Origin of the sequence: Pseudoalteromonas sp. MT33b, assembly GCF_014117385.1 — a bacterium.
GTDB classification, from domain to species: Bacteria; Pseudomonadota; Gammaproteobacteria; order Enterobacterales; family Alteromonadaceae; genus Pseudoalteromonas; species Pseudoalteromonas lipolytica.
In genome coordinates this window covers 3,113,015-3,170,685 of sequence record NZ_CP059831.1, presented here as the reverse complement: position 1 = coordinate 3,170,685, position 57,671 = coordinate 3,113,015, and the positions used below count along the sequence as shown (strand labels likewise).

The window sequence follows — 57,671 nt, the reverse complement described above, 5'->3', positions numbered from 1 at the left end:
CCCTATTACAACAAAAAGTGATATAAAAAAAATCAAAGGGCTTCTTTTGAATTCTCTGGCGCTTATAAAGTTAAACCAGGTCAAACTGGAGGCTCCACAGGTGAGCCATTAAAATACTTAATGACTGATGATTACAGTGCTAGGGGGTTAGCCCTATTGTACCGGGGATGGTCTAGAGGAGGCTATAAGTTAGGTGATAAGGTGGCTGTGATAGCTGGCGGATCTTTGATAAAAAACAATACAACTTTTAAAGCAAAAGTTATAAATTTTATTTTGAATATGGATAAATACTCATCTTTCGGTATGACAGAAAAGGACATGTTAGATTATATTACCTATGTAACCAATTCAAAAGCAAAGTTTGTGAGAGGTTATGTAACTTCAATATATGAGATCGCTAATTTAATTTTGAAGTATAACCTAAGCATACAAGTCAAGGCTGTTTTCACTACAGCAGAAATGCTAACGAAGCATCAGCGGCAGGTTATTGAAAAGGCGTTTGATTGTTCAGTATTCAACACGTATGGATTAAATGATGGTGGTGTTAGTGCGTATGAATGCAATGAGCACAATGGTTTTCATATTGATGTAGAAAGAAGTTTTTTGGATGTTGTCGACGCCAGCGGAAAACCAATTGTTAATGAAATAGGTAAGATAATTGCTACAAGTTATACTAATTTCGGAACATGCTTTTTTAAGTACGATACTGGTGATCTAGGTGTATTATCAAGTGAACAATGTAGGTGTGGCTCCCCTTATCCATTATTAAAAAATATCCAAGGTAGAATAACCGAAAGTATTACGTACAACAGTAAAACGGTTGGAAGTCCTGTTTTGACTGTTTTAATGAGTTCATTTGATGTCAATATGTATCAATTTATTCAGGTTGATGAGAGTAAGTTAATATTAGTTATTGATAAAGGTGCTACGTTTAATATAAGTGATGAAAAAGCTATCAGAGATTCAATTAAAAGTAACCTAGGTGAGGTTGTATTAGAAATTGTCTACGATAAAGCTCGGTTTGAGAAGTTAGCTAATGGGAAACATATATTAGTTTTAAATAAGATGAAGAAAAATGAAATTTAAAATTTCTCTAGTAGAAGTGAAGAGTGCACAATTATTTTTCATTTTACTATTCCCACTTTTTTTTATATATCAAGCTATAATGTCACTTGGTTATATCCCGCCATTCTTAGGTGCGTACTTTGGGCTTGTTTCTCTCATAATATTACCATTTGTGTTAGTGAGCTATTTTTATGTTTTTTTTAAGAAACCAATTTCTTGGCTTGAAAAAGTTTTTTTAATTTATGTGGCTTATTCTGTTTTTATTACTTTATTTAACTTTTCATTTGCCGATTTAAACGAATATGACTATGACATGCTTTATTGGTCAATTTCTAGTGTGATATTTATTTTTATCTGTTTCTTTATTGGAAAAAATGTAGAAGTAACAAATGCTTTTTATGCTGTTTGTTTGTTATTGTTTTTTCTGTCTGTTTTATTGGTGTTTTTAAATGTCGGAGAGCGCGGCATTTTCTATTTAAAGTCTGATAGTGTGAATGATTCGCTAACAGTTACATACCAAGGGTTTGCACGTTCATTATTGATGATGAGTCTTTATTGCGTGGCCTTTTGTAATAATAGAATTTATAAACTAGGACTGTTCGCTTTGGCTACTATAGCTTTATTTTTCAACGGTGCTAGAACTGAATTTATAGTATTTACTGTTTCCTTTTTGTCTGTATATTTACTGTCGCAGCATAGCTTTAAACTCTTGTTTTTGATGGTTTTTAGTGCAATTTTTCTTATGTATTTCGGTGAGCAAATTTATGAAATGTTGCCAGACAATCGTATGAAATCAATTTTCAATATTTTCTCTACAACTAGTGCTAATTCACGGAGTGAATATTTTAATTCAGCACTGACTACAATTAGCAACTCTCCATTGTTTGGTGATTATGGCAGTTATCTAAATGAATATGGGCAGGGGGGGTTTTCCCATAATGTTTTCTCAGCTTGGGTTAATTTAGGACTGTTGGGCTTTATTTTATATTTATCAATTATAACCTCTATCATTTTTAAGGTTTTTAAAGATATCGGCGTACCTATTAGCAACAAGGTTTTTACATTTAAAGCAATGTTGGCAATATCAGTAATAACAATGGTTCTTTTTTCTAAGGATTATTCCTACATGCTCTTTGGTTTTATGGTTGGTGTCTTTTGTAATAATAAAATTAATAAAGAAGTTTTATAAAAATGAATGTGAATAAAAAAGTTTGCCACATTACTTCGTTGCATCAGCGCAATGATTCGAGGGTATTTCAAAAAGAGTGCCTTAGTCTATCTAAGCATTACGATGTATCTCTAGTTGTCTATGATGGGAAAGGTAACGAAAAAATTGAAGATGTAAATATTTTTGATGCTTACGATGAAAGTAAAGATGAGGCCACTAGTAGAATTAAGGGCCTTTTAGTTAGGCCATTTAAAGTTTTGAAAGTTGCTAAAAAAATCAATGCAGATATTTATCACTTTCACGACCCCGAGTTAATATTTATTTCTTTGTACTTGAGAATGCGAGGGAAAAAAGTGTTTTATGATATTCATGAAAATTTGCCCCTTCAAATAATGAATAAAGATTGGTTGCCCCCTGTTTTAAGGAAGCCAATATCTATTTTATTTACCTTTTTGGAATATGTGTGCTGTAGGTTTTTCTCTGGTACTTTTGTACCTCAACCATCGATGGTAACTAAATATCTAAAGTACAATGTCAACACCAATTTAGTTGCTAACTTTTCTAACTGGCCTGTCAATCGGAGTGGCATAGGTAAGGGTGATAATTCACGGCCAGTACTTTTTCATGGAGGTTCGCTATCTGCTGAAAGAGGGCTGTTCAATATGCTAGATCTAGCTTACTTAGGAAAAGATTCAATAGAGCTACATTTGGCTGGCGGTTTTAAATCCGAAAGTGTAAGAGAAAAAGCACTGCAACACCCAGGCTGGAAGTATACTAAGTATTTTGGAGTAATTGATAGTAATAAAGTTCGCGAGTGCTATCAAAATTCTGACTTCGGAATTATTTTATATAACAATGTAGGTCAATACTATCTTTCTTATGCCATAAAGCTATTTGAGTATATGGCTAATGGTAAGCCAACAATTATGCCAAACTTTGGTGAGTGGGTCTCATTTAATGAGCAATACCAAGCGGGAATTAATGTAAACGTTTTAGAGCCTAAAAGTATATTGAATGAGATCTTAAGCCTATTTTCAGATACGCCTAGGTATAATGTGTTAGCGATGAATGGTGCTGAGGCTATAGAAAATAAATTAACTTGGGATTCGCAAGTTAAAAATTTAATTAAAGGATATAACTTCAATGATTGAAAAATTTAAAAATGTACTGGTTTTAGCACCTCATACTGATGATGGAGAGCTCGGCGCTGGCGGGACTATTTCAAAACTAATCGAAAATGGTGCAAAAGTTACATATGTAGCTTTTTCTACAGCTGAAGAGTCAGTACCTGATGGGTTGCCTAAAGATATTTTAAAAAAAGAAGTAGTGAAAGCAACTGCTGAGTTAGGTATAAAGCCTGAAAACTTAATTATATTAAATTACCAAGTTCGCAGGTTTAATTACGATAGGCAGCAAATTCTTGAGGATTTGATAGCGCTTCGTAAAGAGTCATCTTTCGATCTTATCTTAACTCCTTCTGTACATGATATACATCAAGATCATTCAACGATATCTCAAGAAAGTATAAGAGCTTTTAAAAATACAACTATTTTAGGTTATGAGTTAATCTGGAATAATTTAACTTTTAATACGCAATGTTTTGTAAAATTAGAAGAAAAGCACATTGATGCTAAGCAAAAAGCTTTAGAAAAATATGAGTCTCAAGGGAAGCGTAATTATTTAGCCAGAGATTTCACATTTTCTTTAGCTAAAACCCGAGGTGTGCAAGTTGGCGCAGAGTATGCCGAATGCTTTGAAGTGATAAGAATATTTTTATAGGGATGAATATGCAATACAAAGTTGAAGGAAAAATTACAGCCTTAGAGTTAGCTGAAGCTTTAGGTTTGCAACTTAAAGGTAGTAAATCGCAGTTGATCTTAACTGTTGGCAGTTTATCAAATGAAAACTCATCGGTTTTAAAGTTTACAAATAAGCAACAAGAGAAGCACCTGAATGGCATAGTTATTGGTGATAAAGATAACAATGCAGAGTCATTAATTATTTCAGATAATCCTCGTTTAGATTTTTGCCGAGCATTACAATACTTAGTTGATGTTTCAATACTTGTAAATGATTCAGGTAAATCATGTATTCACCAAACAGCTATAATAGCTGAGTCTGCTGTTATAGAGCCTGGCGTTAATATAGGAAAAAACTCTGTAATTGAACATAACGTAACCATACACAAAGGTTCTGTAATTGGTGACAATACAATAATTAGGTCTAATACTGTGATTGGCGCTCAAGGCTTTGGTTTTGAAAAAAATGTGGATGGTTCGTGGGTTCGGTTTCCTCACCTTGGTAGGGTTATTATTGGTAGTAATGTTGAAATAGGTGCTTTAAATAGCCTATGCGTTGGGGCGCTTGAGAATACAGTTATTAGTGATGGAGTTAAAACAGATAACCTGGTTCACATTGCTCATAATTGTCAAATAGGGAAAAACTCAATTTTAACTGCCTGTACAGAGTTAAGTGGTGGAGTAACTATAGGAGAAGGGGTATGGATGGGTCCAAACTCCTCTACAATGCAAAAAATAACCATTGATGACTTTGCTGTTGTTGGCTTAGGTAGTGTCGTGACAAAAAATGTAGAATCGGGACATACAGTTGCTGGTGTGCCTGCTAAAGTAATAAGGAGAGGCTAATGAAAACAGTATTGATTACAGGTGGTACAGGTGGGATTGGAACTGCTTTAGTTAAAGCTTTTGTCAATAAGGGCTATCATGCTTTTGTTACTCATACCCATAAAACAGAAGATACATTAGATAGTTGGTTATCTGAAAATGAACTTAGCTTAAACGATGTCACTTTTTTACCTCTGGACCTTAACAATAGAAATGAAGTTGAGCTTCAGTTATCTGCTTTATTAGAAAAATCCAATGTTGATGTTTTGATTAATAATGCAGGGATTACGGCCGATTCAACTTTTTTAAAGATGAAGCCAGAACAGTGGGATAACGTAATAAATACTAATTTAACGTCTTTGTTTTCTGTTACTCAACCAATTGCGCGCTCAATGGTTGAGAATGGTTTTGGTCGAATCATTAATATTAGTTCTATTAATGGTTTAAAAGGGCAGTTTGGTCAGTGTAATTATTCTGCTGCTAAAGCGGGCATTATAGGTTTTTCTAAGTCTCTGGCTCAAGAGTTAGCGCTGAAGGGCGTGTCGGTAAATGTTATAGCCCCTGGCTATACAATGACACCTATGGTTGAGAGTATGAGAGAGGATATTCTTGAAAAAATCAAAGGTAATATACCGACTAAACAATTAGTTTTATTAGACGATTTAGCCAAAGCAGCTTTGATGATCGCTGAAAGTGGTATGTCATTAACAGGAGAAACAATTTCTGTTAATGGCGGACAGCACATGTATTAGTTATGAATATTTGGTATATACACCCATATGCGGGCAGTCCTAAATATGGGATGTCTTTTAGGCCTTATTATCTCGCAAAACACTTTAACAAGTTAGGTCATAACACAACAGTTATTTCATCATTAAAGCATCACCTTTGCTCATTACCTTTTAAAAACCCAGGTCTAGTTGATGTAGAAGGAGTGCAGTATTTTCTTCAAAACTCTATCGACTATCAGGGCAATGGAATTAAGCGCTTACTTAATATGCTAATGTTTGGCTTGGGTTTATTTGGGAAGCATTTTAGAACTTTTAGCAAAATAAATCCCCCTGATGTTATTATTGCTTCAACAGCACATCCTTTTCATCTGTTGGCAGCAAAGTATTACAGTAAAAAATACAATGCGAAATTAATTCTTGAAGTAAGAGATATTTGGCCTTTAAGCCTCCAAGAGCTAGTTGGAATATCTAAATATCATCCTCTTAGTATTTTAATTAATGCGTTTCAGAAGTTTGGCTATAAAAAATGTGACCACTGTGTATCGTTATTAGAAAACTCTGAATTGTTCTTCTTAAATGAAGGTCTTAAAAAAGGAAAGTTTAGCTGTATTCCAAATGGTATTGAGTTATCAAGCAAGCATGAAAAAGAATCTGAAAATTCATCATTGAAGTCACAGCTTAGTATCGCAATTTCAAATTTTGATACTGTTATAGGTTATACTGGTGCGTTAGGTATACCGAATAATTTAATGCCTTTAATAAATGCAGCTGAAAAATTTAAGAAATATAATATTGGTGTTTTGTTAGTCGGTGATGGAATTCAGAAAAAAGCGCTAGAAGAAAGGGTGGCTGAGTTGCAGTTAGATAATGTGGTTTTTTTTGGTAAGGTTCCTAAACATTTTGTGCCATATGTAATAGATTCATGTGATGCAATGTTTATTAACGCTATGCCAAAAGAGCTTTATAAATTTGGTATTTCACCAAATAAGATATTTGATTATATGATGCACGATAAATTAGTGTTTAATGGAATAGACTCTCCAAATAACCCTTTAGAAAAAGCCGGGTGTGAGATCAACTTTCCAGCTAATGATTATTTGTCGTTAGCCAATAAAGTTATTGACTTCCATAAAAACAAAGAAAACTTCTCTATTAATTCATCTGAATTTGTTCGGAGACAGCACTCTTATGCTCAACTTGCTAAAAATTATGAATCACTGATGGAAAGTTTAGTAGGATGAATAAAGTAATTCTGACTGGAGGCAGTGGTTTTATAGGGCAGCACTTACACGAAAGTTTACTAAAAAATTCATGCAAAGTTTATTCTTTATGCAGAGAAGAGCTATCAGGTAAGAATAAATCAATATCAGAATCAGATTTTTTTGATACTAATACGCATGTAAATGCTGATACTGTTATTCACCTTGTCGGAGCCGCACATAACCATTTCTCTGACAATGAAGCTAATTATATAAATTTTGAGTTAACTAAAAAGGTCATTGAGCGTGCAGTTTCACTTAATATAACAAGGTTTATTTTTTTAAGTTCTGCGAATATATATAAAGAATGTAAAGATACAATAAAAATTGATTCTCAAATTGAAGTTGATAGCTTACCTAATACTATGAAAAGCAAGCTTTTAGCTGAACAGTATATTCAACAAGTAGCTAAAAATAATGATATTGAGGTTGTTATTATTAGAAGCCCTCTTGTTTATGGTGAAAATGTCAAAGCTAATTTTGCTTCATTAATGAAATTTGTTGGTAAAGGGTTTCCGTTACCATTTAGATTAATTAATAATAAACGAAGCTTAGTATCGATTTATAATTTAGTTGATTTAATACAAGTTTGCATACGCCACCCTAGAGCTGCTAACCAAGAGTTTTTAGTAAGTGATGATCACGATTTATCAACGGCAGAAATGGTCGCGCTAATGGCAAAGGTTCAATGCAAGCCAAACTTGGCGCTTCCAGTGCCTGTTTGGTGCTTTAAATTAGCAGGTAGATTATTTGGTAAAAAAGATATTGTTGACAGGCTAACAGGTTCACTTCAGTTAGATATAACACATACAAAAAATACGCTTAACTGGTCTCCGCCTTACTCTGTTGAACATGGCTTTAAACTTGCTGCTAAACGCTCTTAACAAGAAACTAATGGATTTATAAAATGATACGTTTACTCGACTTTTTCTTTGCTTTATTTGGTTTGCTTATAGCTTTACCATTTTTAGTTATTTTATACGTTATAGGCTTGTTTGATACAGGTTCGCCTATTTTTACACAAGAGCGTGTAGGGCGACATAAAAAACCGTTTACTCTTGTTAAATTTAGAACAATGAAGGTTGATACAGCTTCTGTTGCCAGTCATTTAGCAAGTACAGCCTCAATTACACCTTTTGGTGGTTTTTTGCGTAAAACAAAGTTAGATGAGTTACCACAGCTTTGGAATGTACTAAAAGGTGAAATGAGTTTGGTTGGCCCGCGCCCTGGTTTATTTAACCAAGAAGAGTTAACAGAGGCTCGTGATGCTAAAAATGTTTATTCTGTCCGCCCAGGTATTACCGGCCTTGCTCAAGTAAACGAAATTGATATGTCTACCCCAGAACTCCTCGCACAAACGGATCGTGAAATGATCGATACCCTTACTCTATCGAGTTATTTTAAATATATTTTAATGACAGTTACGGGGAGTGGGAGCGGTGATCGTGTTAAATAGTGACCAAAGTTTAGGTGGTCACTGAGGCTCAATAGAGCTTTCGTCCTAGGTTTAATTCAAATTTTCATAAAAATCAAACACTAATGATATTGTATTGGTTTGGTAGCTAGATTCATTTAGTTCAGCTATAATTCATGAAAATTTAACAACTGTTAAGCAGCCAGTCAGCTTAAGTTGGTATTTTAATCGGCAAAAACAAGACAGGGAACTTGTTGTGGATAATATTATTCGCTCTATTTTAAACTCTTCGCGTGCAACTAAGCGCATTATTACTCTTTTTATCGATTCGCTATTTATAATATCAGCGTTTTGGCTTGCGTTAATAGTTAGGCTCGATAGCATTGCACCGCTTAGTAAAACAGACAACTGGATGTTGCTTTTATTACTTGTGCCCACAGCGTTGTTTACTTTTATTAATTTAGGTTTGTATCGTGCAGTGCTGCGTTATATGAACTCGCAAGCTTTGTGGGCCATTGTGCTTGGTACCCTTATTAGTACGGTTGCTTTGGTACTTTTTGCTTTTTTTATTGGTGTAGAAATCCCCCGTACCATGCCGTTTATTTTTGCTTGGCTATGCTTACTTACAGTGGGTGGGGCACGTATTGTTGTGCGTGCGATGATTGGTAAATTAACAACAGCAAATAAAGAGTCGGTTATTATTTACGGTGCGGGTTCGTCGGGTCGCCAATTAGCCACAGCGCTAGGCGCAGGGCCAGAGTACTTTGTACGCGCTTTTATAGACGACGACGAAACAAAGCAGGGCTCTATTATTCAAGGTATTCCTGTTATTGCCTTTAAAGATATTTACGACCTAATAAACAGAGGTAAAGTAAGTAAGGTTTTACTGGCAATGCCAAGTGAGAGCCGAGCCCGTCGTAAACAAATTTTAGCGCAACTTGAGCCGCTTTCTATTAAGGTGCTTTCTATTCCTGGTATGGCCGATGTAATAGAGGGTAAAGCTAAGCTTTCTGAGTTTAGAGATGTTGAAATAGAAGACCTATTAGGTCGCGATTGTGTGGCACCAAAGGCGCATTTATTGGCCGCTAATATTAAAAATAAAGTGGTTATGGTAACCGGTGCTGGTGGCTCAATAGGGTCTGAGTTATGCCGCCAAATAGTAAAGCAAAAACCAACCAAGCTTGTGTTGTTCGAGCTAAGTGAGTTTGGTTTATATTCAATAGAAAAAGAATTAGCAGAGTATATAGCTAATAACCAACTTAATGTTGAGCTAATCCCAATTATGGGCTCTGTACAGCGCATTAACCGAATTGAAACAGTAATGATAGCGTTTGGTGTACAAACCGTTTATCACGCTGCAGCCTACAAGCATGTACCTTTAGTTGAACACAATGTTGTTGAAGGTGTACGCAATAATGTTTTTGGTACTTATTACACGGCTAAAGCTGCTGTAAATGCCAAAGTTGAAACCTTTGTACTTATATCGACCGACAAAGCAGTGCGCCCTACTAATGTTATGGGGGCTACAAAGCGTATGGCAGAGCTGTGTTTGCAAGGCTTAGCCCAAAATAAAGGTAAAAACCATAACACGCGGTTTTGTATGGTAAGGTTTGGTAATGTTTTAGGCTCTAGTGGCTCGGTAGTGCCATTATTCCGTAGGCAAATACGTGAAGGCGGCCCAATAACGTTAACCCATAAAGATATTACCCGCTTTTTTATGACCATCCCTGAGGCCGCACAATTAGTAATTCAGGCTGGTGCTATGGGCAAAGGGGGCGATGTATTTGTACTTGATATGGGTGAGTCGGTAAAAATTATCGATTTAGCCACAAAAATGATTCGTTTATCTGGCTTTGAAGTAAAAGATAAAAACAACCCGCATGGTGATATAGAAATAGTGTGTACAGGCCTTCGCCCGGGTGAAAAACTGTTCGAAGAGCTATTAATTGGTGACAATGTAGGCGAAACATCGCATGAGCGCATTATGACCGCGAATGAAGTTATGCTGCCTCTAGCAGAGCTTAATGTATTTTTAGAGGCGCTTGATATCGCTTGTCATAACTTTGACCACGAAACCATAAGACAATTACTACTAGACGCACCAACCGGCTTTAACCCGACCGATGGTATTTGTGACTTGGTTTGGAATGCGAAACAAACAACAAGTCATAATATCAATGACTTTGCAGAGCAAGGCAAGGTAGTTAATTTAAAAAATTAACAAAGTATATTTGATCATTTTTTTAAATTAAAGGTTGCTTCGCAAACGCGCCATGCAAGCATAACGCCTACGGTTTAATATAGGCGTGAAATTTATCTCGCGCGAAAGGGTTGTAAGCAACGAGTTACGAGAAGCGAGATTCGAGCTTGTGTAGAGAAGGTTGTTAATGCCGATGAAAAGGTTTACTTTTTCGGCGTTAAAACGCCTCCTACAATGTGTGATATGTATCACTTGTAGGCAACGATTTACGAGAGGCGAGCTTGTACAGCTAAATCGAGATGGTTGTTAATACCGCTTAAAAGGTTTGCTTTTTCGACATTAAAACGCCTCCCTCGTGTGTGATGTGTGTCACTTGTAGGAGGGGCTTTAGCCGTGAATTTTAAAAAATAACTTCCGATGAAACGCGCCATGTAAGCATAACGCCTACGGTTTTGTCGCTTTTTATTTGAATTTTAATATTACAGAATAATATTGCTCGCATCTCGCATCTCGCATCTCGCATCTCGCATCTCGCATCTCGCATCTCGCATCTCGCATCTCGCATCTCGCATCTCGCATCTCGCATCTCGCATCTCGCATCTCGCATCTCGCATCTCGCATCTCGCATCTCGCATCCAAACAACCATTCACTTTCTATCAAGCTTTGAGTTGTTAACGTTGACTTAAACGAACGACAAATAAAGGATTTGATATGAAGGCTGTTATTCCTGTTGCAGGGCTGGGCACTCGCATGCTGCCAATGACTAAGGCTATTCCAAAGGAAATGCTGCCATTAGTAGATAAACCACTTATTCAATATATAGTAAGTGAGTGCGTCGCTGCAGGCATTAAAGATATTGTACTCGTAACACATAGTTCTAAAAACGCCATTGAAAACCACTTTGACACGAGCTTTGAGCTAGAAGCAACACTCGAAAAACGTGTAAAACGTACCCTACTTGAAGAAGTGCGCTCTATTTGCCCTGAAGATGTAACCATTATGCATGTTCGCCAAGGCGAAGCTAAAGGGTTGGGCCATGCAGTAATGTGTGCTAAACCGATTGTTGGCGATGACGACTTTGTGGTTGTATTGCCCGATGTAATTTTAGATGCGTATACGGCAGATCAAAAAACTGAGAATATTGCAGCTATGATCACGCGCTTTAAAGCGGTTAAAGCAAGCCAAATTATGCTTGAACCTGTTGCCTTTGATGATGTGAGCAAATACGGTATTGCCGACATAAACGGTGTAAAAATTAAAGCGGGCGAAAGCGCCCCTATTAAAACCATGGTTGAAAAGCCTAAAGCTGAAGATGCGCCTTCTAACTTAGCGGTTGTTGGTCGTTATGTATTGTCGAAAGCTATTTGGCCACTACTGGCTAAAACCCCCGCTGGTGCGGGCGGCGAAGTTCAGCTAACTGATGCGATCGACGAGCTAATGAAACACGAAATTGTTGAGGCTTTTCACATGAGCGGCCGTGCACACGACTGTGGTGATAAATTGGGCTATTTAAAAGCGATTGTTGAATACAGCATGCGCGATGAAAAGCTAGGAGCTGAATTCACTGATTTTGTAACGAAAATGGTTAACCCTACAGAAAGACACCTTAAAGCGGTTTAACAAAAAGATTTCAAATATAAGAAGTTAGATATTAGATTTCATAAGTCAGATTACACACACATTTAGTGGTTAGAAGTTAGTTAATAGTTTTTAACCACTTGCTTTATCCTCCCCCCAACAAAATCTTGTTCAACGCAACTCGCCACTATTTAATTCGTACTATCTTCTTGTTTTTTGATTCTAATGTTATATTTACTTTAATTAAGGATTTTATAATTTTAACTCGGACTCACCTATGCCTAAATTTAATACCTTGTTTTTAAGTTGTGCTGCTGCATTAAGCTTGCCGGCTGTTGCAGACGACATTAAAGCGTATCAATCATTCTCTGGTTACACAGGTTTAATAAATACCCCTAATGCCGAAGTACAATTAAAAGGTACTGCAGATATTGGTTTTAACAATCAACTAGATCTAAGAGGTGTTAAGTATTTAGACGGCCATAACTTTATATTTTCTGCTGGGCTATTTGATGGCCTAGAAGTCAGTGGCCAGATTGCCGCAGAAACAATGCACGACAATATTTTTTTAAGCGAAGGTCGTGGACAGTTACGTGATTTATCATTTAATGCTAAGTATCAATTACCTTATATTCCAAAAAACTGGTTTAGTGTGGCTGTAGGTGCTAAAGATATTGGTGGTGCAGCCAATAACTACGAAACGTATTATGTAGTGGCATCAAAAGAGTTATGGGATTTTAGATTCAGTGCCGGTATTGGTACTAACGAAAAGCGTACAGGTATGATGGACGGCGCCTTTGCGGGAGTTGAGTGGCAACCACTCGAGTGGTTTAGTGTATTAACCGAGTACGATGCCGAAGCAGTAAATGCAGCTGCACGTATTACAGTACCTAAAAAGTGGCTTTACGATATTGGTGAGCTTACTTTTACCAGCCGCTTTTACAGCAGTACCGATTTTTCTGAAGAAAAAGACACCTATTGGGGTGTTAACTTTAGCCTACCATTGTCTGATGAAGCTAAAAGTAATTATAAACCTGTTGAACCAGCGCCATATGTTGCACCGGTTAGCACTAAGCCAATGGCTAAAGTGAATGACCATGGTGTAGGGTTTATTCATACTGCCATGGCTCCAGAACTTGCAGAGCAACCTAAGGCATTAACGCTTGCTAAAATTAATAAAGCACCTAAAGAGCTGTCTAATGCAAATTTAGGTGACCAAGTTCAGCAATTAAAAGATGCTTTATTAAATGACGGCTTTGAAAATGTGGTAGTTGGTTTTAACACCAGTACAATTTTTATTAATTTTGAGAACTCGGTATTTAACCGTAACAATGTAGACGCGATAGGTGTTGTACTTGGTCGCATTACAGAAAATGTTAGCATTGCAAACAAGCACTTTAGTGTTCAATTATCTAAGTCGGATTTACCACTAATCGCCATTCAGGGAAATATTGATAACTACCGTGCCTTTATAGAGCGTGGTATAAGCCCTGACTTAAATATTCAACATGGTCGAGCGAGTATCCCCGAGGGTGTTGTGTGGGCAGGTAAAGCACAAGCAAGCCCATACTTTAAACCTCGTTTAACAGTAAGCCCAGTGCTTTCATCAACATACGCTACTGAGTTTGGTGTTTTTGATTACTCGGTAGGTGCACGTGCAACACTTGATATACCGCTTTGGAAAGGAGCGGGTATTAATGTGGCTGCGCAAACTATCATTGAAGAAAGTGACGACTTTGAAGATCGTAAAGTATTTGATAATTACAGCCTTGACGAAGGCATTGTAAATGCAAGTTTGTATCAAACCTTTGCGTTACCGTTTGGTTTTTATAACCAAACGCAAATAGGTTTTTATAAAGATTTTTTTGATTACAAAGCGATTATTAACGAAACAGCATGGCTCAGCCCTGAAGGTCGCCATAAAGTAAGTGCAAAATTAGGCTATTTTGATTTTGCTGATTACAGAGCGACTCGCGAGTATCAAACGCTTTCTTATCAATACAACTGGGTAGAACACGATATTACTTTACACGCCAGCGGCGGTAATTATTTTTACGAAGACAGTGGCTATAAGCTAGAAAGCCGTTTTTGGTTTGGTGACAGCTACGTAGGTGTATATTATCAAGATACTGAATCGCAAAAAGTAGGTGTTGCAATTAGCATTCCGCTTACTCCACGTAAAGACATGAATGTTACGCGTTATGGTCAGTTAAAAGGCCAAGCTGCATGGCGTACTTCTGTTGGCACACGTATCGGTAATGATGTAAATACCCTAGTATTTAATGAAGCTTATGCGCCTACATCATCAATCACACTCGATAACACGGTGTTTAATAAAGGCCGCTTAAATGCAAGCTACATTTACAACAACCTAGCGCGCATGAAAGAAGCGTATGAGAGTTATAAATAACGCAGAGTAACGAGGAACGAGTTACGAAAAGCGAGCTAAATAAAAAAGCCAAGGAGTGGCTATGTATTATGAAAACCTTGATGTTTGGAAAAGATCTTTTAAATTAAGTCTTCTAGTTTACAAAAGCTTGTATGCATTAAAAGATTTTGGTTTGAAGGATCAGATGTGTCGTTGCTCGGTTTCTATACCGAGCAACATTGCCGAAGGTTATGAGCGTTTTTCTCAAAAAGAAAGGGCTCACTTTCTTTCAATAGCAAAAGGCTCAGTTGGTGAATTGAAAACACAAATCATGCTAGCTTCTGAGCTAGGCTACCTCCAAGAAGATAGCTATTTGTTTATTTTAAATGAATGTGAAGAAATAGGTAAAATGTTGGGTAAGCTAATTTACATAATTAAGAATAATTAACGTATTCTTGTAAACTCGCTACTCGCTACTCGCTACTCGCTACTCGCTACTCGCTACTATTTCTTTATCAAAGCGTTGCTTTAGGCCCGTTAGCATTGCCCCTAACTCTTTTGTTTCTTTGATCCAAAGTTGTGCTTTATCTCGGTTTATATAGCCTATTTCTATACCAATATAAATTTGTGTTCTTGCTTCAGCAAGAGAAGCTCTCGCAATATCGATAAATCGACTTTTTTCTTTAAAACTTTCGCGACTAACCCCCTCTGCAATGTTGCTAGGTACAGATAAACCTGAACGCGTTAACTGGTCTCGAAAGCCAAAATCTTTAATCTTAGTTGTTGATTTATAAATATCTGCACTTAACCGTGCCGAACGTTTCCATACATCTAAGTTTTCAAAATTCATAACAAATTCCTTGTGCTATTTTAATCTAGTTTCTAACCTCTAACCTCTAACCTCTAACCTCTAACCTCTAACTTCTAACCTCTAACCTCTAACTTCTAACTTCTAACTTCTAACTTCTAACCTCTAACTTCTAACCTCTAACTTCTAACTTCTAACTTCTAACTTCTAACTTCTAACTTCTAACTTCTAATTTCTAACCACTATTTCTATTCCTATTCCTTTTCCTAAAACCTGTTCGAGTTTTTTTGCTAATGTCTGTTTTGCTTGTTCATCGCCATGAACGATTTTAATTAAACGGGGTTTTTTAAGCATACCGGTTACAAACTTAATTAATCCGGTTTGATCTGCGTGGGCGCTGTAGCCGCTAATTGTGTGTATTTGTGCGTTTATGGTTACTTTTTCGTTATTTATAAATACATAACCATTGCGTGGGCCATAGGTTTGAATATCGCGCCCAAGTGTTCCTTCTCCTTGATAGCCTACAAAAATGACGTCGGTTGTTTTGTCTGGTAAAAAGCGAGCTAGATAATTCACAATTCTGCCACCGCTGCACATGCCACTTGCTGCAATAATAATGGCAGGCTGTTGTTTAGAATCTAAAAAGTTAATAAGTGCTTGATGCTCTTGGTGAGTGTCGATGGTATGTAACTGGCTAAAATCGAGCGGATGGCGGCCTTGGTTTATTCTTTTTTTAGCTTCGTCGTCCCACAGTTCTTTGAAGTGCAGGTACTCAGTCGTGAAATTTGCCGCCATGGGTGAGTCTACAATAATTTGTAGTGTATGCCACATGGAGCGTTTACTCGCGGCATGAATAATCTGTTCAAGCTCGTATAGCAGCTCTTGCGTTCGGCCAATACTAAAGGCAGGTATAAGCACCACTCCGTTGTCGCTTACAGCTCGCTCAATAACCTTTTTAAGCATTGTTACTCGCTCTTTTCTGCCCTGATGGTTTTTATCGCCGTAGGTTGATTCAATAACGAGAGTATCAGCTTTATAAGGTGGCTTAGGAGTAGGTAACAGTGGTGTATAGGGGGCGCCTAAATCACCAGAAAAAACGACGCGATGTGTATTTGGTTTACTGCCAAGTTCAATTTCAATATAAGCTGAGCCTAAAATATGCCCAGCACGCTGCAAACGAAACTTTGTTTTTAGTTGTAAGTCATCGAGAACATGCCACTGATTAAAATCAATCGCAATAATTTGTCGTTTAAGTAATTTAAGGCAAGTGCGGATCATGCTTTCATCGCGGGTGACGCCTACTTTTAAAGCATCTTCAATCACCATAGGCAGGAGTTTAGCACTTGCCAAAGAGGTATAAATAGGCCCTCTGAAACCTGCTGCGAGTAGGTATGGAATACGACCAACATGATCAATGTGGCAATGGGTAACAAGAAGCGCTTTTAATGTTGAAATATCAAATTCGATATTAAGATCGTGTTTGCTTTCTTCTCCCTGAAACAAACCACAATCAACAAGTAAAGAAGCCGAGTCGTTTATGAATAGCTGGTGGCATGAGCCAGTTACGCCGTTCACCGCTCCATGGTGTTTTATATGCATAATATACCTTCGGTATTAATGGGGTAGTTTTCAGCATAGAGGTTATTGGTTGTTAGAGCAACGGATGATAAGGCATAGGTAACGGTAACGAGTAGCGAAGTACGAGATGCGAGATAAATAAACCACGAGCAGCGAACTGTGAGATAAATAAGTAACGAGTTACGAAAAGCGAGATGCGAGCTAAACCGTGAAGGATGTTTAATACCACTGAACAGGTTTGCTTTTTCGGCGTTAAAACGCCTCCTACGTGTGTAGTGTGCATCACTTGTAGGAGGGGCTTTAGCCGTGAAAGGGTTATAGTAACGAGTTACGAGTTACGAAGTACGAGATGCGAGCTAGTACAGCTAAATCGAGAAGGTTGTTTGATATTGCTGAATGGGTTTGCTTTTTCGGCGTTAAAACACCTCCCCCGTGTGTGATGTGTGTCACTTGTAGGAGGGGCTTTAGCCGTGAAAGGGGTGTAAGCAACGAGTTACGAGAAGCGAGATGCGAGCTAAACCGTGAAGGATGTTTAATACCGCTGAAAAGGTTTGCTTTTTCGGCGTTAAAACGCCTCCTACGTGAGAGATGTGTATCTTTTGTAGGCGTGAAATTTATTTCGCGTGAAAGGGTTATAAGCAGCGAGTTACGAAAAGCGAGATGCGAGCTAAACCGTGAAGGATGTTCAATACCGCTGAAAAGGTTTGCTTTTTCGGCGTTAAAACGCCTCCTACGTGAGAGATGTGTATCTTTTGTAGGCGTGAAATTTATTTCGCGTGAAAGGGTTATAAGCAGCGAGTTACGAAAAGCGAGATGCGAGCTAATGTAGGCGTGAAATTTATTTCGCGCGAAGATGGCTAACCTCTAACCTCTAACCTCTAACCTCTAACCTCTAACCTCTAACCTCTAACCTCTAACCTCTAACCTCTAACCTCTAACCTCTAACCTCTACTTCAGTTCATCCCTTATTTATCTCTAAAATCGCTTTAAGGGTATGCTCTTTGGCGAGAATATCGCGGTATAGGGCAAACTGGTTGCGGGCACGTTCTAGGTTATGGTGTGCGTGCTTGGTGGCAAAGTAGTTATCACCATCGATAAAGTCGGTTAAAAAGCGCAGACCAATCATAAAGGTCATGACTTTTGTACCAAGCCAAAAGCTTTCTTTTTCGGCGTCGGTAATAACCTCTTTTAACGGTTCTACATAACCTTTTACGATAGCGGCGAAGATCTCTTCGCGAACGCGCACGTTGTTTAAATTCGTAGAGTCTTCTTGCTCTGGTGAGCAGAATGTACGCACCATGTCACCAAAATCAAACAACCAGTAGCCTGGCATGCAGGTATCTAGGTCGATAACGGCTTTGGCATTATCTGACTGCTTACAAAAAAGCATGTTGTTTATTTTCGTGTCGTTATGGCAAGGTCTAAGTGGAATTTTACCTTCAAGCTCTTTTAGTTCATCGACTAGCGTATATTGGTTTAAGCAAAAATCAATATCGCTTTGGCAAAGCGCAACTCTGCTTGCTGGGTCATGTTCGACGACCTTTTTGAAAGCGTCAAAACGCATCGCTAAATTATGAAAATTAGGAATGACATGATGCAGCTGGTCAGCTTCAAAGTCTTGCAATGCTAAAGCGAATTGTCCAAATGCATTGGCTGCAGTTTGTGCCTGCGAAATAGTTGCAACAACATCTTCGCTGTAACTGCCGCCAATAAATTCGAGTGCACGCCATACACCGTGATCGTACTCAACCAAAAAGTCATTTTTTATTGTGGGTACATGGCGAATAATGTCTAAATCATACTCACCTTTTTGGTGTTTTTCTGTTAAATGCTGTTCAATCAAACGTGCATTTTCGACCAGTTGCTCTGGGTGTGGAAACACATCGGTATTGAGCTTTTGCACAACTAGCGCATGTTCATCCGTTTTTAAAAGCATTGTGGTGTTGATGTGGCCGTTGCCAATTGGTTTTAGACTTACATCCACTTTGTTTAGGCCAAAACATTCAGATAAATGCGCTGCAACTGGGTTAGACTTCATAGGAAATTCACTTTTAATTTGCATTTGAACAGGTGTGCTTGTTGTTAGTTCGTCCGTGATGTAATTCATAAAGCTTTTTTGAAACCTTTTCTAGCTCTGATCTGTAAGTAACACCATACCAAGCAGATTGAGCCTGGTAGACAGCCACTGATTGAAATGTGTTTTTGATTGCTTTTTGGATTTGGTCAGGCAAATAATACTCTTTTGTGACACCGTTGTCATTATCTTCTAGAAACTCAGAAAAACCACTCTCTAAATACTCAAAAATACGCGGTGTAATTCCCCAAAAGCTCATTGAGCCTAGTGCATCATTTGCTATTTCGCATTGTTCACCGTGAGGGTTATTGCCATAAAGCGTGTTGTTCTCACGTTTTATATCTAAATACTCAACCACATCGATAAGATAACCTTGCTGATCTACCTTACATACCCCTCGGTTAACGCCACCTTGCATTGAAAGCGTGTCTTTAATTGGGTACCCAACCATTGCCCACTGCGAGTTGTGTTTAAAATGTTCTGCGATAATCTCGAATGATGAAGCACCGTAATAATCATCGGCGGTGACCACAATGGCAGGGTTATGAACAAACGGTTTTGCACATAAAAGTGCGTGGCCTGTACCCCAAGGTTTAGTGCGCGTTGTGGCTAAAGAGCTAAATTTAGCGGGTATCGCTGTGATTTCTTGTTCTACGAGCACAATATCGAGTGATTTAGGTAAGCGAGGTAAAATGGTGGCCTCGAACTCTACGCGTATTTTTTTATTAATCACGATGACAACTTGGCTTACCCCCGCGTTTACTGCATCGGTAATGCTGAGTTCCATAATGGTACAACCAAGGCCAGGGATCTCAGCAATTTGCTTATTTCCACCAAAACGGCTACCAAGTCCGCCCGCCAATACGATTAAAGTTAGAGAGTGTTGTGTCATTGCGCATACAGAGTGAAAAAACAAAGGAAAAGTTTACCAGAAATATTTACGGCGTAGGAGGGGCTTGAACCGTGAAATTATAAGCAACGAGTTACGAGAAGCGAGATGCGAGCTAGTACAGCTAAATCGAGAAGGTTATTTAATACCACTGAACAGGTTTGCTTTTTCGGCGTTAAAACGCCTCCCACGTGTGAGATGAGTGTCACTTGTAGGAAGGGCTTTAGCCGTGAAAGGGTTATAGTAACGAAGTACGAGATGCGAGATGCGAGCTAGTACAGCTAAATCGAGAAGGTTGTTTGATATTGCTGAATGGGTTTGCTTTTTCGGCGTTAAAACGCCTCCCACATGTGTGATGTGTAGCACTTGTAGGAAGGGCTTTAGCCGTGAAAGGATTGTAAGCAACGAGTTACGAAGTACGAGATGCGAGCTAGTACAGCTAAACCGAGAAGGATGTTTGATATTGCTGAATGGGTTTGCTTTTTCGGCATTAAAACACCTCCCACGTGTGAAGTGTGTATCACTTGTAGGAAGGGCTTTAGCCGTGAAAGGGGTTGTAAGCAACGAAGTACGAAAAGCGAGATGCGAGCTATATCGTGAAGGTTGTTTAATGTCGCTGAACAGGTTTGCTTTTTCGGCGTTAAAACGCCTCCCACGTGTGAGATGAGTATCACTTGTAGGAAGGGCTTTAGCCGTGAATCTTATAAAAGATGTTGCTACGCAAACGCGCCATGCAAGCATAACGCCTACGGTTTAATGTAGGCGTGAAATTTATTTCGCGCGAAGGTGCTTTACAGCTCGCAGCTCGTATCTCGGTTCTCGCATCTTGTTATTCTCGCTTTACCTTGGCGGTCGGTGGTATATTCTCTTTGGTAGGTAATAAAACCGTTTAGGTAGATAATTATGGCAAAAGATAGATACGCGCCAAAAGCGCTTGGCGATATTATGGCTGGCTTGAGTGGCCGTCTTGCGTCGTATGCTGGAAAAACGCAAGGTCTTTCGAGCCAACAAGCTATTCTTGATGAGTTTTTAGGGGAAATACTGTCTAAAAAATGCCGCGTAAGTAACTATCGTGATGGTACGTTAATGATCGAAGCTGTTTCTGCGCCTATTGCGCTGCGTTTAAATTATTTAAAAATGGATATGCTTTCGCACTTTCGTGCTGCGGGTATGGCAGAGCTCGGGCAAATTAAAATAACAGCGAATCCGCAAGCAACCCAACGTTTATCAGCCTCACCAAAACACGACAATAAACCCGTTTCTAAGCGCAAAATGAGCGAGCAAACAGCTGATTACTTAACGGCTATCGCCGCTGATGCACCGCCATCGCTGAAAGAAAAACTTGAGCGCTTGGCATTGCACGGGCGAAAGAAGTAACTTGTAGGCGTGAAATTTATTTCGCGCGAAGGTTTATAATAGAAATTAGAAGTTAGATATTAGAAGTTAGAAATTAGAAATTAGAAGTTAGATATTAGATATTAGATATTAGAAGTTAGATATTAGAAGTTAGATATTAGAAGTTAGATCACGCAGCTTGCTTGAGATTAAAGTGGATTTATTTTGTTCTAACCACTAACCACTAACCACTAACCACTAACCACTAACCACTAACCACTAACCACTAACCACTAACCACTAACCACTAACCAAATCGCCTTTTTTCACCCCACATCTTGATTTTATTTCGAATGTCGCCATATCTATCGGGTGGTTTAATTTTCGTGTTTTTTTGCGGGGTTAAACTAAAGTTTACGGCTGATTTTTAAATTTTCTTGCTGAAATTCCATATCTTCACGCTGAGATGGTTTGATGTTGCGCAGACTCTGGTATGATAGCGCACGAAATAAGCGGTGTTTTGAACAGCGTACAGATAAATTGTTAATTAATATGCTCTACATCATAAGCATAAGCGCATATTAATTATCAATTGTAGAAAGTGGGTTAGCTAACGAGTAGCTAACAAAGAATATATTGTAACGGTTTTATCATGATATCTAATTTATTTACCAAGATTTTTGGTAGTCGCAATGACCGCACTATTAAAAACCTAAGAAAGACGGTCGCACTGATCAATGCGCTTGAAACGCAATTAGAAGCGCTTTCTGATGAAGATCTAAAAGCAAAAACAGCAGAATTTAGAGAGCGTTACGATAACGGACAAAGCCTAGATGATATTCTACCAGAAGCATTTGCTGTGGTACGTGAAGCATCTAAGCGTGTAAATGGCATGCGTCATTTCGACGTGCAGCTACTAGGTGGTATGGTATTACACCAAGGCCGTATCGCAGAAATGCGTACCGGTGAAGGTAAAACACTAACGGCAACATTGCCTGCATACCTGCGTGGTTTAACGGGTAAAGGTGTTCATGTTATTACCGTGAACGACTACCTTGCAAAGCGTGACGCAGAAACCAACCGTCCATTATTTGAATTCCTTGGCCTAACCGTAGGCTGTAATGTGCCAGGCATGATGCCACAGCAAAAGAAAGTGGCTTACAGCGCCGACATTACTTACGGTACAAATAACGAATTTGGCTTTGATTATCTTCGCGATAACATGGCATTTAGCATTGACGAGCGTGTTCAACGCCCACTTTACTACGCTGTAGTGGATGAGGTGGATTCAATCCTAATCGATGAAGCGCGTACGCCGCTTATTATCTCAGGCCCGGCTGAAGACAGCTCTGAGCTTTACATCGAAATCAACAAGATTGTGCCAGAACTTGAGCTGCAAGAAAAAGAAGACGAAGAAGGCGTTGAAGGTGACGGCGACTTTACTATCGATGAAAAGTCTAAGCAGGTTCATTTAACTGAGCGTGGCCAAATTAAGGTTGAAGAACTACTGATTGAGCGTGGCTTAATCGAAGAAGGTGATTCACTTTATTCAGCTTCAAGTATCACATTATTAAGCCATGTTTACGCAGCATTGCGTGCGCACAAGCTTTATCAAAAAGATGTTGATTACGTTGTTAAAGAAAACGAAGTAATTATCGTTGATGAGCACACAGGCCGTACAATGGAAGGCCGTCGTTGGTCAGAAGGCTTACACCAAGCTGTTGAAGCAAAAGAAGGTGTACGCATTCAAAACGAAAACCAAACATTGGCATCAATCACATTCCAAAACTACTTCCGTTTATACGACACGTTAGCGGGTATGACGGGTACAGCAGACACAGAAGCGTTTGAGTTCCAGTCTATTTATGGTTTAGACACGGTTGTAATGCCAACCAATAAACCGATGATCCGTGATGACCGTGCCGATCTTGTGTATTTAACACAAGAAGAAAAGTATGAAGCCATCCTTGCCGATATTAAAGACTGTCAAGAACGTGGTCAGCCAGTACTTGTGGGTACTATTTCTATCGAAAGTTCTGAGTACTTATCGCAATTTTTACGTAAAGAAAAAATTAAGCACAATGTACTTAATGCTAAATTCCACGCGCAAGAAGCCGACATTGTTGCTGACGCGGGCTTACCTGGCACAGTAACGATTGCCACTAACATGGCCGGTCGTGGTACCGATATCGTGTTAGGTGGTAACTGGCACAGCGAAATTGAAAAGCTAGAAAACCCAACTGATGAGCAAATCAAAACGATTAAAGAAGAGTGGCAAAAGCGCCATGATGCAGTAATCGAAGCAGGTGGTTTACACATCATTGGTACTGAGCGTCACGAGTCGCGCCGTATCGATAACCAGTTACGTGGTCGTTCAGGTCGTCAAGGTGACGCAGGTTCGAGCCGTTTCTACTTATCAATGGATGATGCGTTAATGCGTATCTTCGCGGGTGAGCGCATGACTAACATGATGCGTAAACTGGGCATGCAACGTGGCGAAGCAATTGAGCACCCTTGGGTTAACCGTGCAATCGAAAACGCACAACGTAAAGTTGAAGCGCGTAACTTCGACGTACGTAAACAACTTCTTGAGTACGATGATGTCGCAAACGACCAACGTCGCGTAGTTTACTCGCAGCGTAACGAACTACTTGAAGAAGGCGATATTTCAGAAACTATCACTGCAATCCGCAGCGATGTTCTTAATGGCATGATTGACCAATACATTGCACCGCAAAGCTTAGCGGAAATGTGGGATATTCCAGGCCTAGAAGAACGCTTAAAGCAAGATTTCTTAATTGAGCTACCAATTTCACAATGGCTAGCTGAGGACAGTAAACTTTACGAAGAAAAACTGCGTGAGCGTATTGAAGAAGCTGTTGAGCAAGCATACAAGCAAAAAGAAGAGATGGTAGGCGATTCAGTACTACGTCAATTCGAAAAAGCGATTATGCTACAAAGCCTAGACCAACACTGGAAAGATCACTTGGCTGCAATGGATCATCTTCGTCAAGGTATCCACTTACGTGGTTATGCACAGAAGAATCCGAAGCAAGAGTACAAGCGTGAATCATTCGAGCTATTCTCTGAAATGCTTGAAAACTTAAAAATCGACGTAGTGAGTATTTTAAGTAAGGTTCAAGTACGTGCAGAAGAAGATGTTGAAAAGGTAGAAGAGCAACATCGTCGTAGCGAAAATGCACCACGTGAATACCAACACGAAGAAGCTGAGCACATTGGCGGTGAAACGCCACAAGGTGCTGTAGTTAGCCACCGTGCAGAGCCTAAAGTAGGCCGTAATGAGCCGTGCCCATGTGGTTCAGGTCAAAAGTTTAAACAGTGTTGTGGTAAATTAAAGTAACCAAAACACTGGGATAAAAAGCGACGCTTGCGTCGCTTTTTTTATGATTGAGGAAATATAAAATGACTAAGAAAGTAGTGCATGTCGCAGTCGGTGTAATTTATAAAGACCAACAATTATTTATTTGTAAGCGCCCAGACGATAAACACCAAGGTGGCTTATGGGAGTTCCCTGGTGGCAAGGTCGAGCAGGGCGAAAGCGTGTTTGCAGCGTTACAACGTGAGCTGTTAGAAGAAGTAAACCTTACGGTTAATGGCAGTGATGAATTAATGGTTATCGAACACGATTACGGCGATAAATGTGTGCGTTTAGATGTTCATATAGTTGATAACTTTACAGGCGAAGCCCATGGCGCTGAGGGTCAGCAAGGTAAGTGGGTACCCATTAATGAGCTTGATGACTATGCGTTCCCAGCCGCCAACGTCGAAATAGTTGAAAAGATAAAGCAACGCTTTAAATAAGTAACGAGATAAATAAGCAACGAGCTGCGAATTTCGAGGTACGAGCTATACCGAGCTGGTTGTTTAATACCGCTGAACAGGTTTGCTTTTCGGCGTTAAAACGCCTCCCACGTGAGAGATGTGTATCACTTGTAGGAAGGGCTTTAGCCGTGAAAGGGTTATAAGCAACGAGCTGCGAAAAGCGAGATGCGAGCTAAGCCGTGAAGGTTGTTTGATATTGCTGAACAGGTTTGCTTTTTCGGCGTTAAAACACCTCCCACGAGTGTGATGTGTATCACTTGTAGGAAGGGCTTTAGCCGTGAATTTTATAAAAGATGTTGCTGCGCAAACGCGCCATGCAAGCATAACGCCTACGGTTTAATGTAGGCGTGAAATTTATTTCGCGCGAAGGGGTTATAAGCAACGAGCTGCGAAAAGCGAGATGCGAGCTAAACCGTGAAGGATGTTTAATACCGCTGAAAAGGTTTGCTTTTTCGGCGTTAAAACACCTCCTACGTGTGTAGTGTGCATCACTTGTAGGAAGGGCTTTAGCCGTGAAAGGGTTATAAGTTACGAGAAGCGAGATGCGAGCTTGTATAGTTAAAACGCCTCCCACGTGTGTAGTGTGTGTCACTTGTAGGAAGGGCTTTAGCCGTGAAAGGGTTATAAGCAACGAGCTGCGAGAAGCGAGATGTTGGATGTGAGCTAAACCGAGAAGGATGTTTAATACCGCTGAAAAGGTTTGCTTTCTCGGCGTTAAAACGCCTCCCACGTGTGAGATGTGTGTCACTTGTAGGAAGGGCTTTAGCCGTGAAAGGGTTATAAGCAACGAGCTGCGAAAAGCGAGATGCGAGCTAATGTAGGCGTGAAATTTATTTCGCGCGAAGGTGGCTAACCTCTAACCTCTAACCTCTAACCTCTATTTTCTATTTTCTATCTTTTAACCTCTAATTTTTTGTTTCATCGTTCAAATATGCAGCTCATCCCTTTTTGATAAAAATTGTTACATATTCGATTTTATTGTTTTGCATATGAGGTTTATTATGGGGGTAGCGAAAAACTACCTGCTATTATGGTTTTTCAATAGATACTTCAAAAACAATTAAGTACAGGACTCCCATGAAAAAAGTAACACTTACCGCTGCAAGTATTGCGCTTGCACTTGGTCTTGTTGGTTGTGGTGAAAAAGAACAAGAAATTAAAACACCTGCAACGGCAACCGTCACTGAAGCAAAAGCACCTTTAGATTCAGGTATTGAACTGGCGAACATGGACAAGTCTGTTCGTGCACAAGACGACTTTTACTATCACGTTAACGGTGAATGGCTAGAAAAAACAGAAATTCCAGGTGATAAATCAAACTACGGTTCATTCACTCAGCTTTATGATGATTCGCAAAAAGCGATGAAAGAAGTACTCGAAAAAGCCGCAGCAAATAAAAATGTTAAGCCAGGCTCTGACGAAGCTAAATTAGCTGCTTTCTATAACAGCTATATGGACGAAGCGGGCCGTGAAGCTGCGGGTATCAAACCATTAACGCCAATTCTTGAAAGTGTTGACGCAGTTAAGAATAAATCAGACCTCGTTACATTAATGGCTGAGTTACGTATTAAAGGCGGAAGCTTACCATTTGGTTGGTACGTAAATAACGACGCGAAAAACTCAAGCGAAAACGCGATGTATGTTTACCAATCAGGCCTAGGTTTACCTGACCGTGATTACTACTTAAAAGATGATGAAAAATTCACCAAGATCCGCGCAGCCTATGAAGCATACATTACTGCTATCTTAAGCAAAGCGGGTGTTGCTGATGCAGAAGCTGCTGCAAAAAATATCATCGCACTTGAAACAAGTATTGCAGATGCACAGTGGAGCCGCGTTGAAAGCCGTGATGCAACCAAATCTTATAACAAGATGAGCATTGCTGATGCGAATAAATTGACGGGTGAGTTCGATTTAGCTGCGTATTTTGATGCATCGGGCGTTAAAACCGACGACGTAATCGTTCGCCAGCCTAGCTACCTTGAAAAATTCGCAGGTATCTATAGCGATACTGATTTAGCAACATGGCAGAACTACCTTAAATTCCATTTTGTGAGCAATTACGCAGGTCTTTTAAATAAAGAGCTAGTAGACCTTAACTTTGATTTTTACAGCACAACACTTCGTGGTGTGACAGAGCAATCACCTCTGTGGAAAAAAGCAGTTGATGCGTCTAACGGTGTGTTAGGCGAAATTCTAGGTAAAGTATACGTTAAAGATAACTTCCCGCCTGAAGCAAAAGCGCGTATGGAAGAGCTGGTTGATAACGTAATTAAGGGCTACGCAGTTGCGATTGAAGGTCTTGAATGGATGAGCCCAGAAACGAAACTTGCTGCGAAAGAGAAGCTTGATAAGTTCACGCCTAAAATTGGTTATCCAGACAAGTGGAAAGACTACTCATCGCTTGAAATTAAAGGTGATGACCTCGTTGGTAACTACATTCGCTACAGCGAGTGGGAATTTGCAGACATGACTGCAAAAATAGGTAAGCCGGTAGACCGCTCTGAGTGGCACATGACACCACAAACGGTTAACGCTTACTACAATCCAGTGAATAACGAAATTGTATTCCCTGCAGCTATTTTACAACCGCCATTCTTTAACCTAGAAGCCGATGATGCAGTAAACTACGGTGCTATCGGTGCGGTAATCGGCCACGAACTAGGCCATGGTTTCGACGACCAAGGCGCAAAATATGATGGTGACGGTAACTTACGTAACTGGTGGAGCGAATCAGATCTTAAACAGTTTGAAGAGCGCACAGGTCAACTTGTTGCTCAGTACAATGAGTACAAGCCGTTTGAAGATGCAAGCGTAAATGGTGAGCTGACACTTGGTGAAAATATTGGTGACTTAGGTGGCTTAACAGTTGCTTATACAGCCTATCAATTATCACTGGGTGATGAAAAAGCGCCAGTGATTGACGGCTATACTGGCGAGCAACGTTTCTTTATGGGCTGGTCACAAATCTGGCGTCGTAAATATCGTGATGAAGAGTTACGTACCCGCCTAATGACAGACCCTCATTCACCAAGCCACTACCGTGTAATCGGTATTCTTTCAAACATGCCTGAGTTCTATGAGGCATTTGACGTGAAAGAAGGCGACAAAATGTATATCAAACCAGAAGATCGTGTGAAGATCTGGTAATAAACCACGGTTTGAAAAGAAGGCTCTGAGTGTTTGCTCAGAGCCTTTTTTGTATGTATATCATTGTAGGAGGTGTTTTAACGCCGAAGTATTTATGGTTATTGTATTTAATGTTCACGGTTAAAGCCGTTTCTATGTATATTTATCTTGATTCTGTTATATCTTTGGCTAGGTTTAATACAGTGAATGGAGGGTTATGGATGACCGCACATTATCAAAATCTAAGAAAACATAGGGTATCAATTCCCTTTCATTACTACAGTGTTACAACTTCAACTCTTGATAGAAACTGTTATTTTTCTGACTTTAATAATGCTCGAGTCTTAATTAATACCTTAAAGGCTATAGAAGATATTAAAACCAGAACAATTTGCTTCGTTGTAATGCCTGATCATCTACATTGGTTATTTCAGTTACAAGATAAAGTACCTTTAGCGACATTAATGAGAGAAGTTAAAGGGAAAAGTTCATATTTGATAAACAAGTCAGCAAGCCCAAAAAGAAAAATTTGGCAGCCAGGATATTATGATTCTTTGATCCGGAGTGAAGAGCATTTACGAGACGTATCGCGGTACATTATTGCAAACCCGTTGAGGGCTGGAATTGTTAAAAATGTGCGTGATTATCCTTATTGGGATTGTATCTATTTATAGTTAAATTTTACCATTCACGGCTAAAGCCGTTCCTACAGGAATTGTAGGAGGCGTTTTAACGCTGAAATGGTTATTGTGTTTTGTTCACGGCTAAAGCCGCTCCTACAGGTGTTGTAGGAGGCGTTTTAACACCGAAATGTTTATGGTTATTGTGTTTTGTTCACGGCTAAAGCCGTTCCTACAGGCGTTGTAGGAGACGTTTTAACGCCGAAATGGTTATTGTGTCATGTTCACGGCTAAAGCCGTTCCTACAGGCGTTGTAGGAGGCGTTTTAACGCCGAAATGTTTATGGTTATTATGTTTTGTTCACGGCTAAAGCCGTTCCTACAGGAATTGTAGGAGGCGTTTTAATGCTGAATTGTTTATGGTTGTTGTGTTTTGTTCACGGCTAAAGCCGTTCCTACAGGTGTTGTAGGAGGCGTTTTAACGCCGAATTGTTTATGGTTATTGTGTTTTGTTCACGGCTAAAGCCGTTCCTACAGAAATTGTAGGAGGCGTTTTAACGCCGAAATGGCTATAAAAAAAGCCGCATAATTTACAATAAGCGGCTTTTTATATTAAAAGAGACTTAAACCATAATCGCATCTTTTAGATACTGGAATAACTCTTTGTAACTCTTTGCCGGTTTTTCGGCTTTAACTTCTTTGGTTGCATTACGCACTAGTTGACGCATTTTTTGACGCTCAAGCGATGGATACTGCTCAATAGTCGGGTTGATTAAGTCATCACCTTGCTTGATCAAGTCATCACGAAGCTTTTCTATTTTATTCATTAATACGTCAGCTTGGTTATTCTTGTTCAGCATGATGTCAATCATGGCTTGAATTTCATCAACGTTTTCAGTGGTACGTAGTACTTTTGCAATATAGTTTAAGTTACGACGGTAAGCATCGCTTTTATCGCTAACTTTATCTGCAACGACGAGGGCCTCTTTAAGCTCGTCGTTTAATGGTAAGCGGTCGCGTTGCTTTTTAGCCATCCCTGCGATTTCAGCGCCAAGATCGTGATATTGCATTGCCTCACGCTTTAATTCGCTTTTTGATACGTAAATAATTTCTTCTTCAATTGCAGGCTTTTTCTTCTTCGCCATAAGGATGCTCATCCGGTAAACTTAACTATTCACTATTATACGCCATTTAGTTAATGATTAATATTAGCTGATGCACGTCTCGCAGTGTGTTAGCATTCGCTACACTATAAAAAATATCATAGCCTAGGACACCGAAGATGAAAGATCCTATTTATCAACATATTTCACAAGTGAAAGATGCCGTAAGCGAAGTTCTTGAGCATGCTAAAAAGCTCGGAGCAACCGCTGCAGAAGCTGCAATGTCGAGCACGTCAGGTTTGTCTGTTAGCACGCGAATGGGAGAAGTTGAAACAATAGAGTTTAACCAAGATGGTGGCTTAGGTATCAGTGTGTATGTGGGTAATAATAAAGGCTCGGCATCAACCGCCGACTTAAACCCAAAAACGTTACGTACTGTGGTCGAAAAAGCGATTGATATTGCTAAGTTCACATCTGACGATCCATTCAACGGTATTGCCGACAAAGAACTACTTGAATTTGCACCACAAGATTTAGATTTATATCACCCGTGGGATGTCAGCCCAGATCAAGGTATTGAGTTGTGTCATCAAGCAGAGCAGGCCGCATTAAATGCTGATGAGCGCATTGTAAATTCTGATGGTGCGAGCTTTTCGTCTCACCAAGGGCTTCGCGTATATGGTAACAGCCATGGCATGATTGCTGGTTACCCGCGTACTCGCCACAGTATAAGCACCATGGTGATTGGCAAAGAAGGTGAGCAAATGCAGCGTGACTCTGCATACACTGTTGCTCGCCATAAAGACGATTTAAACGATGCTGCAAAAGTGGGTCTTGAAGCGGCTACAGAAACACTCGCTAAACTCAATAGTCAAAAACTCGGTACCATGAAAGTGCCCGTTATTTTTAGAGCAGATATTGCCAACTCGTTGTTTGGCCATTTAGTGTCGGCGATTGGCGGTGGTGCACTTTATCGTAAATCGAGCTTTTTACTCGATAGTTTAGGCACCAAAGTGTTCAGCGATTGTGTGAATATTTCTGAGCGTCCGCATTTATTAAAAGGCCTTGCTTCATCACCGTTTGATGCGGAAGGCTTAAAAACAGTCGACCGTGAAATTATTCAAGGCGGTGAGCTGCAAACTTACCTATTAGCAAGCTATGCGGCTCGTAAATTATCAATGGCACCAACCGGTCATGCGGGCGGGATCCACAACTGGTTAGTTGAGCAAACGCACGCTGATTTAAAAGCGCTGTTAAACACCATGGGCACCGGCTTATTAGTCACAGAACTCATGGGACAGGGGGTCAACACGGTAACAGGTGATTACTCGCGCGGCGCAGCGGGCTATTGGGTAGAAAACGGCGAGATTCAATACCCTGTCAGCGAGATAACAATCGCAGGCAACCTTAAAGATATGTTTAAAGCGGTTGTCGGGCTGGGTGGCGATATTGAGCGTCGTGGCGGGATTCAAACGGGCTCAGTGCTAATTGAACAAATGCAGATAGCAGGAAGCTAACACGCAACGAAGCATCATAAAGCCTCACTTAATAAAGTGGGGCTTTTTTATTAAAAAATGCTTTACCTCAACTAAACTTTAGGTTTTATCGTACTGGCAGTTTCATAATTTAAAAGGAAATTCGCTATGCATTTAGAACACATAAACCTAGTCGTAAGTAATGTTGACGCCATGCTGCATTTTTATAAAGCCGCGTTCCCTCATTGGCGAGTAAGAAGCCAAGGCGACAGCACCTGGTCTGGAAAGCCGCGTAAATGGCTGCACTTTGGTGATGATTACCAGTACATTGCATTCAGCGATAATGGTGAAGATGAAAATCGCGATTTATCGGGCCATCAAGTGGGCCTTGCTCACTTTGCTTATGTGACACACGATATTAATGCCGTGATTGAACGCCTTGTAGATGCAGGCTACGAAGTGGATAAATTAGGCCCTGAAAACCCTTACCGAAAAAACGTGTATTTTATTGACCCCGCAGGCTTTGAAGTCGAGTTTGTCGAATATTTCAGTGACATCCCAAGTGAAAGAAATAATGATCTTTAGCGATGAAAAAACGAGAGCGAAGTACGAGCGAAATAAGTAACGAGTTACGAAAAGCGAGATGCGAGCTAAACCGTGAAGGGTGTTTAATGTCGCTGAAAAGGTTCGCTTTTTCGGCGTTAAAACGCCTCCCACGAGTGTAGTGTGTATCTTTTGTAGGAGGCTTTAGCCGTGAAAGGGTTATAGGTAACGAGCTGCGAAAAGCGAGATGCGAGCTAAATCGAGATGGTTGTTAATACCGCTTAAAAGGTTTGCTTTTTCGGCGTTAAAACGCCTCCCACGAGTGTGATGTGTGTCACTTGTAGGAGGGGCTTTAGCCGTGAAAGGGTGTAAGCAACGAGTGACGAATTACGAGATTCGAGCTATACGGTGAAGGGTGTTTAATGTCGTTGAAAATGTTTGCTTTTCGGCGTTAAAACGCCTCCCACGTGTGAGGTGTATATCACTTGTAGGAGGGGCTTTAGCCGTGAATTTTATAAAAGACGTTGCTGCGCAAACGCGCCATGCAAGCATAACGCCTACGGTTTAATGTAGGCGTGAAATTTATTTCGCGTGAAGAGGTTCTAAGCAACGAGCTGCGAAAAGCGAGATGCGAGCTTGTATAGTTAAAACGCCTCCCTCGTGTGTGATGTGTGTCACTTGTAGGAGGGGCTTTAGCCGTAAATTTTATAAAAGACGTTGCTGCGCAAACGCGCCATGCAAGCATAACGCCTACGGTTTAATGTAGGCGTGAAATTTATTTCGCGTGAAGAGGTTGTAAGCAACGAGCTGCGAAAAGCGAGATGCGAGCTTGTATAGTTAAAACGCCTCCCACGTGTGAGATGTGTGTCACTTGTAGGAGGGGCTTTAGCCGTGAATTTTATAAAGAGACGTTGCTGCACAAACGCGCCATGCAAGCATAACGCCTACGGTTTAATGTAGGCGTGAAATTTATTTCGCGTGAAGAGGTTGTAAGCAACGAGCTGCGAAAAGCGAGATGCGAGCTTGTATAGTTAAAACGCCTCCCACGTGTGAAATGTGTATCACTTGTAGGAGGGGCTTTAGCCGTGAATTTTATAAAGAGACGTTGCTGCGCAAACGCGCCATGCAAGCATAACGCCTACGGTTTAAGGTAGGCGTGAAATTTATTTCGCGCGAAGGGGTTATAAGTAACGAGTTACGAAGTACGAGATGCGAGCTAAACCGTGAAGGGTGTTTAATGTCGCTGAAAAGGTTCGCTTTTTCGGCGTTAAAACGCCTCCCACGTGTGAAATGTGTATCACTTGTAGGAGGGGCTTTAGCCGTGAATTTTATAAAAGACGTTGCTGTGCAAACGTGCCATGTAAACATAACGCCTACGGTTTAAGGTAGGCGTGAAATTTATTGTGCGCGAAGGGGTTTCGCAACTCGTATTTCGTCATTGCACTCTATTCATTTCTTTCCAACTGGCTTTTAGGCTGTTGGCAAAGCTGATGAACTTTTCTTTCATGGTGCGTTTGACTTTAATCTCTACTGAGCCTAGCCAAACATTACCTTCAATCGTAATTGTGGGGCCTTGCCCTTTATTGAGTGCAACCGATTTATTTTCAACGCTACCAACCACACTAAACAATTTTGACACTACATTTACATGTTCTGGCACGTAGATTTCGTCGCTGCCTAAAATACAGTTTACGTAGATGGTGACATGCTGGTGCTGAAAAACGGCTTCACTAAAGTCTAATTCAATTGAGCCTAAACAGTTCGTTAGGTGAATTTCTTTCGGGACTAGCCATTGGCCGCTGCGCTCGTTGGAACCTAAAATACTGCGTAGTTGCAGGCTTTCTGCATCGCTACCATGTGCATAGTGAGGCTTAAACTGCACGTGTTTATGTGACTTGTAGTCAATATCTGCTGTTAACTCTAAGTCAGCAACCAGCTCAATTAACACCTCATTGCTGGTGGCTTCCATTGCTTGGTCTAGTCTTCGTTCAAATGCTTCTGCTGAAATAACTGCATGACTGTAGTTATAGATAAGTTGATCGATTACTTCTTCTCTTACTTGCTCGATGGGGCGATCTTCGAGTTTGACGGCCATGATAATTCCCTGTTGAGTTTTAAAGTTATGTTAATCACAAAGCAAAGTGTAGGCCAAAAATTATTTTATTAATATTCATTGGCTTATGTTTTTTGGTGTGGGCTTTCATTCGTTAAATTAACCATAGATTAATAAGATTGACAATTAATTAGTCATTTTTATAACAGAGTGAACTTCTTACCGAATTGTCTGTAAATAATTACCGAAACGAATATAAACCATGGCTGAATATCGGTTTAACTTATTGAATAATATAAAAATAAAAAGTTGGCATCGTAGTCGCATTAGTTATCTCGTCTTTAATCAAAAGGAGAAAGATTATGAATACATTCAACAAGACTATGATTGCTGCGTTAGTAATTGGTGCAACAAGTATGAGTGCTCAGGCAAGCAACTGGGAAAATGAAAGTAAAGATGCTTGGATTGATGGTAAGGCAGAAACTGTGCTTCTTATGAACACTAACCTAAATAATTTTGATATCAACACAGACGTAAAAAACGGCAAAGTTGTATTAACCGGTAAAGTTGATAGTGAATTAGACAAAGAGTTAGCCGAAGAGCTTGTACTTAGCCTAGACGGTGTAACTGCTGTTGATAACAAATTAACGGTTGTGAAAAACATGAAGTCTAAGGCCACGAGTGCAGATAAAGGTGACTCAGTAGAAAGTGACTTAACTGATGCGAAGATCAGTACAGTGATCACCACACGTTATTTATTTAACTCTGAAGTAGGCGGCACTGATATTGATGTCGATACAGATAAAGGCGTTGTTACATTAAAAGGTACGGTTAAGTCAGATGCAGAAAAGCAATTAGCAGTGAGCATTGCTGAAAATGCTGAAGATGTGCGTAAAGTCATCGATGAACTTAAGATTGTTGCTGAATAATAGCACGCCCTATAGCCCAGCTTTGGCTGGGCTTATCTTTTTCAAGGAGTGAGTTATGGATTTAATACGCATTATTTTCTCGGTTTTAATTCCGCCTCTTGGCGTATTTTTACAGGTAGGTTTAGGGGCACAATTCTGGATTAATATTATTTTAACCTTATTAGGGTACATTCCAGGTTTGATTCATGCTGTGTATATTATCGGTAAGCGATAATAATCACGGTTCAAAGGAATGAGTGTACGGCAAGGAAATGCACACGTAATAATGGATGACAACACTGCAAGGAGATTTACAGTATGGAAAATGTAACACAGCACAAAGGACAGCAAGGAAGTAACAAGGCGTTATGGACAAGCGCACAATGGCAACGCTTTATGGATAAAGTGAAAGGATAAACACCAAGGATTTTGGTTTAGGCTAGGAGCCAAATATGGATGAAGCTAGCGTAAGGAGGTGACAAAATGGAACAAGTACAAGCGCAATTATTACACGGACTGAACAACAAGGGAGTTGCTACATGGAATGAGCAACAGTGGCAACTATTTATGGAACTTACTAAAGCGGTTACGCCACAGGTAACAAGGAAGGCTGACGATAAAAACCCGATGTCATCTTCAGGTGACATCGGGTTTTTAATTACATCTGCAATCTATCTCAATACCAATTCAAATCAGTGTGAATGATTTAGACCTGTCGTTTGCAGCGTTAAAAATTTCTTATTGACGACTGCATGGTGCCTGATTTGTTACTTATGATAAGTAGCAAGAACACACACCTAGAACAATTCAATGACTAATCACAACTTAAATTGATTAACCGTTTTATTAAGTGAAATAGCTAGCTCATTGAGATCGCGTGCTTCGTCTGCTAACTCATGTGCATGATCTGCTGTGCTATTTACTAAATGGTTAATTGCCGCGAGGCTATTATTAATGTCCTCAGCAACCACCGTTTGTTGCTCAGTTGAGGTCGCAATTTGATGACTCTGGTCTTGTACATTCGTCACTGAGCCTGCAATATCTTGCAGTGCTTGCAGTACAATTTGAGTTTGCTCTACAGAGCCTTCTGCACGCTCTTGACCCTGCTGCATCATGGTGGATGCTTTTTGAGCTATTTGCTGTAACCGCGTGATCATATTACGAATATCATCGGTCGACTCTTGTGTACGACTTGCCAGTGAGCGTACTTCATCAGCAACCACCGCAAAGCCTCGCCCTTGCTCACCTGCACGCGCCGCTTCAATGGCTGCATTGAGTGCCAGTAAATTGGTTTGTTCTGCAATTGAGTTGATTACATCGACAACAGCGCCAATATTGCCGCTTTCTTGCTCAAGCCCAGCAACAACTTTAGATGCCTCACCGATGTGGCTGGCAAGTGCGGTCATCACCGATTGCGCCTGCGTTGAACGCTTGGTGCCATCGGCTGTAATGCTTTGCACTTCTTCGGCTGCATTGTTGGTGTGTTGCGCATTTCGCGAAATTTCGAGTACCGTAGAGGCCATTTCTGTTACTGCGGCGCTAACACTGTCAACTTGTTGTTTCTCTTGCTGAATTTCGTCGTTGGTCTTTTTAGAGACGATTTTAAGCTGTGAAGCCGCTTGGCTTAACTGCTCAGCTTGGGCTGCTGTATTAAGCATCATGGCGCGTAATTTATCGATAAAGGTATTCATGTGGTGAGCGAGCTGACCAACTTCATCTTGACTCTTTATTTCGATTTTTTGGGTTAAATCACCATCACCTGAAGCAATATCACGCATGATATAAGTAAGTTTTGTCAGTGGTTTAGTGATCATTTGCGTAGCCCAGAAGATCATCGCAATAATAATCGCTAAAATGATGATCACAGAGGTCGTTGTTGTCATGACTGCATCATGTACTGGCTCTTCGATCATGCTGGTTGGTATTAAAATACCCACATACCAATCAAGGTATGGGCTTTCTAATTCAAGGCGGTTGTATACAACGTAATATTGCTCGCCTTTTAGGGTGACAAAACCACTGCCGTCTTTGTTGCTTTTCATGGTGCGGTTTAATTCGCTGAAGCCTGATGTGTCACTAAATTGTTTTTCGAGGGCATCAAGACCTTCTTTGCCGTTTGGACCTTCGTCTGTCACAGACAGTTTATGGTCGGTGCGCTTAGATAAGTGAACCACCTTTTGGTTGCCATCAAGTAAAAAGCCAAACCCTTGTCCGTTAAAGCGAATATCTTCAACCATGTCGTTGATATTGTTAAGTTGTAAATCAACCCCACCAAAACCAACCAGTTTGTTTTGTTTATTATAAACAGGTTGCTGTACTACAGCTGAGGCGTTGCCTGTGGTTAAATCAACAGAAATAGGACCAACATACAATTTGTTGATCTTTAAGGCATCTTGCCACCAGCCACGTTTATAAGCGTAATAAGGCTGGCCATTGTAGTGAGTGGTGCGTTCGTTTTCTTTAAAGTACTCACCGGTTGTCGCCGATGCGAAGAAGGCAGATAAAATATTGTCGTCGTTGCCACTAATACGTACAAAGTCTTGGTTAACGCTGTCGTATCCGGGTTGGTTCTCAAGGCTTTGATCGCGCTTGTTCCAATTATCAAACCAATTCACTAAGTGCGGATTGGTTACAAAGGTTTCAACTACTTTACCGTATTTGGCAAAGTAACTTTGCATTGAAAGCCGCTCACTTTGTAAGTAGCTATCCGCTTCGCGTTGGATAGCCTGACGTGATAGGTCAGCAATATGGCTCACAAAAAAACTAGACGCGATGATAAGTAATACACTTATCGTTCCGCCGATGAGTAATAATATTTTTTTACGTAAAGAAAGGTTATTTAACATAGGTGCACGTGTTTTTATTATCGGGTAGAGTTAGTTATCTAATCATATTTGCACCTAAATCGCTACATTGCATAGCGAAGCTTATTAATAAAATATTACATATAGATAAGGCGATATTATTAAATGGTTAATTTTGATAATAAAATAGTTGTACTTGGTGCTGGGTGGCTTGGTCAGGCACTTTGCTTTGAAGCCAAAAAATTACAGTGGGATGTGCAAGGCACACATCGAAGTAGTGAACATCAATTTGATTTTCATAGACAATTCTTACTTGAGCAGGGAAAAGTTAAGCATGATGTTAGCCTTGAAAATGCATGGTGGGTATGTGCTATTCCTCCACGTAGTAGGCAACAGCAAAGTAATTATTTAGAGACCTTAAATGCAGGACTGGCTCTTGCCGATTCATTGCATTGCAAAGGCTTTATTTTGTGCTCGTCGACAGGGGTTTATGCTAATGATAATGGGCTTTACAACGAAGCAAGTATTATTGAGTGTCAAACAGACCGTCAGCAACAGCTATACGATGCAGAGCAAGCCGTATTAAAAGCAGGTGGAAAAGTATTACGTTTGGCTGGTTTAGTTGGTCCACAACGTGAGCCGGGACAATTTGTGGCAGGTAAAGAGTTGTCTAGCTCAAGTGAGCAAATCGTTAATATGGTTCATCAGCAAGATGTAATTAACGCAATATTTAGTGTTATTACGCATTGGCCTGTGGCACAAAGTGTTTATAACGTCGTTAACCCTGCTCACCCAACTAAAGCTGATTACTATCGAGAAAAGTGCCGTGAGAAGGGTAATCCAGCGCCTACTTTTACCAGCAATGAGGTGGGGGAGCGAATTATTAATGGTGAAGCCATTAAAGCGCTCAACTTTAGTTACCAACACGCTATTTAGCTATTTTTTAAAGGTTAAATGCCCGCCTAATCGGTATTTACTGCCGGGTGAAACAAGACGTGCAAAGCTCACAATACCTTGTGATGACCATGTTCGGCGGATTACTTGCAAACAAGGCTCTTCGTTATATAAGTTGAGCCATTCACACATTTCAGGGTTGGGCATAACGGCTTCAACCGTGTGGCGTGCCTCGGTGAGTGGGGCGACGAGCGATAAATATTCATGCGGTGTTTGGTTGTGAAAATCTTGCTGTAAGTAGTCTTTGGCAAGTAAAGGGTTCACGAAACGCTCTTCAACTTGCAGTGGTTGCTCGTTTTCATTGTGAACAATAACACTGCGATACACATGACTGTCTACTTCAACACTCAGTGCAATGGCAATAGGGGCGATAGCACGTATCGATTCCATAACCAAAATAGTGCAACTGTAGTGACTATTTCGCGCTTTTACCTCGTCGGCAATGTTTTTTATTTCTAGCAATGAAGATTGCGATTTGAAGCTTGCTACAAATGTGCCTAACCCTTGGTTGCGCGTTAAAATACCGGCTTCGGTGAGTTCTGATAAAGCGCGTCTTGCTGTCATTCTACTCACTTGAAATTGATTAGTGAGCTCATTTTCTGACGGTACACGGTCATTTTCTTGCCAGTGACCAGCGCGGATATTTTCAAGAATAAATTGTTTTATTTGCGCAAACTTAGGAACACTCATGCTGAGAACGTTATTGGTAACTTTTTAGTGTGTTTCAAGGTGGCATAATTTTCTTGTATATACAAGGTGAGTTGTTAAACTTTAAACAATTTCAAGTTACAGGGTTCAAACGACCAAACCCGACGCATCAGTATAGGTGAAAAATGCACACAACGAATAATGATCACGCACACTGGGATTTATTGATCACAGATGCCAATATCGCGACGATGGACCCTGCAATTGATGCACCATATGGTGCGCTTGAACACGCTGCAATTGCTGTAAAAGACGGCAAAATAGCATGGCTAGGATCACAGGCTGACTTGCCACAATTTGATGTGTTAGCAACCCCAACAGTATCTGCAAAAGGGCAATGGTTAACACCAGGGTTAATTGATTGTCACACTCACCTTGTATTTGCTGGTAGCCGTGCAGAGGAGTTTGAACAACGTTTGCAAGGTGTGAGCTATGAGCAAATTGCAGCAAACGGTGGCGGCATTGCCAGTACGGTTCGCGCCACACGCGAAGCCGACCATGAAACACTATTTGTTGCAGCGAAAGAGCGCCTAAATGCGTTGTATGGCGAAGGGGTGACTACCGTAGAAATTAAGTCTGGTTATGGTTTAGATTGTGAAAACGAAATTAAATTACTTGAAGTTGCTCGCTTATTAGGTGAAAACCACCCTGTCGATGTGAAGACAACATTCTTAGGTGCTCATGCGTTACCGCCAGAATACAAAGGCCGAAGCGATGAGTATATTGAGCTTGTCTGCGGCGAGATGTTAGAACAAGTGGTTGCAGGAAACCTTGCTGACGCCGTTGATGCTTTTTGTGAAAATGTAGGTTTCAGTAACGAGCAAACTCGACGCGTTTTTGAAGCGGCTAAAAAGCATAACCTGCCAGTGAAGCTTCATGCTGAGCAGTTATCTAATCAACATGGTGCTGCGTTAGTTGCCGAGTTTAATGGTTTATCCGCTGATCATATTGAACACCTTGATGAAGCGGGTATTAAAGCAATGGCTAGCGCTGGCACGACGGCGGTGCTCTTGCCGGGTGCCTTTTACTTTTTACGTGAAACAAAATACCCGCCGATTGAATTACTACAGCAATACCACGTGCCTATCGCAATTTCTACTGACTTTAACCCAGGTACTTCACCTTTGTGTTCATTGCACTTAATGATGAATATGGCATGTACTATTTTCCGTATGACACCAGAGCAAGCATTAGCTGGGGTAACACGTAATGCAGCGGGGGCATTAGGTCTTAGTGATCGTGGTGTGCTTAAAGTTGGTGCGCGTGCCGATATTGCCCATTGGCAAATATCCCATCCTGCGCAATTAAGTTACCAATTTGGCGTAAATAAACTGTTAAATCTGTGGATTTTGGGTAGACTAAGTTAGAGAGAGTTTTTACGCATTTTGGATTACATGTCATTAATTGCCAGTTTAGCGAGCAGTACTGCGAGCCTCGTAAATTTAAGTAGTGATGTTGTACCAGTTTTTTTAGCTGGTGCCGTTTTTATGGCAATGATATGTGCCTTGTGTGTAACCCATCATCCCGTATTAAGGTTAAGCCTAGTCGTTAATGGCGTATTAGGCTTAGCAATCCTGAGTGTAGGGTCACCTTGGCTTATTTTATTACTGGCCATAAGCCTGTGCTTTCATCTGTGGCAAGCATTTAGAACGACAAACTGGTTAGCAATCACACTCAGTGTGTCGGCAGCACTCTGTTTTGCCGTGTTATTTTCTGCGCATTTTTTACTTGATATTGCCTTTTATTGGTTAGTATTGTCGGTGGTTATACTCAGTGTGTCAGGCTTTTTTAATTACGAAGAGCCCGCAGAAGACGAAGAGGTTCCCGTTGAACCTAGCCGCCACGACGATTTAGATAAAACCCCGCTAAAAGAGCTTCCCGATCGCAAAGGATTAGAAAAAAGCTTCGCAGTATACAGTGAAGCGCATTCAAAAAACTGTGTGCTGGTTGTGATTCGCCTCGAAGGATTCGAAACCGTTAACCAGCACATAGGTCGTGACTTTGGTGATTTATTACTGGCTCAATCGGCCAATCGTATCAAACAGCAGCTCACCTCAGATGCAGTTCTGAATATGAAAGGGCGCTCAGGGGGCGTCGATAAGCTGGCTCATTTAGGTGGATTAAACTTTGCGTTTATTTGCGCGGTTGAAGAGCAAAAGCACCTTCATGAACAATTAATTAGCCAAATAAGGCAAGTGACATTAAAGCCGTTCAATGTGGCCAATTGCACCATTGAAGTTAAAGTGCGTGCCAGTTATGTGAATTGTAACGACCCTGATCACAGTTTTGATAATTTAATCTCTTTTGCTTACCTTGCACTTGATTCAAACCCAGATAAAGCGATAGTGCCGTATCAATCACAAATGATGATCGAACAGTTAGAGCAACAAGCCCGATTACGTGAACTTGCTCATCTTGATTTTGCCAGTGAGCTTGAACTGTATTTTCAACCCGTGATTCGTAATAGTGATGAACATATTGAGTTTTTAGAACTCTTACTGCGTTGGCAACACCCCAAACAAGGCATATTAGCGGCCAATAAGTTTATTGATGATATTCGCGTTGCGGGGCTTGGGTATCCGGTTGCTGCGTTTGTCATTGAGCGTGCCGCAGAGCTTGCAATGGCCTTACGTATGGAAGGCATTCAATTACCATTGAGTATCAATGTGTTTGGCCCTGAAATGCTTCATGAAGAGTTTATAGAGTTTGTAGACCGCATCGCAACTGAGCATCGCTTAGAGCCCGGAGATTTAATTATAGAGTGTCCGTTAGACTTATTCATGGGGTTAGATGACCAAGGTAAAGCCATGGTCGCGCGGCTTAATAGTATTGGTATAAAAGTGTGTGTTGATGGCTTGGGAGACAGCCCCGTTTGGTTGGCTAAGTTACCTAACCTTAATGTTGAATACATTAAAGTTGCACCGTCATTAACCGCAGACTTTGCGCATCAAGCCCAAGTGCGCAGCTTAGTATCGGGTATGGTCGATATGCACACGCAAAATAATGCTAAAGTAATTTGTGAAGGTGTTGAAACACTCGAGCAACTGAAGTTTGTTAAATCACTTAATACATATGCCGCGCAAGGTTATTATTTTAGTTACCCGCTGAGCAGTGTGGGAATGATGTCTTGGTTAAAACAATGGCGGCTAGAACGTGAATAGTGCAAACGCGCCATGCAAACATGCCGTCTACAGTTTAATGTAGGCGTGAAATTTATTTCGCGCGAAAAGGGTTACAAGCAACGAGTTACGAAAAGCGAGATGCGAGCTATACCGTGAAGGTTGTTTAATGTCGTTGAATAGCTTTACTTTTTCGGCGTTAAAACACCTCCCACGTGTGAAGTGTGTATCACTTGTAGGAGGGGCTTTAGCCGTGAAAGGGTCATAAGCAACGAGTTACGAAAGGCGATATACGAGCTAGTACAGCTAAATTGAGAAGGTTGTTTAATACCACTAAATAGCTTTACTTTTTCGGCGTTAAAACGCCTCCCACGTGTGAAGTGTGTATCTCTTGTAGGCGTGAAATTTATTTCGCGCGAAGGGTTACAAGCAACGAGTTACGAAAAGCGAGATGCGAGCTAGTACAGCTAAATCGAGATGGTTGTTTAATGCCGCTGAACAGGTTTGCTTTTCGGCGTTAAAACGCCTCCCACGTGTGAAGTGTATCACTTGTAGGAAGGGCTTTAGCCGTGAATCTTATAAAAGATGTTGCTGCGCAAACGCGCCATGCAAGCATAACGCCTACGGTTTAATGTAGGCGTTAAATTTATTTCGCGCAAACGCGCCATGCATGCATGGCGCCTAAAAACGAGGTTACTCACCCGGCTTTTGGCGCGTTTTATTACAGGCTTTCTCTTGCTTGCAAGTAAGCATTAACTAATGCGGTGATGATTTGCCCAGCATCGTTTATTCCTGCCTCTAACCCTACGGGGTGTTGCGATGGTGCACCTTCACATAAATGCAGGTAGCTGGCATGAACATGCCTAGCAGCTAAATGCACAAAATGCTCAGCATCACTGACACTAAAACCACAGTTTGTGTAGGCGCTTACCGGCATGAGTGAAATACTATCAAGGTCTACTTCCACGCCAAGGGGGGCGCTGTCAAAGCGAGCAAGCGCCTGTTTGCAGGCCGTTGAAAGGTCGATAGTGCGACGCACTTGAATATCTTGGTAGCTATCAAACAAGAAGTTTGCATCTTTGAGAGCATTCAGAATTGCTTGGTTATTTTTAAATTCGTGCAAACCGATTACATGATATTGCGCAAGGTGACTTTCAGAATAGGCGTACCTGAAGCCGTTACCACTGTGGCGACCTTCACACTCTCTAAAATCTGCATGTGGGTCTAAGTTAATGGCATTAACAGGCTTAGCGTGCTGTTTACTTAACGCACGTAAAATTCCTAAGCAGTTATTATGGCCCCCACCAATGACAATAGGTTCTAAACCTGCAGCAAAGATCATCGCCAGTACGCGCTCAACGCGGGTGTCGATATCTGCGCAAAGTTGGCGCAGCTGAGCTAAGTCAGCGTCGTTTTTGTTATCGAGGTGAGCGGCTTGCTGGTTTAAATCATCAAGTTCCACTTCGCCGAGTAATAACACGCGTTCATGATTTAGAAATTGATTATGAGTTTGATTAAGAAAGCGCTTTAAAAAAGCTTGCCATGCTTGATGCGAACCGCCATTGCCTAAATTAGCACGGGGACCAATATCTTCACACACGCCAACGAGTACATAGCGAATGCCGAATTGTTTTGCATCGATAAGGGCTTGAGGTGCGTTTGTGTGTGTATCGAGGAGGGCGAGGGCTTGCCACGCTTTCTGTTCGTTGGCGCGGCGGACACATAAATGTTTAACCGCCGCTTCATCATAAATTTTAAGGTAGTCAGTCACCGAGTTTAGTCTTCTTCTATTACGTCGAACTCTAATTCATCAGCAGATAATATAATGCCGGTGCTATCAGCGTAAACAAAGTCACCATCAAAGAATGAGACACCCGCAAAATTAACGCCAATGCCGTCTTCACCGGCTCCTTCACTGTCGGCAGCAACAGGAATAGACGCAATTGCTTGAATGCCTAAATCTAATTCTTCAAGGTCATCAACATGGCGAATAGCACCATATACAATAATACCTTGCCAGTTATTTTCTAATGCGATTTCAGCCAGCTCAATATCAATTAGTGCGCGGCGGGTTGAACCACCACCATCAATTAACAGTACACTGTCGGTACCATCTGTTGATAATATTTCGCGGATCAGCTCATTGTTCTCAAAACATTTTACGGTTCTAACTCGACCACTGAAACTTGGGCGTCCACCAAAATTGATAAACATAGGTTCGAGCACATCAACCACATCGGCAAAGTGGTCGCATAAATCAGAAGTGCTGTAATCCATTTTTTCATCCTCTAAAGAGACTGTCTGTTTAGTACTCAGTATACCCTGATACAACTCAATAACAACGACTTAATACGTGTTTATTACTTTAAATCAAAGGAATCAACTCACCGCAACATTAGTGTCTCAAAAGCGTCACCTAATTGTTATTTTTAACACCTAAGCTGAGATGAGTAGCCCTCTTATAAAGAGGTCATGTTTGTATTAAAAACAGACACAAAGTATGACAAGGAGCTTGGCCATGGCAAATAACATACTGACGAAGTTAGCAAAAGTGGATGAACAGTTGTTTTTAAGCGTATTTAACGATGCATCGCCTAATTGGCTTAGACGCTCAGCAATCGGTCTATCAAAAACCGGCGATGGTGGGCTATACCTGATGTTATTTGTGGGGTTTTGGTGGTTCAGCGAACAATTACATTTCCAGCAGTTTGCCTTGAGCCTGTTGGTTGGCTTTGCTATAGAGCGACCCATTTATTTTTTGGCTAAAAAACGCATTGCTCGAGTCAGGCCTTGTGATTGTTTAGTGCAAGGGGCTTACCTGGTGCCCAGTGATAAGTTTAGTTTGCCCTCGGGGCACAGTGCTGGTGCGTTTGTTGTTGCGACTATTTTAACGATGTACTTCCCTGCTTTTATGGCTGTGTGGTTTATCTGGGCGGCAGGCGTTGCGGCTTCACGGGTTGTCGTGGGCGTGCATTATCCAGCCGATGTGATTGTTGGTGCGGTGATAGGGTCGAGTTGCGCTGTGCTTGCTGTGATGGTGGTGGAATATATATGAGAATTTTGTACGGTATTCAAGGTACAGGGAATGGTCACATAACACGAGCTCGGGTTATGGCAACAACATTCAATGCATTAGGTGTCGATGTTGATTATGTGTTTTCGGGCCGCCGTGAGCACGATTACTTCGATATGGATGAATTTGCTAACTACCGAGCGTTTCGTGGTTTATCGTTTACCAGTAAATCGGGGCAAGTTGATAGCTTAAAAACACTCAAAAATGCTCGGCCATTGCAGTTAATCAAAGATATAAAAAGCCTTGATTTACGTCACTATGATTTGGTGTTTAATGATTTTGAGCCGATCACAGCATGGGCGGCTAAACAGCAGGGGGTGCCGGTTATTGGTATGAGTCATCAGGCGGCATTTTTGTCAGATAAAGTGCCGATGTTTGGTCGCTCATTTTTCAGAAGAGCGTTAATTCGTCATTATGCGCCCGCTAATGTTTATTTAGGTGTGCATTGGCAACCTTATGCAAAAAATATTATTCCTCCGTTTATTGCGGCTCATCAGCATAATAATCCTGTCATGGTTGAAAATAAGGTGTTAGTTTATTTACCATTCGAAAACTTAGACAGTGTAGTCGACTACCTAAAAGACTTTCCCGAGCGCGAATTCTATTGCTACCACCCTGATGCAGAAAACTCATCAATTGGAAATATTCACTTAAGATCACCATCACGCGTCGGTTTTTTAAATGATCTTGCCAATGCGGGGGGAGTGATAGGAAATGCTGGATTTGAACTGGCCAGTGAGGCCTTGCAATTGGGTAAAAAGCTGCTGTTAAAGCCGCTTGGTAAGCAATTTGAGCAAGGCATAAATGCACAGACTTTATTGTCAATGGGGGCGGCGCATGTCATGAGCTATTTAAATCCCTATGCCATGGATGACTGGCTGCAATCAGCACAAAACAGAAAACTGAATTTTCCTAGCGATCCGGCTCCTTTGGTTGACTGGTTACAAAAAAGACAATGGCAACAACTAGATAAATTGCACTACCACTTGTGGCAACAGGTTGATATTGAAAAAAAAGTTATTGTTTAAACCATTCGTATCAACGACAATGCCCGGCAACATTAGCTACTTTTATTAGCTGCTTTAAATAGTTTAGCTATACTCTTATATGCATGTATCTATAGGGCGCTCTGAATGAATGTATTACAAAACTTAACTATAAAACGTCGTTTACAATTAAACGCGTTAGTTGTTGGTCTTGCAATGATTGTGATGCTATGTGTCATTATCTTTGAGTCTCGCACGATGCTAAAACTCAATGAGACAATTCAAAATGCGGAGGAGCTTGATATTCATGAGCTTTCTATGCGTAAGCATGAGAAAAACTTTCTGTTTTACAAAGATGTAAACAGCCTTAGCTTATTTGAAAATGAGTACACACAACTTAAAACAAAAATGGCGCGATTAGATGAATTGCTAAACGATTTATCGATGAACACAGATAAGTTAGGCGAGTTTAGACGTCTAGCTAAAGTGTACTACGATGATTTTAACAGCGTTGTAGAGTTACAAAAACAAATAGGTTTACACCCAAAAGATGCGCTTTATGGTGATTTGCGTAACGCTGTGCATCAAGTCGAAACACTATTAAGTGAGCGCGAAGATTACCGTTTACTCACTTACATGTTGCAGTTACGCCGCGCCGAAAAAGATTTTATGCTGCGATTTGACACAAAATATCTGACCAAGTTTGATGAATTAGTCGCTGATTTTGAGTCCGCCATTAAAGTAGCTGAGCTTGATGGTAACTACGAAAGTCAATTACTGGCTCTTTTGTCGACCTATCAAACTAAATTTAAAGCACTCGTCGATGCACAAGTCTTACTCGGTCTAGACTTAGATTCGGGTGCCTTGGGTAAAATGAAGCAAAGCGTTGAGATGAGTGATGCCATTGTTTCTGAACTGACCGATGAGACAAAAACATTTGTTGAATCAAGCGCATCGCAAGCACAGTTAATTGCTTTAATGGTGTTTATTATTGCAAGTGCTGTTGTGATGATTTTGGTTTACTTTACCAGCCGTTCAATTATTCAGCCTATTGAGCGTGTATACCATACAATTAATGAGATTCGTCGTAGTAACGATTTAAGTATTTCGATTGAGCAGTCGGGCAAAGACGAAGTGACGATTATGACGGTTGATTTTAACAGCTTAATTGGTGATTTTAAAAAGCTGATTTACGAAGTTAACACGGCACTGAGTACGCTTAATATCGCGACTGAACATTTATCAGAAACCACATCAGCAACCAGTTCGGGTATGCAAGAGCAGCTGCATGAAGCCGATATGGTTGCAACTGCTGCAACTGAAATGCAGGCAACCATTCAAGATATTTCGCATAATACCGAAGCAGCGGCTAAAAAAGCAGAGTCAACCAATTTAAGTGCCCAACAAGGTCGCTCAGAAGTTGAGTCAACGGTCGTACAGATTAATCATTTATCTGAGTCGCTTGGAAATGCTTCGAGTGTTGTGTCGCAATTAGAAAAAGATGCCGAAACGATTGGCTCGGTGCTTGATGTGATCCGTGGCATTGCTGAACAAACGAATTTACTCGCACTGAATGCTGCAATCGAAGCGGCGAGGGCCGGTGAACAGGGACGCGGTTTTGCTGTGGTTGCTGACGAAGTTCGCTCGCTTGCACAACGTACACAAGACTCAACTCAAGAAATTGAAAGCATTATTACGACCTTGCAAGGGCGTACCCGAGAAGTTGTCAGTATTATGCAGCAGTGCCGTAATCAAGGTGGCGAAAGTGCCGCTCAGGCAACGAAAGCAGGTGAGTTACTACGCTCTATCACTGAAGACGTGCAAACGATTATGGATATGAGTACGCACATTGCGACGGCGATTGACGAGCAAAGTCAGGTGGCTTCTGAGGTTAACAAAAACGTGGTGCGTATTCGAGATATTGCTCAACAAGCCTCTGGACATGCAGTCACTAATGCACAAACCAGCGAGGAAGTCTCTGAGCAGGCTCGCGTGCTGTACCAAGCAATTGATAAGTTTAAAGTGTAGGGATTCAGTAACAGATAAATTTAAAAGCGCGCAATTTTGTCGCGCTTTTTTGTTTTAGGTGGCGCTAATAAAACTAAGGTACAAACTTTATTGGTACGCTGTCTTTATTCGCTTCGTGCTCATGGACACGGGTTTGGTATTGTTGCCAAAGTGAGTCTTTATTAGCCTGTAAATCGGCTAAATAATGCCAGCTGTATAAGCCGCTGTTGTGATTATCGCTAAATACTAAACGAAGCGCATAATGACCAACTGGCTCAATTTTGCTAATGCTTACTTGGTGCTTATTTAGTACCAGCTTCATGGGCTCATTACCATGGCCTTGTACTTCGGCTGAGGGTGAGTGAACACGTAAGAACTCTGCACTAAAGCAAGCACTCGACTCATCGTCAAAGTAAACGTCTAGTACTTTGCTTACGCTGTGATAATGCACTTTCGTCACTTCTTTCATAGTAAACCCTATCATTGATTTTTAAGCTAACAAAAAAGCCTCCAACAGGAGGCTTTTAATTATAACGATAATTTAGTGATTAAAGAATAAAGCGACTTAAATCTTCGTCTTCAACCAATGCGCCTAGGTGCTGCTCGACGTAATTAGCATCAATTGTGAGCGTTGAACCCGCTTTTTCAGAAGCATCGAATGAAATTTCTTCCATTAGCTTTTCCATCACAGTGTGTAAGCGACGTGCACCGATGTTTTCGGTTTTTTCGTTTACTTGCCATGCGGCTTTAGCAATACGCTCAATTGCGTCTTCAGTGAAATCAACGTTAACCTGCTCTGTTTTCAACAGTTCGCGTTGCTGCTCTGTAAGCGATGCATGTGGCTCTGTAAGGATACGTTTAAAGTCATCGGCGGTTAACGCTTCTAGCTCTACGCGAATCGGTAAACGACCTTGTAGCTCTGGGATCATGTCTGACGGTTTTGCCATTTGGAATGCACCAGATGCAATAAATAACATGTGGTCAGTCTTAACCATACCGTGTTTAGTGCTCACTGTTGAGCCTTCGATTAATGGCAGTAAATCGCGTTGAACACCTTCGCGGCTTACATCTGGGCCTGACGCTTCGCCACGCTTACAGATTTTATCGATTTCGTCGATAAATACGATGCCGTTTTGCTCTACAGCAAAGATAGCTTGCTCTTTTAACTCTTCAGGGTTAACAAGTTTAGCGGCTTCTTCTTCAACTAATAGCTTGAAAGCTTCTTTGATTTTCAGCTTGCGCTTACTGCGCTTATCACCGCCCATGTTTTGGAACATGCTTTGTAACTGGTTGGTCATTTCTTCCATACCAGGCGGAGCCATGATCTCAACGTTAGGCTGTGCTTGTGCAACATCAATATCGATTTCTTTATCGTCTAATTGGCCTTCACGTAACTTTTTACGGAACGACTGACGTGTCGAAGAGTTTTCATCAGAACGTGATTCACCAAACGTATCACGTGCTGGTGGTAGTAGGGCGTCGAGAATACGCTCTTCTGCCGCTTCTTCAGCTCGGTGCTTGAATTTTTTGGTTTGTTGTTCACGGGTCATTTTGATTGAGATATCAACTAGATCACGAATGATCGTCTCAACTTCTTTACCAACATAACCCACTTCAGTGAATTTTGTTGCTTCGACTTTAATGAAAGGCGCATTAGCTAGTTTAGCAAGGCGACGTGCAATTTCGGTTTTACCGACACCGGTAGGGCCAATCATTAAGATATTTTTTGGCGTAACCTCAGCGCGTAATTCGTCGCTAAGCTGCATGCGACGCCAGCGATTACGCAGTGCGATTGAAACTGCTTTTTTAGCTTTTGCTTGGCCAATAATGTGTTGATCAAGCTCGTGAACGATTTCTCTTGGAGTCATCTCAGACATGGCAGTTCCTATTACAATTCTTCAATAGTTTGGAAATTATTCGTGAATACACAGATGTTGCCTGCAATTGTTAGGCTTTTCTCTACAATTTCACGGGCACTTAGGTCGGTATTTTCAAGCAGGGCTGTCGCAGCAGATTGTGCGAAGTTACCACCACTGCCAATGGCGATAAGGTCGTTCTCTGGTTGTACTACGTCACCATTACCGGTGATGATCAACGAGGCGGTTTCGTCAGCAACGGCCAGTAGCGCTTCAAGCTTTCTGAGTGCGCGGTCACTTCGCCAATCTTTGGCCATTTCTACTGCGGCCTTGGTGAGGTTACCTTGGTGCATTTCTAGTTTGCTTTCAAAGCGTTCGAAAAGGGTGAAGGCATCAGCAGTACCGCCAGCAAAACCAGCGATTACTTTGCCATTATAAAGACGTCGAACTTTGCGGGCGTTGCCCTTCATTACGGTGTTACCAAGTGAAACCTGGCCATCGCCACCAATAACGACCTTGTCGTCGCGGCGAACACTTACAATAGTAGTCATGATTATTCCTCATCATCGAGCGGCGAAGCCGCTCGTAAAAAGCGATTGATGAGGTGTTTATATGGGTGAATGAGCTAAAATCAAGTCCAAAGCCAAATTCCACAGCCCATTATTTTAATGCGCTTGAGTTTGTTTTTGTCGCTTTCTGCCAGACGTTTGGTTTCGTAAGGGCCTAAACGCACTTTATACCAAATGCCATTACTGCCTTCTACGCGTTTAACTTCAGACACTAAGCCTGCAAATGCAATCTTCGCTTTTAAGGTTTGAGCTTGTTCCAGCGTTCTAAAAGAGCCGCATTGCATTACATAAGGGCCTTTTTGCTCAATCTCTTTTACTTCAACCTGAATTTCGTGTTCTTTTATTTCTTTAATAAACTCGGGTGGTTTCGGTTTTGGAATAACCTTTTCTTCTTCTGATTTTGTTGGATTAGCTTGCTGCTCAACAAGTTCAGGATCGGCATTATGTTTGATATACCATAAACCATACCCAAACCCACCCAGCAAAATAAGGGCGACAAAGACAAGAACAATAGGGAACGGCTTTTTTGCCGGGGCTTGTTTTTTATTATTTCGATTTGATGGTTTTTTATTTATGTAATCGTGTTGTGCCATGACTTTTTTATTGGCCTTTAAATCATATCTATTGGATCAACGTCTAAGCTCCAACGCACCTTTTGCGCTAATTTACTGGTGCTTATATAGTCAACCATTTGCGCTAAATATTGGTGTAAGTGGGAGCGCTCCAGCGCTTGAATATGTAACTGAAACCGATATTTACCTGCTACACGCTCCAATGGCGCAGGGATCGGTCCGAGCAATTGTATACCAGATATGTTCTGGACAGGAACCAAATCAGTTAAAAAATCCATGACTTGATTTATGTTATGTCCTTCGGCACGCACAATTGCCATGTTTGTTATGGGGGGGAGCTGAGCATCTTCTCGTTCTGCAAGGGCATAGCGCGCAAAATCTTGATAGCCATTATTCACTAAATCTTGCAATAGTGGGTGCTCAGGAAAGTGAGTTTGTAACAGTACTTGTCCCGGTTCACCACTGCGTCCTGCACGGCCTGCAACCTGAGTGACAAGCTGTGCTAAATGTTCTGTAGCGCGAAAATCACACGAGTACAAACCACTATCAACATCTAAAATAAGCACTAAACTGACATCGGCAAAATGATGGCCTTTCGCAAGCATTTGCGTGCCCACCAAAATACGCGCCCCCCCTTGATTTATGTCGTCGAGGGCTTTTTCTAAGCTGCCTTTACGACGAGTTGAATCTCGGTCAATGCGGCTAATGGGTATATCAGGGAAAGTTTCTGCTAAAAACTCTTCAATTTGTTCCGTGCCTTTACCATTAGGAAAAATCTGTGTGCTGCCACAATCGGGGCATTGATGGGGCACTGCATGCTGCTCGGAGCAATGATGGCAGATCATTTGTCCAATTGCTTTGTGGAATGTGGCACTGGTACTGCAACGTGAGCACTCACTTAACCAGCCACACTCATGACATATGAGTGTGGGAGAAAAGCCGCGTCGATTTAAAAACACCATGACTTGCTTGCCGCGCTCAAGATGTTGACGCATATAGGCCAAACTTGCATGGGCAATACCGGCTTGTTCGGGTTGGCCTTTCATATCCATTAAGTGAAATTGGTTATCAGTGCTGGTTTGCGCACGCTCCGTTAAGCTCAATAGTTGGTACTTGTTATTTATTGCTTTATGTAACGTTTCGAGAGCGGGAGTTGCGCTACCTAGTATCAAGGGTATTTGCTGTTGATAAGCTCTGTAGGCTGCTAAATCGCGAGCATGATAACGCAGCGTATCTTGTTGCTTAAACGAGCTGTCGTGCTCTTCATCAACAATGATCATACCAAGTGATAAAAAAGGTAAGAAAATACTCGAACGGGTGCCGATAACAATGGCGCAGCTGCCTTTTTCGCAGAAACGCCATGTTTGCAAGCGCTCGTTGTCGGTTAATGCTGAATGCCAAAGCATAATAGGGGTATCGGGAAAGCGACGGCGAAAACGATTAACGGTTTGTGGTGTTAGCCCAATTTCGGGCACTAACACCAGTGCTTGCTGGCCTTTTTTTAGAACCTCTTCAAGGCACTGTAAATACACTTCTGTTTTACCACTGCCGGTAACGCCTTCAAGTAAAAAACAGGTGAACCCACTTGCTTGATTAATCGTTGTGCATGCAACGGCTTGTTCTTTGTTTAGGGTTGGTTTACTGCCAATTGTTGGGGCGCGTTGCTGCCATTGGTTATCATGTTCGATAAACTGTTTAATGAGTTCTTTTTCGAGCAAGCTATCAATGGTTTTTTTATTAAAGCCGAGTGCTTTTAATTCGGTTAAAGATGACTTGCCTGACTGCGCTAGCTGCTTCAGCAAATTAAGTTGTGTTTTTGCTTTGAGTGAAGGTAATTTTGCACCTTTGTCGGTGAGTTCAACCATATTTATACTGGTTTTGTCTGGGCATTCACCTTGGCGTAGTGCCGCTGGAAGCGCTGTATGAATTGTTTCACCAAGTGGGTAGCAGTAATAGCGAGCAGTAAATTTTAGCAGTGCTAAGTGTTGCTCAGATAAAATAGGGGCATCGTCTATAACATCAATAATGGCTTTAATTTTATCTTCGGGTACATCGGTACTGGTTTTGATTGCCAGTACGACTGCTATCTTTTTTTGAGAGCCAAAAGGCACACGCACACGCATGCCTACTCGCAGCTCAGGGCTATGTAGCAGCTGCTCAACTTTATAATCGAAGGTACGCTGTAAAGGGACTTTTATGGCAACTTCTACAAAGTGCATAACAACTCAACTGAATTAAGAATAGAAAAAATAGCGTGTGTTGCTAATGTACTAAAATTAGTGCTAAAAACCTACCAACAAATACTGAACGTTTGATGACTTGTTTATTTTTTTAGCTAAAGATGAATTTAAAGCTTGTCGAGAGGCTGCTTGAGCTATAAAATACGCGACCTATTAATTGTATTAACGACGTATGGTGCCAGACTTCGGGTTTGGAGAGCGATGCGGCCTTAACTAGAGGTTCCTATGAAAGAAGGTATTCACCCTAAGTACGAAGCTATCACTGCAACTTGTTCATGTGGTAACAAATTCGAAACTAGCTCTACTTTATGTAAAGACATCCACTTAGACGTATGTTCTGAGTGTCACCCGTTTTACACTGGTAAGCAAAAGATTTTAGACACTGGCGGCCGTGTTGATCGTTTCAACAAGCGCTTCGGTGCACTTAGCAGCAAGAAGTAATATCTGCTGTTTAGTTGAAAGAAGCACCCTTTGGGTGCTTTTTTTATGCCTGAAATTCAGACCCATTCTTTTTTATATCCCATGCCTACACGCTTTATGTGCATAACTATTTCTGCTTGTTATGCCCAATATATCGCTAATAATGCAGACAAATAGTGATCCCTTCGCTATATTTTGAATGATATAAATGATTCCAAAAGTTGTAAAAAGTAACAATTTATATGAACTTCACCTATAAATGCTGTTAAGTTCGTTAAAGTTGCTCATTTTGCTAAGTTTCGGTTATTTGCTGTGTTCGTGCCTATAAAATACAAAAACAGGTGCTTAAATGGCCACAAATAGATGAATTTTTATCTGTTGTGAATTAAAACTATGTGCAGAAATTGTTGGGAAATCCTTTAAAATTAAGCGATATAGCATATAACAGGATAGACCTGATAATACTTGGAATTTTTATATATTACAGGTATCGTACAGATGCAAGCCCTCTCACTTTTTAACTTATTGCAGGATACTATCGCGTTATGTCAGATTTTCGTGAACAAGCATTACATTACCACGCTCACCCCGTTCCAGGTAAAATTAGTGTAGAACTAACTAAACCAGCAGAAACGGTTAATGATCTCGCTCTAGCATATAGTCCAGGTGTCGCAGAGCCCGTCCGTGAGATAGCAGCCGATCCAGCAAATGCCTATAAATACACCGGCAAAGGTAATATGGTTGCGGTTATTTCAAACGGTACCGCAATTTTAGGCTTAGGCAATTTAGGTCCGCTTGCATCAAAACCTGTGATGGAAGGTAAAGCACTTTTATTTAAACGCTTTGCAGGTTTAGACTCGATAGATATCGAAGTAAAACACCGCACGACAGAAGACTTCATTAATACTGTTGCAAATATTGCCGATACGTTTGGTGGTATCAACCTAGAAGATATTAAAGCGCCAGAGTGTTTCGAAATTGAAAAAGCGCTTATTGAGCGTTGTAGCATCCCTGTTTTCCACGATGACCAACATGGTACTGCAATCGTAACAGCAGCAGGCATGCTAAATGCGCTTGAAGTACAGGGTAAAGATATCGAAGACGCGATTATCGTGTGTTTAGGTGCCGGTGCAGCAGCGGTTGCATGTATGGAACTACTTATTAAATGTGGTGCATTGCGTGAGCACATTTATATGCTTGACCGCAAAGGCGTGATCCATACACGTCGAGATGACTTAAACGAGTATAAATTGCTATTTGCTAACAATACCGATAAGCGCACTTTGCAAGATGTGATAGCCGATGCTGATGTATTTGTTGGTGTATCTGGCCCTAACTTATTAACCGCTGAAGATTTAAAACTGATGGCAGATAAGCCGGTGGTTTTTGCATGTTCAAACCCTGATCCAGAAATCGCGCCAGCTGTTGCACACGGTGCACGTAATGATTTAATTATGGCAACAGGGCGTTCTGATTACCCTAATCAGGTTAATAATGTATTGTGTTTCCCATTCATTTTCCGCGGTGCGCTTGATGTGCGTGCGACATCAATCAATGATGAAATGAAAATTGCAGCGGTGCATGCTATTCGTAGTATTGCGAAAGAGCCTGTGCCTAACGAAGTGCTTAAGGCGTCGGGTGTTGATTCACTTGAGTTTGGTGCTGAGTACATTATTCCAAAACCAATGGACCCACGCTTATTACCACGTATTGCACGTGCTGTTGCAGAAGCAGCCGTTGAGTCTGGTGTGGCGCAAATTGACATGCCAGAAAACTACATGCGTTAAATAATTAGGTACCTATTCGTTTGATTAAGCGGGTAGGTATAACTAACTGCAAATAAAAAACTCAGCCAAGGCTGAGTTTTTTTATGTCTGAGAAATCGGCTACGATCCGGTGGCCGAAATATTTACTCTGAATCAAGTACGGGGATATCTAACCCCATTTCTTGCATAATTCTTTTTACTTCTTCAGGTACTTTTTCAGGGTTATCTTTACGAAGGTCGTCATCATTCGGTAATGGTTGACCTGTAAAAGCGTGTAAAAAGGCTTCGCACAGTAGCTCACTGTTAGTGGCATGACGAAGATTATTAATCTGACGACGCGTGCGCTCATCAGTTAATACTTTTAATACGTTCAGCGGAATTGATACGGTAATTTTTTTTACTTGCTCTGATTTTTTACCGTGTTCTGCATATGGGTGAATGTATTCACCGTTCCATTTAGCCATAAGTTGTTTCGTTGCCTCGGTTGTCAGTTGTTTACGCCTTATCCACAGCGCAAGATGCGGAAATTCTATCGCTTTAAAAAAGATAGTCAAATACTAGTTATTTAGCCATCTAGTCGTGTAAATGTATAAACTTCTATGTAATGGCGATAAATGCTTTGACTTCTCATATTTGATCATCTAACCTTTTAGACGTCTAAACATCCAATTCTAAGTAGGTGATGAAATGAGTGAAAAAAATAAAGCGACGATTGCTGTTCGTCATGGCATTGAAGCCGATAAACACCACGGTGCAGTCGTTCCACCAATTTACTTATCAACCACTTATTCGTTCGCTGATTTTGATACTAAGCGCCAATATGACTATGGCCGCAGTGGTAACCCTAACCGTGATATTTTAGCCGAAACACTCGCTGAACTAGAGGGCGGAGCTAAAGGCATTATTACTGCGACAGGCATGGCGGCTGTTCACTTAACGACACAGCTTTTGAATAGCGATGATACCTTGGTTATTCCACATGACTGTTACGGCGGTAGCTATCGTTTATTTACCTCATTAGAGAAGCGCGGTTTACTGAAACTAAAAGTGCTTGATTTAACAAAAGCTGAAAATCACCAAGAAATCTTAGCGATAAAACCTAAACTGATCTGGATTGAAACACCCAGTAACCCCATTTTACGCCTAACAGATATTAAAGCGATTACCGCCATTGCTAAACAATCCGGTGCACTTGTTGCGGCTGATAACACGTTTTTATCGCCGGCCTTGCAAAACCCGATTGAGTTTGGTGTTGATATAGTCGTGCATTCAACGACTAAATACATTAACGGTCACTCTGATGTGGTTGGCGGTGCTGTTATTGCAGCAACGCAAGAGTTGGGTGATGAACTGGCTTGGTGGGCAAATAATATTGGTATTACGGGTGCACCGTTTGATAGTTATCTTACTCTGCGTGGTTTACGCACTTTAAATGTGCGTTTAAAACAGCACCAAGAGAATGCGTTTGCAATTGCAGAATATTTAGAAGATTCACCGTTTGTGAGCCAAGTATATTATCCCGGTCTCGCTTCTCATCCTCAGCATGCGCTCGCTAAAGCACAGCAACGCGGTTTTGGTGGCATGGTGAGTTTTGATATTAAAGGCGACATTAATGATGCTGCGGCTTTTCTAACAGGCCTTAAAGAGTTTAGCTTAGCCGAATCATTGGGGGGCGTTGAGAGTTTAATTTGTCACCCTGCGACCATGACTCATGCTGGAATGGAGGCAAAAGCTCGCTTAGAAGCAGGGGTGGGTGATACGTTAATTCGTATCTCTGTTGGCATTGAGGATGTAAAAGATTTAATTGCCGATTTAGACCGTGTTTTCAATTT

49 protein-coding genes (2 of these 49 running past the window's edge) are annotated in these 57,671 nt (G+C 41.0%); 33 read left to right on the top strand and 16 right to left on the bottom strand.

The window, feature by feature from the left end:
• The 14 genes from H3302_RS14305 to H3302_RS14240 all read left to right on the top strand — a co-directional run.
• Positions 1 to 112, top strand: partial view of a hypothetical protein gene (locus H3302_RS14305; RefSeq protein WP_182395640.1) — the final stretch only. It extends 206 nt beyond the left edge of the window; the window shows 112 of its 318 coding nt (coding positions 207-318); its start codon lies off the left edge, out of view; the stop codon is at positions 110 to 112.
• An 8-nt stretch (positions 113 to 120) separates the two neighbouring features.
• Positions 121 to 1,086: a phenylacetate--CoA ligase family protein gene (locus H3302_RS14300; RefSeq protein WP_182395638.1), complete on the top strand. Its 966-nt coding sequence runs from the start codon at positions 121 to 123 to the stop codon at positions 1,084 to 1,086.
• Positions 1,076 to 2,254: an O-antigen ligase gene (locus H3302_RS14295; protein WP_182395635.1), complete on the top strand. Its 1,179-nt coding sequence runs from the start codon at positions 1,076 to 1,078 to the stop codon at positions 2,252 to 2,254. The genes H3302_RS14300 and H3302_RS14295 overlap by 11 nt, the downstream gene beginning before the upstream one ends.
• Before the next feature lie 8 nt (positions 2,255 to 2,262).
• Entirely contained in the window at positions 2,263 to 3,384 is a 1,122-nt protein-coding gene (locus tag H3302_RS14290) for a glycosyltransferase (protein ID WP_220469616.1), read from the top strand.
• Complete coding sequence (locus H3302_RS14285) at positions 3,377 to 4,012, top strand: PIG-L deacetylase family protein (protein ID WP_182395631.1); 636 nt, start codon at positions 3,377 to 3,379, stop codon at positions 4,010 to 4,012. Before H3302_RS14290 ends, H3302_RS14285 begins: the two co-directional genes overlap by 8 nt.
• Before the next feature lie 8 nt (positions 4,013 to 4,020).
• The gene (locus H3302_RS14280; RefSeq protein WP_182395629.1) at positions 4,021 to 4,878 is read left to right on the top strand and encodes a UDP-3-O-(3-hydroxymyristoyl)glucosamine N-acyltransferase; all 858 of its coding nucleotides are present in this window, start codon (positions 4,021 to 4,023) and stop codon (positions 4,876 to 4,878) included.
• A complete protein-coding gene (locus tag H3302_RS14275) occupies positions 4,878 to 5,609 on the top strand; it encodes a 3-oxoacyl-ACP reductase (RefSeq protein ID WP_182395627.1) in 732 nt (243 codons plus the stop codon). Before H3302_RS14280 ends, H3302_RS14275 begins: the two co-directional genes overlap by 1 nt.
• A gap of 2 nt (positions 5,610 to 5,611) precedes the next feature.
• Positions 5,612 to 6,829, top strand: a complete 1,218-nt coding sequence (locus H3302_RS14270) for a glycosyltransferase family 4 protein (protein WP_182395624.1) — start codon at positions 5,612 to 5,614, stop codon at positions 6,827 to 6,829.
• Positions 6,826 to 7,731 (top strand): NAD-dependent epimerase/dehydratase family protein, encoded by a 906-nt coding sequence (locus H3302_RS14265; RefSeq protein WP_182395622.1) that lies wholly within the window; start codon positions 6,826 to 6,828, stop codon positions 7,729 to 7,731. The genes H3302_RS14270 and H3302_RS14265 overlap by 4 nt, the downstream gene beginning before the upstream one ends.
• Positions 7,732 to 7,754: 23 nt before the next feature.
• The gene (locus H3302_RS14260; protein ID WP_182395619.1) at positions 7,755 to 8,303 is read left to right on the top strand and encodes a sugar transferase; all 549 of its coding nucleotides are present in this window, start codon (positions 7,755 to 7,757) and stop codon (positions 8,301 to 8,303) included.
• Positions 8,304 to 8,517: 214 nt separating this feature from the next.
• Positions 8,518 to 10,482, top strand: coding sequence for a nucleoside-diphosphate sugar epimerase/dehydratase (locus tag H3302_RS14255; RefSeq protein ID WP_182395617.1), 1,965 nt, complete (start codon positions 8,518 to 8,520; stop codon positions 10,480 to 10,482).
• 691 nt (positions 10,483 to 11,173) lie between these two features.
• Entirely contained in the window at positions 11,174 to 12,082 is a 909-nt protein-coding gene (galU, locus tag H3302_RS14250; RefSeq protein ID WP_182395615.1) for a UTP--glucose-1-phosphate uridylyltransferase GalU, read from the top strand.
• Positions 12,083 to 12,317: 235 nt separating this feature from the next.
• Positions 12,318 to 14,450 (top strand): YjbH domain-containing protein, encoded by a 2,133-nt coding sequence (locus tag H3302_RS14245; RefSeq protein ID WP_182395612.1) that lies wholly within the window; start codon positions 12,318 to 12,320, stop codon positions 14,448 to 14,450.
• Positions 14,451 to 14,511: 61 nt separating this feature from the next.
• The gene (locus H3302_RS14240) at positions 14,512 to 14,856 is read left to right on the top strand and encodes a four helix bundle protein (RefSeq protein ID WP_182395610.1); all 345 of its coding nucleotides are present in this window, start codon (positions 14,512 to 14,514) and stop codon (positions 14,854 to 14,856) included.
• Between the two features lie 39 nt (positions 14,857 to 14,895).
• Here the strand turns inward: H3302_RS14240 and H3302_RS14235 are convergent, their stop codons facing one another.
• The 4 genes from H3302_RS14235 to H3302_RS14220 all read right to left on the bottom strand — a co-directional run bounded on the left by H3302_RS14235 (position 14,896) and on the right by H3302_RS14220 (position 19,760).
• Positions 14,896 to 15,258 carry a four helix bundle protein gene (locus H3302_RS14235; RefSeq protein ID WP_075593940.1) on the bottom strand — a complete coding sequence of 121 codons (363 nt, stop codon included), beginning with the start codon at positions 15,256 to 15,258 and terminating at the stop codon, positions 14,896 to 14,898.
• 186 nt (positions 15,259 to 15,444) lie between these two features.
• Entirely contained in the window at positions 15,445 to 16,815 is a 1,371-nt protein-coding gene (locus tag H3302_RS14230) for an MBL fold metallo-hydrolase RNA specificity domain-containing protein (RefSeq protein WP_182395608.1), read from the bottom strand.
• 937 nt (positions 16,816 to 17,752) lie between these two features.
• Complete coding sequence (locus H3302_RS14225) at positions 17,753 to 18,832, bottom strand: phosphotransferase enzyme family protein (protein WP_182396421.1); 1,080 nt, start codon at positions 18,830 to 18,832, stop codon at positions 17,753 to 17,755.
• A 13-nt stretch (positions 18,833 to 18,845) separates the two neighbouring features.
• On the bottom strand, positions 18,846 to 19,760 hold the full coding sequence (locus H3302_RS14220; RefSeq protein ID WP_182395606.1) for an NTP transferase domain-containing protein: 915 nt from the start codon (positions 19,758 to 19,760) through the stop codon (positions 18,846 to 18,848).
• A 900-nt stretch (positions 19,761 to 20,660) separates the two neighbouring features.
• Between H3302_RS14220 and H3302_RS14215 the strand changes: the two genes are divergently transcribed.
• The 5 genes from H3302_RS14215 (at position 20,661) to H3302_RS14195 (ending at position 28,738) form a co-directional block, all read left to right on the top strand.
• Complete coding sequence (locus H3302_RS14215) at positions 20,661 to 21,134, top strand: DUF721 domain-containing protein (protein WP_075593942.1); 474 nt, start codon at positions 20,661 to 20,663, stop codon at positions 21,132 to 21,134.
• Positions 21,135 to 21,744: 610 nt separating this feature from the next.
• Entirely contained in the window at positions 21,745 to 24,453 is a 2,709-nt protein-coding gene (gene secA, locus H3302_RS14210) for a preprotein translocase subunit SecA (RefSeq protein WP_036973239.1), read from the top strand.
• Between the two features lie 62 nt (positions 24,454 to 24,515).
• Complete coding sequence (mutT, locus tag H3302_RS14205; RefSeq protein WP_182395603.1) at positions 24,516 to 24,914, top strand: 8-oxo-dGTP diphosphatase MutT; 399 nt, start codon at positions 24,516 to 24,518, stop codon at positions 24,912 to 24,914.
• Between the two features lie 1,098 nt (positions 24,915 to 26,012).
• Positions 26,013 to 28,085, top strand: a complete 2,073-nt coding sequence (locus H3302_RS14200) for a M13 family metallopeptidase (RefSeq protein WP_182395601.1) — start codon at positions 26,013 to 26,015, stop codon at positions 28,083 to 28,085.
• 53 nt (positions 28,086 to 28,138) lie between these two features.
• Positions 28,139 to 28,738, top strand: coding sequence for an REP-associated tyrosine transposase (locus H3302_RS14195; protein WP_083633657.1), 600 nt, complete (start codon positions 28,139 to 28,141; stop codon positions 28,736 to 28,738).
• A gap of 568 nt (positions 28,739 to 29,306) precedes the next feature.
• Here H3302_RS14195 and yjgA read toward each other — a convergent pair.
• The gene (gene yjgA / locus H3302_RS14190) at positions 29,307 to 29,828 is read right to left on the bottom strand and encodes a ribosome biogenesis factor YjgA (protein WP_036973236.1); all 522 of its coding nucleotides are present in this window, start codon (positions 29,826 to 29,828) and stop codon (positions 29,307 to 29,309) included.
• Positions 29,829 to 29,965: 137 nt separating this feature from the next.
• On the opposite strand from yjgA, the gene pmbA reads away from it, so the two are divergent.
• Both pmbA and H3302_RS14180 read left to right on the top strand, forming a co-directional pair.
• Positions 29,966 to 31,303, top strand: coding sequence for a metalloprotease PmbA (gene pmbA, locus H3302_RS14185; RefSeq protein ID WP_182395599.1), 1,338 nt, complete (start codon positions 29,966 to 29,968; stop codon positions 31,301 to 31,303).
• Positions 31,304 to 31,429: 126 nt separating this feature from the next.
• The gene (locus tag H3302_RS14180) at positions 31,430 to 31,846 is read left to right on the top strand and encodes a VOC family protein (RefSeq protein WP_118844667.1); all 417 of its coding nucleotides are present in this window, start codon (positions 31,430 to 31,432) and stop codon (positions 31,844 to 31,846) included.
• 1,393 nt (positions 31,847 to 33,239) lie between these two features.
• Here the strand turns inward: H3302_RS14180 and H3302_RS14175 are convergent.
• A complete protein-coding gene (locus tag H3302_RS14175; protein WP_065979377.1) occupies positions 33,240 to 33,899 on the bottom strand; it encodes a LiaF domain-containing protein in 660 nt (219 codons plus the stop codon).
• A gap of 320 nt (positions 33,900 to 34,219) precedes the next feature.
• On the opposite strand from H3302_RS14175, the gene H3302_RS14170 reads away from it, so the two are divergent.
• The 3 genes from H3302_RS14170 to H3302_RS14160 all read left to right on the top strand — a co-directional run bounded on the left by H3302_RS14170 (position 34,220) and on the right by H3302_RS14160 (position 35,470).
• Positions 34,220 to 34,786 (top strand): BON domain-containing protein, encoded by a 567-nt coding sequence (locus H3302_RS14170; protein ID WP_182395596.1) that lies wholly within the window; start codon positions 34,220 to 34,222, stop codon positions 34,784 to 34,786.
• 55 nt (positions 34,787 to 34,841) lie between these two features.
• On the top strand, positions 34,842 to 35,000 hold the full coding sequence (locus tag H3302_RS14165; RefSeq protein ID WP_036973230.1) for a YqaE/Pmp3 family membrane protein: 159 nt from the start codon (positions 34,842 to 34,844) through the stop codon (positions 34,998 to 35,000).
• Between the two features lie 248 nt (positions 35,001 to 35,248).
• Complete coding sequence (locus tag H3302_RS14160; RefSeq protein WP_036973229.1) at positions 35,249 to 35,470, top strand: hypothetical protein; 222 nt, start codon at positions 35,249 to 35,251, stop codon at positions 35,468 to 35,470.
• Between the two features lie 113 nt (positions 35,471 to 35,583).
• On the opposite strand, the gene H3302_RS14155 is transcribed toward H3302_RS14160, so the two are convergent.
• A complete protein-coding gene (locus H3302_RS14155) occupies positions 35,584 to 37,611 on the bottom strand; it encodes a methyl-accepting chemotaxis protein (RefSeq protein ID WP_075593945.1) in 2,028 nt (675 codons plus the stop codon).
• 123 nt (positions 37,612 to 37,734) lie between these two features.
• On the opposite strand from H3302_RS14155, the gene H3302_RS14150 reads away from it, so the two are divergent.
• Positions 37,735 to 38,505, top strand: coding sequence for an NADP-binding protein (locus tag H3302_RS14150; RefSeq protein ID WP_036973227.1), 771 nt, complete (start codon positions 37,735 to 37,737; stop codon positions 38,503 to 38,505).
• On the opposite strand, the gene hutC is transcribed toward H3302_RS14150, so the two are convergent.
• Positions 38,506 to 39,213, bottom strand: coding sequence for a histidine utilization repressor (hutC, locus tag H3302_RS14145; protein WP_182395594.1), 708 nt, complete (start codon positions 39,211 to 39,213; stop codon positions 38,506 to 38,508).
• Between the two features lie 143 nt (positions 39,214 to 39,356).
• Between hutC and hutI the strand changes: the two genes are divergently transcribed.
• Complete coding sequence (hutI, locus tag H3302_RS14140; protein WP_036973224.1) at positions 39,357 to 40,598, top strand: imidazolonepropionase; 1,242 nt, start codon at positions 39,357 to 39,359, stop codon at positions 40,596 to 40,598.
• A 120-nt stretch (positions 40,599 to 40,718) separates the two neighbouring features.
• The gene (locus H3302_RS14135; RefSeq protein WP_227006798.1) at positions 40,719 to 42,392 is read left to right on the top strand and encodes a GGDEF domain-containing phosphodiesterase; all 1,674 of its coding nucleotides are present in this window, start codon (positions 40,719 to 40,721) and stop codon (positions 42,390 to 42,392) included.
• 679 nt (positions 42,393 to 43,071) lie between these two features.
• Here H3302_RS14135 and H3302_RS14130 read toward each other — a convergent pair.
• Entirely contained in the window at positions 43,072 to 44,121 is a 1,050-nt protein-coding gene (locus H3302_RS14130) for a formimidoylglutamase (RefSeq protein ID WP_074989333.1), read from the bottom strand.
• 5 nt (positions 44,122 to 44,126) lie between these two features.
• Positions 44,127 to 44,627 carry a ribonuclease E activity regulator RraA gene (gene rraA, locus H3302_RS14125; RefSeq protein WP_036973221.1) on the bottom strand — a complete coding sequence of 167 codons (501 nt, stop codon included), beginning with the start codon at positions 44,625 to 44,627 and terminating at the stop codon, positions 44,127 to 44,129.
• Between the two features lie 241 nt (positions 44,628 to 44,868).
• Here rraA and H3302_RS14120 point away from each other — a divergent pair, with 241 nt between their 5' ends.
• From H3302_RS14120 to H3302_RS14110, 3 genes are all read left to right on the top strand, one after another.
• On the top strand, positions 44,869 to 45,405 hold the full coding sequence (locus H3302_RS14120; RefSeq protein ID WP_065978289.1) for a phosphatase PAP2 family protein: 537 nt from the start codon (positions 44,869 to 44,871) through the stop codon (positions 45,403 to 45,405).
• A complete protein-coding gene (locus H3302_RS14115) occupies positions 45,402 to 46,451 on the top strand; it encodes an MJ1255/VC2487 family glycosyltransferase (RefSeq protein ID WP_036973219.1) in 1,050 nt (349 codons plus the stop codon). The genes H3302_RS14120 and H3302_RS14115 overlap by 4 nt, the downstream gene beginning before the upstream one ends.
• A gap of 105 nt (positions 46,452 to 46,556) precedes the next feature.
• Positions 46,557 to 48,437 carry a methyl-accepting chemotaxis protein gene (locus tag H3302_RS14110; protein WP_074989334.1) on the top strand — a complete coding sequence of 627 codons (1,881 nt, stop codon included), beginning with the start codon at positions 46,557 to 46,559 and terminating at the stop codon, positions 48,435 to 48,437.
• Positions 48,438 to 48,510: 73 nt separating this feature from the next.
• Here the strand turns inward: H3302_RS14110 and H3302_RS14105 are convergent, their stop codons facing one another.
• The 5 genes from H3302_RS14105 to priA form a co-directional block, all read right to left on the bottom strand.
• Positions 48,511 to 48,885 carry a gamma-butyrobetaine hydroxylase-like domain-containing protein gene (locus H3302_RS14105; RefSeq protein WP_074989335.1) on the bottom strand — a complete coding sequence of 125 codons (375 nt, stop codon included), beginning with the start codon at positions 48,883 to 48,885 and terminating at the stop codon, positions 48,511 to 48,513.
• 79 nt (positions 48,886 to 48,964) lie between these two features.
• Entirely contained in the window at positions 48,965 to 50,293 is a 1,329-nt protein-coding gene (hslU, locus tag H3302_RS14100) for an HslU--HslV peptidase ATPase subunit (RefSeq protein WP_036973213.1), read from the bottom strand.
• A gap of 11 nt (positions 50,294 to 50,304) precedes the next feature.
• A complete protein-coding gene (gene hslV / locus H3302_RS14095; protein WP_008115012.1) occupies positions 50,305 to 50,823 on the bottom strand; it encodes an ATP-dependent protease subunit HslV in 519 nt (172 codons plus the stop codon).
• Between the two features lie 80 nt (positions 50,824 to 50,903).
• Complete coding sequence (locus tag H3302_RS14090) at positions 50,904 to 51,434, bottom strand: SPOR domain-containing protein (RefSeq protein WP_065978292.1); 531 nt, start codon at positions 51,432 to 51,434, stop codon at positions 50,904 to 50,906.
• A gap of 17 nt (positions 51,435 to 51,451) precedes the next feature.
• Positions 51,452 to 53,632 carry a primosomal protein N' gene (priA, locus tag H3302_RS14085; protein ID WP_075593951.1) on the bottom strand — a complete coding sequence of 727 codons (2,181 nt, stop codon included), beginning with the start codon at positions 53,630 to 53,632 and terminating at the stop codon, positions 51,452 to 51,454.
• A 246-nt stretch (positions 53,633 to 53,878) separates the two neighbouring features.
• On the opposite strand from priA, the gene rpmE reads away from it, so the two are divergent.
• Together rpmE and H3302_RS14075 are read left to right on the top strand one after the other, a co-directional pair.
• On the top strand, positions 53,879 to 54,094 hold the full coding sequence (gene rpmE, locus H3302_RS14080) for a 50S ribosomal protein L31 (RefSeq protein WP_036973208.1): 216 nt from the start codon (positions 53,879 to 53,881) through the stop codon (positions 54,092 to 54,094).
• 524 nt (positions 54,095 to 54,618) lie between these two features.
• A complete protein-coding gene (locus H3302_RS14075; RefSeq protein WP_065978294.1) occupies positions 54,619 to 55,860 on the top strand; it encodes a malic enzyme-like NAD(P)-binding protein in 1,242 nt (413 codons plus the stop codon).
• Between the two features lie 122 nt (positions 55,861 to 55,982).
• On the opposite strand, the gene metJ is transcribed toward H3302_RS14075, so the two are convergent.
• On the bottom strand, positions 55,983 to 56,303 hold the full coding sequence (metJ, locus tag H3302_RS14070) for a met regulon transcriptional regulator MetJ (protein WP_036973203.1): 321 nt from the start codon (positions 56,301 to 56,303) through the stop codon (positions 55,983 to 55,985).
• A gap of 223 nt (positions 56,304 to 56,526) precedes the next feature.
• On the opposite strand from metJ, the gene metB reads away from it, so the two are divergent.
• Positions 56,527 to 57,671, top strand: the 5' portion of a protein-coding gene (gene metB, locus H3302_RS14065; RefSeq protein WP_074989337.1) for a cystathionine gamma-synthase. 121 nt of this gene lie beyond the right edge of the window; the window shows 1,145 of its 1,266 coding nt (coding positions 1-1,145); it begins with the start codon at positions 56,527 to 56,529; the stop codon falls past the right edge of the window.

What these genes read in the sequence shown, in the direction of transcription:
- H3302_RS14235 (WP_075593940.1), bottom strand. Translation starts at nt 15,258, where the DNA reads ATGAATTTTGAAAACTTAGATGTATGGAAACGTTCGGCACGGTTAAGT.
- hslV (WP_008115012.1), bottom strand. Translation starts at nt 50,823, where the DNA reads ATGACTACTATTGTAAGTGTTCGCCGCGACGACAAGGTCGTTATTGGT.
- H3302_RS14285 (WP_182395631.1), top strand. Translation starts at nt 3,377, where the DNA reads ATGATTGAAAAATTTAAAAATGTACTGGTTTTAGCACCTCATACTGAT.
- H3302_RS14175 (WP_065979377.1), bottom strand. Translation starts at nt 33,899, where the DNA reads ATGGCCGTCAAACTCGAAGATCGCCCCATCGAGCAAGTAAGAGAAGAA.
- H3302_RS14275 (WP_182395627.1), top strand. Translation starts at nt 4,878, where the DNA reads ATGAAAACAGTATTGATTACAGGTGGTACAGGTGGGATTGGAACTGCT.
- priA (WP_075593951.1), bottom strand. Translation starts at nt 53,632, where the DNA reads ATGCACTTTGTAGAAGTTGCCATAAAAGTCCCTTTACAGCGTACCTTC.
- hutI (WP_036973224.1), top strand. Translation starts at nt 39,357, where the DNA reads ATGCACACAACGAATAATGATCACGCACACTGGGATTTATTGATCACA.
- H3302_RS14215 (WP_075593942.1), top strand. Translation starts at nt 20,661, where the DNA reads ATGGCAAAAGATAGATACGCGCCAAAAGCGCTTGGCGATATTATGGCT.
- H3302_RS14150 (WP_036973227.1), top strand. Translation starts at nt 37,735, where the DNA reads ATGGTTAATTTTGATAATAAAATAGTTGTACTTGGTGCTGGGTGGCTT.
- H3302_RS14260 (WP_182395619.1), top strand. Translation starts at nt 7,755, where the DNA reads ATGATACGTTTACTCGACTTTTTCTTTGCTTTATTTGGTTTGCTTATA.
- H3302_RS14295 (WP_182395635.1), top strand. Translation starts at nt 1,076, where the DNA reads ATGAAATTTAAAATTTCTCTAGTAGAAGTGAAGAGTGCACAATTATTT.
- H3302_RS14280 (WP_182395629.1), top strand. Translation starts at nt 4,021, where the DNA reads ATGCAATACAAAGTTGAAGGAAAAATTACAGCCTTAGAGTTAGCTGAA.
- H3302_RS14110 (WP_074989334.1), top strand. Translation starts at nt 46,557, where the DNA reads ATGAATGTATTACAAAACTTAACTATAAAACGTCGTTTACAATTAAAC.
- H3302_RS14225 (WP_182396421.1), bottom strand. Translation starts at nt 18,832, where the DNA reads ATGAAGTCTAACCCAGTTGCAGCGCATTTATCTGAATGTTTTGGCCTA.
- H3302_RS14160 (WP_036973229.1), top strand. Translation starts at nt 35,249, where the DNA reads ATGGAACAAGTACAAGCGCAATTATTACACGGACTGAACAACAAGGGA.
- H3302_RS14170 (WP_182395596.1), top strand. Translation starts at nt 34,220, where the DNA reads ATGAATACATTCAACAAGACTATGATTGCTGCGTTAGTAATTGGTGCA.
- hutC (WP_182395594.1), bottom strand. Translation starts at nt 39,213, where the DNA reads ATGAGTGTTCCTAAGTTTGCGCAAATAAAACAATTTATTCTTGAAAAT.
- H3302_RS14200 (WP_182395601.1), top strand. Translation starts at nt 26,013, where the DNA reads ATGAAAAAAGTAACACTTACCGCTGCAAGTATTGCGCTTGCACTTGGT.
- pmbA (WP_182395599.1), top strand. Translation starts at nt 29,966, where the DNA reads ATGAAAGATCCTATTTATCAACATATTTCACAAGTGAAAGATGCCGTA.
- H3302_RS14115 (WP_036973219.1), top strand. Translation starts at nt 45,402, where the DNA reads ATGAGAATTTTGTACGGTATTCAAGGTACAGGGAATGGTCACATAACA.
- metJ (WP_036973203.1), bottom strand. Translation starts at nt 56,303, where the DNA reads ATGGCTAAATGGAACGGTGAATACATTCACCCATATGCAGAACACGGT.
- H3302_RS14155 (WP_075593945.1), bottom strand. Translation starts at nt 37,611, where the DNA reads ATGTTAAATAACCTTTCTTTACGTAAAAAAATATTATTACTCATCGGC.
- H3302_RS14265 (WP_182395622.1), top strand. Translation starts at nt 6,826, where the DNA reads ATGAATAAAGTAATTCTGACTGGAGGCAGTGGTTTTATAGGGCAGCAC.
- H3302_RS14195 (WP_083633657.1), top strand. Translation starts at nt 28,139, where the DNA reads ATGTATATCATTGTAGGAGGTGTTTTAACGCCGAAGTATTTATGGTTA.
- H3302_RS14165 (WP_036973230.1), top strand. Translation starts at nt 34,842, where the DNA reads ATGGATTTAATACGCATTATTTTCTCGGTTTTAATTCCGCCTCTTGGC.
- H3302_RS14245 (WP_182395612.1), top strand. Translation starts at nt 12,318, where the DNA reads ATGCCTAAATTTAATACCTTGTTTTTAAGTTGTGCTGCTGCATTAAGC.
- H3302_RS14105 (WP_074989335.1), bottom strand. Translation starts at nt 48,885, where the DNA reads ATGAAAGAAGTGACGAAAGTGCATTATCACAGCGTAAGCAAAGTACTA.
- rpmE (WP_036973208.1), top strand. Translation starts at nt 53,879, where the DNA reads ATGAAAGAAGGTATTCACCCTAAGTACGAAGCTATCACTGCAACTTGT.
- H3302_RS14300 (WP_182395638.1), top strand. Translation starts at nt 121, where the DNA reads ATGACTGATGATTACAGTGCTAGGGGGTTAGCCCTATTGTACCGGGGA.
- mutT (WP_182395603.1), top strand. Translation starts at nt 24,516, where the DNA reads ATGACTAAGAAAGTAGTGCATGTCGCAGTCGGTGTAATTTATAAAGAC.
- yjgA (WP_036973236.1), bottom strand. Translation starts at nt 29,828, where the DNA reads ATGGCGAAGAAGAAAAAGCCTGCAATTGAAGAAGAAATTATTTACGTA.
- H3302_RS14075 (WP_065978294.1), top strand. Translation starts at nt 54,619, where the DNA reads ATGTCAGATTTTCGTGAACAAGCATTACATTACCACGCTCACCCCGTT.
- H3302_RS14180 (WP_118844667.1), top strand. Translation starts at nt 31,430, where the DNA reads ATGCATTTAGAACACATAAACCTAGTCGTAAGTAATGTTGACGCCATG.
- H3302_RS14230 (WP_182395608.1), bottom strand. Translation starts at nt 16,815, where the DNA reads ATGCATATAAAACACCATGGAGCGGTGAACGGCGTAACTGGCTCATGC.
- galU (WP_182395615.1), top strand. Translation starts at nt 11,174, where the DNA reads ATGAAGGCTGTTATTCCTGTTGCAGGGCTGGGCACTCGCATGCTGCCA.
- H3302_RS14240 (WP_182395610.1), top strand. Translation starts at nt 14,512, where the DNA reads ATGTATTATGAAAACCTTGATGTTTGGAAAAGATCTTTTAAATTAAGT.
- hslU (WP_036973213.1), bottom strand. Translation starts at nt 50,293, where the DNA reads ATGTCTGAGATGACTCCAAGAGAAATCGTTCACGAGCTTGATCAACAC.
- H3302_RS14120 (WP_065978289.1), top strand. Translation starts at nt 44,869, where the DNA reads ATGGCAAATAACATACTGACGAAGTTAGCAAAAGTGGATGAACAGTTG.
- secA (WP_036973239.1), top strand. Translation starts at nt 21,745, where the DNA reads ATGATATCTAATTTATTTACCAAGATTTTTGGTAGTCGCAATGACCGC.
- H3302_RS14270 (WP_182395624.1), top strand. Translation starts at nt 5,612, where the DNA reads ATGAATATTTGGTATATACACCCATATGCGGGCAGTCCTAAATATGGG.
- rraA (WP_036973221.1), bottom strand. Translation starts at nt 44,627, where the DNA reads ATGGATTACAGCACTTCTGATTTATGCGACCACTTTGCCGATGTGGTT.
- H3302_RS14135 (WP_227006798.1), top strand. Translation starts at nt 40,719, where the DNA reads ATGGCAATGATATGTGCCTTGTGTGTAACCCATCATCCCGTATTAAGG.
- H3302_RS14090 (WP_065978292.1), bottom strand. Translation starts at nt 51,434, where the DNA reads ATGGCACAACACGATTACATAAATAAAAAACCATCAAATCGAAATAAT.
- H3302_RS14220 (WP_182395606.1), bottom strand. Translation starts at nt 19,760, where the DNA reads ATGACACAACACTCTCTAACTTTAATCGTATTGGCGGGCGGACTTGGT.